Source organism: Saliphagus infecundisoli (assembly GCF_020177375.1).
Classification (GTDB): domain Archaea; phylum Halobacteriota; class Halobacteria; order Halobacteriales; family Natrialbaceae; genus Saliphagus; species Saliphagus infecundisoli.
Genome location: NZ_JAIWHV010000002.1, coordinates 110,596 through 162,040 on the forward strand (window position 1 = coordinate 110,596; position 51,445 = coordinate 162,040).

63 protein-coding genes and 2 tRNA genes (2 of these 65 running past the window's edge) are annotated in these 51,445 nt (G+C 69.0%); 30 read left to right on the top strand and 35 right to left on the bottom strand.

The genetic code is table 11. The features are described from left to right. From LCF40_RS05320 to ahaH, 7 genes are all read right to left on the bottom strand, one after another. Positions 1 to 907, bottom strand: the 5' portion of a protein-coding gene (locus LCF40_RS05320) for an ATP synthase subunit A (RefSeq protein WP_224827664.1). It extends 857 nt beyond the left edge of the window; only the first 907 of its 1,764 coding nucleotides appear in the window; the start codon lies at positions 905 to 907; the stop codon falls past the left edge of the window. Next, a complete protein-coding gene (locus LCF40_RS05325) occupies positions 904 to 1,278 on the bottom strand; it encodes a V-type ATP synthase subunit F (RefSeq protein ID WP_114577984.1) in 375 nt (124 codons plus the stop codon). The genes LCF40_RS05320 and LCF40_RS05325 overlap by 4 nt, the downstream gene beginning before the upstream one ends. Further along, the gene (locus LCF40_RS05330) at positions 1,275 to 2,327 is read right to left on the bottom strand and encodes a V-type ATP synthase subunit C (RefSeq protein ID WP_114577983.1); all 1,053 of its coding nucleotides are present in this window, start codon (positions 2,325 to 2,327) and stop codon (positions 1,275 to 1,277) included. The genes LCF40_RS05325 and LCF40_RS05330 overlap by 4 nt, the downstream gene beginning before the upstream one ends. Next, positions 2,324 to 2,905 carry a V-type ATP synthase subunit E gene (locus LCF40_RS05335; RefSeq protein WP_114577982.1) on the bottom strand — a complete coding sequence of 194 codons (582 nt, stop codon included), beginning with the start codon at positions 2,903 to 2,905 and terminating at the stop codon, positions 2,324 to 2,326. Before LCF40_RS05335 ends, LCF40_RS05330 begins: the two co-directional genes overlap by 4 nt. A gap of 19 nt (positions 2,906 to 2,924) precedes the next feature. Next, the gene (locus LCF40_RS05340) at positions 2,925 to 3,209 is read right to left on the bottom strand and encodes a hypothetical protein (protein WP_114577981.1); all 285 of its coding nucleotides are present in this window, start codon (positions 3,207 to 3,209) and stop codon (positions 2,925 to 2,927) included. Positions 3,210 to 3,454: 245 nt separating this feature from the next. After that, the gene (locus LCF40_RS05345) at positions 3,455 to 5,755 is read right to left on the bottom strand and encodes a V-type ATP synthase subunit I (protein WP_224827666.1); all 2,301 of its coding nucleotides are present in this window, start codon (positions 5,753 to 5,755) and stop codon (positions 3,455 to 3,457) included. Beyond that, on the bottom strand, positions 5,742 to 6,074 hold the full coding sequence (gene ahaH, locus LCF40_RS05350; RefSeq protein WP_114577980.1) for an ATP synthase archaeal subunit H: 333 nt from the start codon (positions 6,072 to 6,074) through the stop codon (positions 5,742 to 5,744). Before ahaH ends, LCF40_RS05345 begins: the two co-directional genes overlap by 14 nt. 126 nt (positions 6,075 to 6,200) lie before the next feature. On the opposite strand from ahaH, the gene LCF40_RS05355 reads away from it, so the two are divergent. Then, the gene (locus LCF40_RS05355; RefSeq protein WP_224827667.1) at positions 6,201 to 6,821 is read left to right on the top strand and encodes a methyltransferase domain-containing protein; all 621 of its coding nucleotides are present in this window, start codon (positions 6,201 to 6,203) and stop codon (positions 6,819 to 6,821) included. A gap of 6 nt (positions 6,822 to 6,827) precedes the next feature. Here LCF40_RS05355 and LCF40_RS05360 read toward each other — a convergent pair whose 3' ends face one another. Beyond that, positions 6,828 to 7,292 (bottom strand): type IV pilin N-terminal domain-containing protein, encoded by a 465-nt coding sequence (locus LCF40_RS05360; RefSeq protein ID WP_224827916.1) that lies wholly within the window; start codon positions 7,290 to 7,292, stop codon positions 6,828 to 6,830. A 162-nt stretch (positions 7,293 to 7,454) separates the two neighbouring features. Continuing rightward, positions 7,455 to 7,799: a DUF7344 domain-containing protein gene (locus tag LCF40_RS05365; RefSeq protein ID WP_224827668.1), complete on the bottom strand. Its 345-nt coding sequence runs from the start codon at positions 7,797 to 7,799 to the stop codon at positions 7,455 to 7,457. Positions 7,800 to 7,974: 175 nt separating this feature from the next. Between LCF40_RS05365 and LCF40_RS05370 the strand changes: the two genes are divergently transcribed. The 3 genes from LCF40_RS05370 (at position 7,975) to LCF40_RS23120 (ending at position 9,312) form a co-directional block, all read left to right on the top strand. Beyond that, positions 7,975 to 8,430, top strand: a complete 456-nt coding sequence (locus LCF40_RS05370) for a DUF5810 domain-containing protein (protein ID WP_224827669.1) — start codon at positions 7,975 to 7,977, stop codon at positions 8,428 to 8,430. 53 nt (positions 8,431 to 8,483) lie between these two features. Beyond that, the gene (locus tag LCF40_RS05375; RefSeq protein WP_114577975.1) at positions 8,484 to 8,900 is read left to right on the top strand and encodes a DUF5809 family protein; all 417 of its coding nucleotides are present in this window, start codon (positions 8,484 to 8,486) and stop codon (positions 8,898 to 8,900) included. Positions 8,901 to 9,177: 277 nt separating this feature from the next. Further along, positions 9,178 to 9,312 carry a DUF7503 family protein gene (locus LCF40_RS23120; protein WP_255565252.1) on the top strand — a complete coding sequence of 45 codons (135 nt, stop codon included), beginning with the start codon at positions 9,178 to 9,180 and terminating at the stop codon, positions 9,310 to 9,312. Here LCF40_RS23120 and LCF40_RS05380 read toward each other — a convergent pair. Both LCF40_RS05380 and LCF40_RS05385 read right to left on the bottom strand, forming a co-directional pair. Then, positions 9,309 to 11,411, bottom strand: a complete 2,103-nt coding sequence (locus LCF40_RS05380) for a hypothetical protein (protein WP_224827670.1) — start codon at positions 11,409 to 11,411, stop codon at positions 9,309 to 9,311. The genes LCF40_RS23120 and LCF40_RS05380 overlap by 4 nt on opposite strands. Then, a complete protein-coding gene (locus LCF40_RS05385) occupies positions 11,408 to 12,619 on the bottom strand; it encodes a DUF7504 family protein (protein ID WP_224827671.1) in 1,212 nt (403 codons plus the stop codon). The genes LCF40_RS05380 and LCF40_RS05385 overlap by 4 nt, the downstream gene beginning before the upstream one ends. A 185-nt stretch (positions 12,620 to 12,804) precedes the next feature. Between LCF40_RS05385 and LCF40_RS05390 the strand changes: the two genes are divergently transcribed. From LCF40_RS05390 to LCF40_RS05405, 4 genes are all read left to right on the top strand, one after another. After that, positions 12,805 to 13,188, top strand: coding sequence for a DUF7344 domain-containing protein (locus tag LCF40_RS05390; protein WP_114577972.1), 384 nt, complete (start codon positions 12,805 to 12,807; stop codon positions 13,186 to 13,188). A 62-nt stretch (positions 13,189 to 13,250) separates the two neighbouring features. Next, positions 13,251 to 13,799, top strand: coding sequence for a PH domain-containing protein (locus LCF40_RS05395; RefSeq protein ID WP_224827672.1), 549 nt, complete (start codon positions 13,251 to 13,253; stop codon positions 13,797 to 13,799). A gap of 155 nt (positions 13,800 to 13,954) precedes the next feature. Further along, a complete protein-coding gene (locus tag LCF40_RS05400; protein ID WP_224827673.1) occupies positions 13,955 to 14,233 on the top strand; it encodes a hypothetical protein in 279 nt (92 codons plus the stop codon). A gap of 6 nt (positions 14,234 to 14,239) precedes the next feature. After that, positions 14,240 to 14,452 carry a hypothetical protein gene (locus LCF40_RS05405; RefSeq protein WP_114577971.1) on the top strand — a complete coding sequence of 71 codons (213 nt, stop codon included), beginning with the start codon at positions 14,240 to 14,242 and terminating at the stop codon, positions 14,450 to 14,452. On the opposite strand, the gene LCF40_RS05410 is transcribed toward LCF40_RS05405, so the two are convergent. Further along, positions 14,449 to 15,387 carry an ROK family protein gene (locus LCF40_RS05410; RefSeq protein WP_224827674.1) on the bottom strand — a complete coding sequence of 313 codons (939 nt, stop codon included), beginning with the start codon at positions 15,385 to 15,387 and terminating at the stop codon, positions 14,449 to 14,451. The genes LCF40_RS05405 and LCF40_RS05410 overlap by 4 nt on opposite strands. A gap of 32 nt (positions 15,388 to 15,419) precedes the next feature. Further along, positions 15,420 to 15,761 (bottom strand): hypothetical protein, encoded by a 342-nt coding sequence (locus tag LCF40_RS05415; protein WP_224827675.1) that lies wholly within the window; start codon positions 15,759 to 15,761, stop codon positions 15,420 to 15,422. 317 nt (positions 15,762 to 16,078) lie between these two features. Between LCF40_RS05415 and LCF40_RS05420 the strand changes: the two genes are divergently transcribed. Then, positions 16,079 to 17,374, top strand: coding sequence for a nucleotide sugar dehydrogenase (locus tag LCF40_RS05420; RefSeq protein WP_114577968.1), 1,296 nt, complete (start codon positions 16,079 to 16,081; stop codon positions 17,372 to 17,374). Between the two features lie 2 nt (positions 17,375 to 17,376). Here LCF40_RS05420 and LCF40_RS05425 read toward each other — a convergent pair whose 3' ends face one another. Further along, complete coding sequence (locus LCF40_RS05425; protein ID WP_114577967.1) at positions 17,377 to 17,586, bottom strand: ribbon-helix-helix domain-containing protein; 210 nt, start codon at positions 17,584 to 17,586, stop codon at positions 17,377 to 17,379. A 128-nt stretch (positions 17,587 to 17,714) separates the two neighbouring features. On the opposite strand from LCF40_RS05425, the gene LCF40_RS05430 reads away from it, so the two are divergent. Further along, positions 17,715 to 18,041: a DUF5789 family protein gene (locus LCF40_RS05430; protein WP_114577966.1), complete on the top strand. Its 327-nt coding sequence runs from the start codon at positions 17,715 to 17,717 to the stop codon at positions 18,039 to 18,041. Here the strand turns inward: LCF40_RS05430 and aglJ are convergent, their stop codons facing one another. Both aglJ and LCF40_RS05440 read right to left on the bottom strand, forming a co-directional pair. Further along, positions 18,042 to 19,097, bottom strand: coding sequence for an S-layer glycoprotein N-glycosyltransferase AglJ (aglJ, locus tag LCF40_RS05435; RefSeq protein ID WP_224827676.1), 1,056 nt, complete (start codon positions 19,095 to 19,097; stop codon positions 18,042 to 18,044). Between the two features lie 53 nt (positions 19,098 to 19,150). Next, positions 19,151 to 19,429, bottom strand: a complete 279-nt coding sequence (locus LCF40_RS05440) for a hypothetical protein (protein ID WP_224827677.1) — start codon at positions 19,427 to 19,429, stop codon at positions 19,151 to 19,153. A gap of 90 nt (positions 19,430 to 19,519) precedes the next feature. Between LCF40_RS05440 and LCF40_RS05445 the strand changes: the two genes are divergently transcribed. Then, complete coding sequence (locus tag LCF40_RS05445) at positions 19,520 to 19,747, top strand: LSM domain-containing protein (RefSeq protein WP_114577963.1); 228 nt, start codon at positions 19,520 to 19,522, stop codon at positions 19,745 to 19,747. Beyond that, positions 19,744 to 19,920, top strand: coding sequence for a 50S ribosomal protein L37e (locus LCF40_RS05450; protein ID WP_114577962.1), 177 nt, complete (start codon positions 19,744 to 19,746; stop codon positions 19,918 to 19,920). Before LCF40_RS05445 ends, LCF40_RS05450 begins: the two co-directional genes overlap by 4 nt. 172 nt (positions 19,921 to 20,092) lie before the next feature. Here the strand turns inward: LCF40_RS05450 and LCF40_RS05455 are convergent, their stop codons facing one another. Further along, positions 20,093 to 20,899 (bottom strand): sulfurtransferase, encoded by an 807-nt coding sequence (locus tag LCF40_RS05455; RefSeq protein WP_224827678.1) that lies wholly within the window; start codon positions 20,897 to 20,899, stop codon positions 20,093 to 20,095. A gap of 282 nt (positions 20,900 to 21,181) precedes the next feature. Here LCF40_RS05455 and LCF40_RS05460 point away from each other — a divergent pair, with 282 nt between their 5' ends. Continuing rightward, a complete protein-coding gene (locus tag LCF40_RS05460; RefSeq protein WP_224827679.1) occupies positions 21,182 to 22,051 on the top strand; it encodes a sulfurtransferase in 870 nt (289 codons plus the stop codon). A gap of 271 nt (positions 22,052 to 22,322) precedes the next feature. Further along, positions 22,323 to 22,955, top strand: coding sequence for a rubrerythrin family protein (locus tag LCF40_RS05465; protein WP_224827680.1), 633 nt, complete (start codon positions 22,323 to 22,325; stop codon positions 22,953 to 22,955). Here LCF40_RS05465 and LCF40_RS05470 read toward each other — a convergent pair whose 3' ends face one another. From LCF40_RS05470 to LCF40_RS05495, 6 genes are all read right to left on the bottom strand, one after another. Further along, complete coding sequence (locus LCF40_RS05470) at positions 22,956 to 23,231, bottom strand: DUF7553 family protein (RefSeq protein WP_224827681.1); 276 nt, start codon at positions 23,229 to 23,231, stop codon at positions 22,956 to 22,958. It lies immediately after the preceding gene. Between the two features lie 44 nt (positions 23,232 to 23,275). After that, on the bottom strand, positions 23,276 to 23,995 hold the full coding sequence (locus LCF40_RS05475) for a profilin-fold protein (RefSeq protein ID WP_224827682.1): 720 nt from the start codon (positions 23,993 to 23,995) through the stop codon (positions 23,276 to 23,278). 379 nt (positions 23,996 to 24,374) lie between these two features. After that, positions 24,375 to 24,572, bottom strand: coding sequence for a hypothetical protein (locus LCF40_RS05480; RefSeq protein WP_114577955.1), 198 nt, complete (start codon positions 24,570 to 24,572; stop codon positions 24,375 to 24,377). Between the two features lie 293 nt (positions 24,573 to 24,865). Then, positions 24,866 to 24,937 (bottom strand) — tRNA-Thr (locus LCF40_RS05485). Positions 24,938 to 24,987: 50 nt separating this feature from the next. Beyond that, positions 24,988 to 25,701, bottom strand: a complete 714-nt coding sequence (locus LCF40_RS05490; RefSeq protein WP_224827683.1) for a DUF7114 family protein — start codon at positions 25,699 to 25,701, stop codon at positions 24,988 to 24,990. Positions 25,702 to 25,803: 102 nt separating this feature from the next. Then, a complete protein-coding gene (locus LCF40_RS05495) occupies positions 25,804 to 26,598 on the bottom strand; it encodes an NAD+ synthase (protein ID WP_224827684.1) in 795 nt (264 codons plus the stop codon). A gap of 151 nt (positions 26,599 to 26,749) precedes the next feature. On the opposite strand from LCF40_RS05495, the gene LCF40_RS05500 reads away from it, so the two are divergent. The 8 genes from LCF40_RS05500 to LCF40_RS05535 all read left to right on the top strand — a co-directional run bounded on the left by LCF40_RS05500 (position 26,750) and on the right by LCF40_RS05535 (position 33,868). Then, positions 26,750 to 26,820, top strand: a tRNA-Gly gene (locus tag LCF40_RS05500). Positions 26,821 to 26,967: 147 nt separating this feature from the next. Then, positions 26,968 to 27,888 carry an ABC transporter ATP-binding protein gene (locus tag LCF40_RS05505; protein ID WP_224827685.1) on the top strand — a complete coding sequence of 307 codons (921 nt, stop codon included), beginning with the start codon at positions 26,968 to 26,970 and terminating at the stop codon, positions 27,886 to 27,888. Further along, entirely contained in the window at positions 27,885 to 28,736 is an 852-nt protein-coding gene (locus tag LCF40_RS05510; RefSeq protein WP_114577951.1) for an ABC transporter permease subunit, read from the top strand. Before LCF40_RS05505 ends, LCF40_RS05510 begins: the two co-directional genes overlap by 4 nt. A gap of 39 nt (positions 28,737 to 28,775) precedes the next feature. Continuing rightward, a complete protein-coding gene (locus LCF40_RS05515) occupies positions 28,776 to 29,552 on the top strand; it encodes an alpha/beta fold hydrolase (protein WP_224827686.1) in 777 nt (258 codons plus the stop codon). Positions 29,553 to 29,595: 43 nt separating this feature from the next. Further along, a complete protein-coding gene (locus LCF40_RS05520; protein ID WP_224827687.1) occupies positions 29,596 to 30,768 on the top strand; it encodes an AMP-binding protein in 1,173 nt (390 codons plus the stop codon). Between the two features lie 39 nt (positions 30,769 to 30,807). After that, positions 30,808 to 31,563: a type 1 glutamine amidotransferase gene (locus tag LCF40_RS05525; RefSeq protein ID WP_224827688.1), complete on the top strand. Its 756-nt coding sequence runs from the start codon at positions 30,808 to 30,810 to the stop codon at positions 31,561 to 31,563. Positions 31,564 to 31,625: 62 nt separating this feature from the next. Continuing rightward, positions 31,626 to 32,786 carry an acyl-CoA dehydrogenase family protein gene (locus tag LCF40_RS05530; protein WP_224827689.1) on the top strand — a complete coding sequence of 387 codons (1,161 nt, stop codon included), beginning with the start codon at positions 31,626 to 31,628 and terminating at the stop codon, positions 32,784 to 32,786. Positions 32,787 to 32,854: 68 nt separating this feature from the next. Further along, on the top strand, positions 32,855 to 33,868 hold the full coding sequence (locus LCF40_RS05535) for a DUF368 domain-containing protein (protein WP_224827690.1): 1,014 nt from the start codon (positions 32,855 to 32,857) through the stop codon (positions 33,866 to 33,868). On the opposite strand, the gene LCF40_RS05540 is transcribed toward LCF40_RS05535, so the two are convergent. Together LCF40_RS05540 and LCF40_RS05545 are read right to left on the bottom strand one after the other, a co-directional pair. Beyond that, on the bottom strand, positions 33,859 to 34,845 hold the full coding sequence (locus LCF40_RS05540; protein ID WP_224827691.1) for an asparaginase: 987 nt from the start codon (positions 34,843 to 34,845) through the stop codon (positions 33,859 to 33,861). The two genes, LCF40_RS05535 and LCF40_RS05540, sit on opposite strands and share 10 nt — an antisense overlap. Before the next feature lie 36 nt (positions 34,846 to 34,881). Then, on the bottom strand, positions 34,882 to 35,268 hold the full coding sequence (locus LCF40_RS05545; RefSeq protein ID WP_114577945.1) for a DCC1-like thiol-disulfide oxidoreductase family protein: 387 nt from the start codon (positions 35,266 to 35,268) through the stop codon (positions 34,882 to 34,884). Positions 35,269 to 35,405: 137 nt separating this feature from the next. Between LCF40_RS05545 and LCF40_RS05550 the strand changes: the two genes are divergently transcribed. Next, positions 35,406 to 35,729: a 4Fe-4S dicluster domain-containing protein gene (locus tag LCF40_RS05550; RefSeq protein WP_114577944.1), complete on the top strand. Its 324-nt coding sequence runs from the start codon at positions 35,406 to 35,408 to the stop codon at positions 35,727 to 35,729. 37 nt (positions 35,730 to 35,766) lie between these two features. Here LCF40_RS05550 and LCF40_RS05555 read toward each other — a convergent pair whose 3' ends face one another. Both LCF40_RS05555 and LCF40_RS05560 read right to left on the bottom strand, forming a co-directional pair. Continuing rightward, entirely contained in the window at positions 35,767 to 35,931 is a 165-nt protein-coding gene (locus tag LCF40_RS05555; protein WP_198667927.1) for a DUF6757 family protein, read from the bottom strand. 58 nt (positions 35,932 to 35,989) lie between these two features. After that, positions 35,990 to 36,763, bottom strand: coding sequence for a PHP domain-containing protein (locus LCF40_RS05560; RefSeq protein ID WP_224827692.1), 774 nt, complete (start codon positions 36,761 to 36,763; stop codon positions 35,990 to 35,992). Positions 36,764 to 36,906: 143 nt separating this feature from the next. Here LCF40_RS05560 and LCF40_RS05565 point away from each other — a divergent pair, with 143 nt between their 5' ends. Continuing rightward, positions 36,907 to 37,194, top strand: a complete 288-nt coding sequence (locus LCF40_RS05565; protein WP_224827693.1) for a DUF2795 domain-containing protein — start codon at positions 36,907 to 36,909, stop codon at positions 37,192 to 37,194. A 50-nt stretch (positions 37,195 to 37,244) separates the two neighbouring features. Here LCF40_RS05565 and LCF40_RS05570 read toward each other — a convergent pair whose 3' ends face one another. Beyond that, complete coding sequence (locus LCF40_RS05570; RefSeq protein ID WP_224827694.1) at positions 37,245 to 38,252, bottom strand: DUF5784 family protein; 1,008 nt, start codon at positions 38,250 to 38,252, stop codon at positions 37,245 to 37,247. A 92-nt stretch (positions 38,253 to 38,344) separates the two neighbouring features. Between LCF40_RS05570 and LCF40_RS05575 the strand changes: the two genes are divergently transcribed. Further along, positions 38,345 to 38,518, top strand: a complete 174-nt coding sequence (locus tag LCF40_RS05575; RefSeq protein ID WP_224827695.1) for a DUF5786 family protein — start codon at positions 38,345 to 38,347, stop codon at positions 38,516 to 38,518. Here LCF40_RS05575 and LCF40_RS05580 read toward each other — a convergent pair. From LCF40_RS05580 to LCF40_RS05590, 3 genes are read right to left on the bottom strand one after another with little or no spacing between them, the layout of a single operon-like run. After that, positions 38,515 to 39,213, bottom strand: coding sequence for a DUF7530 family protein (locus LCF40_RS05580; protein WP_224827696.1), 699 nt, complete (start codon positions 39,211 to 39,213; stop codon positions 38,515 to 38,517). The genes LCF40_RS05575 and LCF40_RS05580 overlap by 4 nt on opposite strands. Next, a complete protein-coding gene (locus tag LCF40_RS05585) occupies positions 39,213 to 40,184 on the bottom strand; it encodes an NAD(P)H-binding protein (protein WP_114577940.1) in 972 nt (323 codons plus the stop codon). Before LCF40_RS05585 ends, LCF40_RS05580 begins: the two co-directional genes overlap by 1 nt. A gap of 51 nt (positions 40,185 to 40,235) precedes the next feature. After that, positions 40,236 to 41,120 (bottom strand): YkgJ family cysteine cluster protein, encoded by an 885-nt coding sequence (locus LCF40_RS05590; protein ID WP_224827697.1) that lies wholly within the window; start codon positions 41,118 to 41,120, stop codon positions 40,236 to 40,238. A 74-nt stretch (positions 41,121 to 41,194) separates the two neighbouring features. Between LCF40_RS05590 and LCF40_RS05595 the strand changes: the two genes are divergently transcribed. Both LCF40_RS05595 and LCF40_RS05600 read left to right on the top strand, forming a co-directional pair. Further along, positions 41,195 to 41,407, top strand: coding sequence for a DUF7561 family protein (locus tag LCF40_RS05595; RefSeq protein ID WP_114577938.1), 213 nt, complete (start codon positions 41,195 to 41,197; stop codon positions 41,405 to 41,407). Between the two features lie 241 nt (positions 41,408 to 41,648). Beyond that, positions 41,649 to 41,915, top strand: a complete 267-nt coding sequence (locus LCF40_RS05600; RefSeq protein WP_114577937.1) for a hypothetical protein — start codon at positions 41,649 to 41,651, stop codon at positions 41,913 to 41,915. Between the two features lie 9 nt (positions 41,916 to 41,924). Here LCF40_RS05600 and LCF40_RS05605 read toward each other — a convergent pair whose 3' ends face one another. Further along, positions 41,925 to 42,953: an RAD55 family ATPase gene (locus LCF40_RS05605; protein ID WP_157972400.1), complete on the bottom strand. Its 1,029-nt coding sequence runs from the start codon at positions 42,951 to 42,953 to the stop codon at positions 41,925 to 41,927. A gap of 98 nt (positions 42,954 to 43,051) precedes the next feature. Here LCF40_RS05605 and LCF40_RS05610 point away from each other — a divergent pair, with 98 nt between their 5' ends. Next, positions 43,052 to 43,504, top strand: a complete 453-nt coding sequence (locus LCF40_RS05610) for a hypothetical protein (RefSeq protein WP_224827698.1) — start codon at positions 43,052 to 43,054, stop codon at positions 43,502 to 43,504. Positions 43,505 to 43,521: 17 nt separating this feature from the next. Here LCF40_RS05610 and LCF40_RS05615 read toward each other — a convergent pair whose 3' ends face one another. Then, positions 43,522 to 45,204: a DNA-directed DNA polymerase II small subunit gene (locus LCF40_RS05615; RefSeq protein ID WP_224827699.1), complete on the bottom strand. Its 1,683-nt coding sequence runs from the start codon at positions 45,202 to 45,204 to the stop codon at positions 43,522 to 43,524. Between the two features lie 89 nt (positions 45,205 to 45,293). On the opposite strand from LCF40_RS05615, the gene LCF40_RS05620 reads away from it, so the two are divergent. Beyond that, positions 45,294 to 46,307, top strand: coding sequence for a S24/S26 family peptidase (locus LCF40_RS05620; RefSeq protein ID WP_224827700.1), 1,014 nt, complete (start codon positions 45,294 to 45,296; stop codon positions 46,305 to 46,307). Positions 46,308 to 46,410: 103 nt separating this feature from the next. On the opposite strand, the gene LCF40_RS05625 is transcribed toward LCF40_RS05620, so the two are convergent. Both LCF40_RS05625 and LCF40_RS05630 read right to left on the bottom strand, forming a co-directional pair. Further along, positions 46,411 to 48,285 carry a cell division control protein Ccd6 gene (locus LCF40_RS05625; protein ID WP_224827701.1) on the bottom strand — a complete coding sequence of 625 codons (1,875 nt, stop codon included), beginning with the start codon at positions 48,283 to 48,285 and terminating at the stop codon, positions 46,411 to 46,413. A 1,043-nt stretch (positions 48,286 to 49,328) separates the two neighbouring features. Then, complete coding sequence (locus LCF40_RS05630; protein ID WP_224827702.1) at positions 49,329 to 50,630, bottom strand: glycosyltransferase family 2 protein; 1,302 nt, start codon at positions 50,628 to 50,630, stop codon at positions 49,329 to 49,331. A gap of 593 nt (positions 50,631 to 51,223) precedes the next feature. Here LCF40_RS05630 and LCF40_RS05635 point away from each other — a divergent pair. Beyond that, a protein-coding gene (locus LCF40_RS05635) for an A24 family peptidase (RefSeq protein WP_224827703.1) crosses the window boundary here: on the top strand, positions 51,224 to 51,445 show its 5' end (the start). Its footprint extends 912 nt past the window's final position; only the first 222 of its 1,134 coding nucleotides appear in the window; its start codon is at positions 51,224 to 51,226; its stop codon lies beyond the right edge, outside the window.

A 51,445-nucleotide genomic window follows, 5' to 3' on the forward strand; every position in this document is an offset into this window, starting at 1 on the left:
AGGTGTTCGCGATGAGGCAGGTCCGGCTCATCAGCGGCTTGCCGGTCTGTGGGTCCTCGAGTTCGGGGAAGTCCTCGATGACCTCCGTCATCTCGTTGCCGCGCTCGCCACAGCCGACGTAGACGACGATGTCCGCGTCCGACCACTTCGCGAGCTGTTGTTGGGTAACCGTCTTCCCGGAGCCGAAGGGGCCGGGAATCGCCGCGGTTCCGCCTTTCGCAAGCGGGAACAGGCCGTCCTGGATCCGCTGGCCGCTGACGAGGGGAACCGTCGGCGTCTCCTTGTCGACCGCGGGGCGGGCCTCGCGGACGGGCCACTCCTGGCGCATCCGGATCTCCTCTCCGGTGTCGAGGGTCGCGACGGTCTCCTCGACGGTGAACTCCCCGGCCTCGATGGAGTCGACCGCACCGCCCTCCGAATCCGGCGGCACCATCACCCGGTGGGTGATGCTCTCGGTCTCGGGAACCTCGCCGATGACGTCGCCGGCCTCGAGTTCGTCGCCCTCCGAGACGGTGGGCGTGAACTCCCAGGTCGCCTCTAAGTCGATCCCCGGGGCGTCGACCCCGCGGTCGAGGAAGGGCGTTCCCATCTTCGACTCGAGGACGTCGAGGGGGCGCTGGACGCCGTCGTAGATGGAGTCGAGCATCCCCGGGCCGAGGTCGACCGTCAGGGGCTCGCCCGTGTTCTCGACGGGCTCTCCGGGTCCGACCCCGGAGGTTTCCTCGTAGACCTGGATCGTGGTCAGGTTGCCTTCGATCTCGATGACCTCGCCCATCAGCCCTTCGTCGCCGACGTAGACGACGTCGTTCATCCGGGCGTCGAGGTCCGTGGCGGTCACAACGGGGCCGCTCACGCTGTCGATGATGCCGTCCTCGCGGACGGTTTCGGTGTCTGTTGCCTGGCTCATGTTTCGGTTGGGTCCGCGTCGGCGTCCTCGTCCATCAGGTCGATCCCGATCGCGCGTTTGATCTGTTCGCGGAGGCCGCCCCCGCCCGCACCGCTCGTGCCGATCGTGATGACAACCGGCTCGACGCTCGTCTCGACCTCCCCTCGGACCGACCGCGAGAGGTGCTCCATGTCGTCGTCGTGCATGACGACGATGCCGACGCCGTCGTCTTCGAGTACGTTCGTGACCGCGCCGTCTAAGTCCTCCGGCTTCTCGTCGTCGGGGACGTTCTCGAAGCGCCTGACGCCCGCAAGCCGGAACCCGGTCGTGAACTCTGGGCTGCCGACGACGGCGATCTCCTGGCTCCGGTTGTCGTTCTGGCGTTGGCTCATAGTATCACGAGCTCCTCTTCGATCTCCTCCTCCGAGAGGCCGACCTCCCGCCCTCGGGCGATCGCGCGGATGTTCTCGACCTCGCGTTCCTTCGCCAAGATGTAGGAAAACACCGCCGACACCGAGACCGGGTAGACGCTCGAGAGCCGATCGGAGTACTCGAGCAGGGCAGCGTCGACCGCGTGTTCGAACGCGATCAGGCTGTCGGCCTCCCGGAGCCGTGCGAGGGCCGCATCGAGGCGGTCGCCGTAGCGCGGGTCGTCGGCGATGTGGTCGACGAGCGCGTCGTAGTCGGAGACCAGCCGGGAGAGTTCGGACCGGTCGAAGAGGACGCCGCCCTCGATGTAGAACTCCGCCGGATCGAGGTCGGCGCCGCTGCGGGCGAGCCGCAGGGCGTTTCGGGCGTTCCGGAAGTCGATCTCGGCCTGGAGGAACTCGACGTACATCGCCTCGGGGCCCTCCGTGGGCCGTCCGAGATCCCCCAACAGGTTCTCGTAGAACGCCCGATCGAGGGCGTTCTCCAGGGGAACGAGCGCGCCGGTCTCCTCGTAGTGTTCGTACGCCGAGTCGAGGGGCTCGTAGAACAGCGTCCCCTCGAGGACCTCGATGACGTCCTCGATCGTCTCGACCTCGAGCAGTCGGTCTACCGTCCGGTCGGGAAGCTCGCCCGCCCGGATGAGGTCGGTGCCGATCTCCTCGCTCGGGGTATCGGTGTAGATCCCCCGGATGATCGTCTTGACGTTCCAGACGTCGAACTTCCGGAGGTAACGGGCGATCTGGTCGTACACCCGGCCGTCGGCCCACTCCAGGAGGTCGTCGAAGTGTTTCGCCAGGTTGCGGTTCAGCGAGTACTCGATCAGGTCGACCCCCGAGAAGCGGGCGCCCAGACGGTTGATCTCCTCTTCGTACTCGTGTTCCTCCATGAACCGGGCGATCTCGCTCGGCCCCATCCGGATCAGCTTGCGGTAGTCCTCGTCGGAGAACAGGGCGTTGCGCCGCGAACGGACCCGGGCGTTGACGTACTCGGGGTTCGACGCGCTCGAACTCATTGGTCGAAGAGCCTGTCGCTTATCTCCCGGAGGTTGTCCTCCCAGACGTCCTCCAGGACCGAGTCGAACGTGTTGTTCACCCGGACGCGGGACGCCTCGCTCTCGACGACGACGCCGCCCAGACAGTCGTACTCGCCGGCATAGGCGTAGCCGGGGTAGTCGGCGAGGATCGAGTCGAGGAGCTCCTCGTCGTCGGCCCGGCCGTAGACCCGGACCGACTCGCTGCCCTCGAACTCGGTGCCCGCGGCGTCGACGAGCTCCCGGGTCAGCGCCTCCCGGGTCTCGCCGTCGAGGGCGACCAGGCGGGACTCGACGTCCTCGCGGACCTGGGCCAGGACGTCCCGGCGGGCCTCGAGACGCTTCTGTTTGGCCTCCAGCTTCGCACTGGAGAGGCGTTGTTCGCGGAGCTGTTCGATCTCCTCGTCGACCTCCGCCTCGGCGGTTTCGACGATTTCGGTCGCGTCGGCTTCGGCCTCGGCCTCGATCTCCTCGGCGCGCTCCTCGCCGTCGGCGCGGATCTCCTCCGCACGCGCGTGGGCCTCGTCTCGAATGTCCTCAACGACCGTATCCAAACTCATTGTGAGAAAGTAGTACGCGCTAGACGAAGAGCGCGACCAGCGCGAAGATCACGAGCGTCTCGGGCAGGACCGTAAGCAGGATCCCGATACCCGCCGAGATCGAGTCCTCGGCGAGCGCGCCGACGACCGCCGCGCCGATCCCTCGCTCGGCGTAGCCCGCGCCGATGGCCGCCAGCCCGATGCCGATGGCCGCCGCCGCGCCCTGCTCGATGGCGGGACCGGAGGCACCGTCCTCGGCCTGAAGTACAACGCTCTCTGCCATGCTGTTCGCCGCGAGTGCAACGTCGGGTAGAGTTTCGATCATGATTACGTGTTCCTCGTGCTTTCGTTACGGACAGTCGGTACTGACGGCACTGTGTTCATAAAGCTTCCCAAACCAACTCGCCGAATCACGGCAGAGAGTAGCTGTAGCGGGGGATCGGTAGGCATTCACACGGGTGGAGAATCGACGAACGGACGCGAATCCCGTCCGGAGTCCACCCCGGAAGAAGCCGTCCGTCGGCGAACTGCGGCGGGCGTCGGCGGCCGACGGCGAGTCCTCGCGAGCCGTCACTCCTCGCCGTCGGCCGAGCCGTGGCCGAACGGCTCGAACTTCCGGCCGCCGCCCTCGTAGAACTTCTCGAAGAACTCGACGTACTCGAGACGGATCCCCTGTAGCCCGGCGCTGGTCACACCGAGCAGGAGGACGACGATGTGGCCGACCACGAGGACGACCACGCCGACGGCTGCCGAGAGGAGGCCACCGTGGAGCAGGCCGCCGAACATGATCTCGGTCACCTCGTAGCCGTGGTAGGCAACCGTCTCGCCGGCCTCGAGCGCCCCGACGGCCTCGGAATCGGGCATGCCGCCGGTCCCGAAGTGCCAGCCGCCGTGGTCGTCGACGTAGACCCCGAAGAAGAGCATGTTGACGACGAACGCCATGCCCGCCTTCGCGAGGATGACCGCCGCGATCCGCAGGTACGAGAGGACGTCCCCGAGCACGCTGAAGCTCTCGAGGAGCCCGATGATGATCCCGAGCCCGCCGTAGTGTTTGACCTCGCCGTAGATCATCGTCACCAGCCCGATCACCGCGACCGGAACGCCGACGTACAGCCCGACGTCGGCGGGCAGTCCCGTGTAACCGAGTTCGTATGCCGCCCCGGAGCCGCTCCCGAGGGCCTCGTAGAGGAAGTCGGGTTTCACGCCGCTCGTGTGGCGGCTGAAGACCCAGGTCCAGAACCCGAGCATGAGCAGCGCCCACGAGCCGTGCTCGAGGTACGACTCGGCGACGCCGTGTTTCATGTCGTTGATGAACCCGAGCACGTAGCCGAGCGTCAGGTGGGCCAATCCGAGCAGCACGCTCACCATCAGCCACGTCTGGCTGTACTCGGCGTACGCGGGCTGGAGCCCCTTGTGCATCGGCGGCGAGCCGCCGAAGAGGACGTCTCCGAGGACGTGCATCCCGAAGACCTCCCCGTAGAGGATCCCGAACAGCATCGTGAAGCCGCCGGCCCACAGCCCGATCGCACCCAGACTGCGGACGACGTCGTCGTCGAACCGACTGTACAACAGGAAGCCGACGGTTCCGTACAGCAGTCCGTAACCGAGGTCGCCAAGCATGAACCCGAAGAACGCCGGGAACGTCAGAAGCAGGAAGAACGTCGGATCCAGCTCGCTGTACTTCGGCCGAGCGATCATCTGCAACAGGAACTCGAAGGGTTTCGCGGCCCTGGTGTTGTCCTGGACGACCGGCGGCTCGTCGTCGATCGTCACGATATCGCCCCCGGCCCGGGCCTGGCCGCCGTCGGTGGCGGCTCTGGCCGGCTCCCGTTCGGAGTCGTCGGCGGCCGGCTCCTCGGAGTCGGGACCCGACCCGCCGTTGCCGTCGCCGTCGTCGTGATCGACCTCCTCGGTGTGGGTCGGGTGGCCGTGGTCGTCGTAGTCGGCCCGCTCTAGCTCCTCGATCTCGACGCTTTCGCCGACCGCGTCGGTGACGGCGGCGACGAGGGTGTCGTACTGCTTCGTCCGGATCCAGCCCTCGGCGACGAACGCCCGATCGGTCGTCGCGAACTGGAGAGGTGCCTCCGCCTGCTGGACCTCCATCGTCAGCCGGCGCTCGAGGCCGACGAGGAAACTCCCTTCCTCGCGGGCGACCTGCTCGAGGCGCGCCTCGACGTCCTCGAGTTCGGCGTCGAGTTCCCGCCGGCGGGCGTCGAGCTCGTCGGCGTAGGCTTCGGGGCTGCGGTCGGTGTCGGGCAGTTCGTGGCGCGTGAGGTCGACGCCGACGAGCGCGTCGTCGATGACGCCGTCGCCCACCGAGTACCCCTCGGCGGGCGCGGCGACGATCGCGACGACGTCGCCGCCGGTGAACGTCTCGTAGGCCCGGATCTCCTCGCTCTCGGCGAGGGCGGCCTCGATCTCGGCTTCGGGACCGGAGACGACGCCGACCTCGACTGACCGATAGCCCGACAGGAGGTCGAGGTCGATCCCGAGATCGGCGAAGGGCTCGATCCGGTCGAGGCGGTCCTCGACCCGCCGGCGCTCGTCGCGGAGCTCGGTTCGTTCGTCGTCGAGCTCGTTGACCCGGCTCCGGACCCGTTCCAAACGTGCCTCCCGGTCCTCGACGCCCGGCTCGGGCTCGACTTCCTCGCGGTCGATATCGAGCGTGCTCTCTAGGGCCCGGACGGTGACGAGCCGTTCGGAGGCCTCGTCGGCCCCCGCGATCGGGTCGCCGTTGTCGAAGGCGGCCCAGGAGCCGTCGTAGTCCGAGAGGTGGACCTCGTTCAGCGCGTAGACCGCCTCGATGACCTCGGGCATGACCCGTTTGGAGCCGGTCACCGAGACCTTGCTCATCCGGTCAGGTCTGAGCATGGACTTCCTCCTCGAAGAGGTCGACGACGTGTTCGGCCACCTCGTCGACCCGTTCTTCCCCGCGGGAGGCGAGGGCCTCCCGCTCGCGGTCGCCCTCCGCGAGGACCTCCTCTACCTCCTGGTCGATCTCGTCGCGGGCCTCCTCGAGCCGACGCTCTTTGAGGTCGGCCGCGCGTTTCTCCGCGTCCGTTCGAATCTCTTCGGCTCGCTCCCGTGCCTCGGCGATTCGTTCGTCGCGGTCGTTCTCTGCCGTTGCGACGATCTCGTCGGCTTCCTCCTCGGCCGACGTAATTCGTTGAAGAACCTCTGGCCTCGGCATAGTCTCAGTGGGCGTGGCTTTGCGAGTGGCCTATTTGGTAGTTGCGAAAGCGCCGCGGTCGAATCCGTCGGCGCGACGCCGGGCGCGAACAGCAGACCTATCTTTCCGGGGTCGAAATCCCCGTCGATGGGTATCCTCGAGAACAAGGCTCGTGCCCGGCTGTTCTACAAGTACCTCTCGCGGGTGTACGACCGGATCAACCCGTTCGTCTGGACCGAGGAGATGCGCGCCGACGCCCTCACTCTCCTCGACTTCTCGGACGATCCGACGGTGCTCGACGTCGGCTGTGGCACCGGCTTCGCCACCGAGGGACTGCTCGAGCACGTCGAGGAGGTGTACGCCATCGACCAGAGCGAACACCAGTTGGAGCAGGCCTACGCGAAGTTCGGCAAGCGGGGACCGGTCCACTTCCACCGCGGCGACGCCGAACGGCTCCCGTTCGCGACGGACGCCTTCGACGTCGTCTGGTCGTCGGGCTCGATCGAGTACTGGCCCGACCCCGTCCGCACCCTCCGGGAGTTCCGCCGCGTCCTGAAGCCGGGCGGGCAGGTCCTCGTCGTCGGCCCGAACACCCCCGACGACCCGATCGCCCGCCGGCTCGCCGACGCGATGATGCTCTTCTACGACGAGTACGAGGCCGACCGGATGTTCAAGACCGCGGGCTTCGAGGAGGTCAGACACGCCTTCATGGGCCCTTCCTACAGCCCCGAGGTCGCGATCACGACCGTCGCGCGGGCACCCGAGTAGAGCAGTTCACGAGGCCGTCGTCTCCTCGCGGGCGATCGTCTCGCCGTCGACCGTGAGAGTGACCGTCACTCGGTCGCCGGCCGTGACTTCGGGGTCGTTGGTCCCGGCGACCTCGAGGCTGACGCTCTCGCCGGCCGACCACTCGGAGGCACTCGACCGGGCGTTGATGGGGCCCGATGGCGGTCCGTCGAACCCCGTGGTTCCGGAGAACGGGATCTCAGGCTGGTGTTCGAGGGCCTCCCCGTCGACGGAGATCGTCATCGAGAGCTCGTCGACGGCGACCGGATCGCCGGCGACGTGGTCGAGTTCGATCTCGCCGTCGGCGCCGACCTCCATCTCGAAGGCCGCGTCCGAACCCGACGAGGCGATCGGCATCGAGCCGAAGGCGACCGCGATGAGTGCGGCGAAACAGACGACGAGCGCGATAAGGAGAAGGGTCCCGACGACCAGGCTGACCCACGGCCGTCGGATGTCGGTGACACGACACTGCCTGAACCCGTCCTAGTACTTGATATTTATAGATGAAAGGAAATGCGCAGCTATACGAACGCGCTCCTCCCCTCCCTACGCTCGCTTCGCTCGCGCTTGAGGAAGGGGACTCCGCGCTACCGTTTAGGCAGATCGGCTCCCGGGCTACTGCCCGTCGGGGGCGACCAGCGAGGCGCCCCGGGCCGTCGAGTCGACGACGTCCTCGGCCTGGTGCCACTTGACCAGGCCCGCGTCCGAAAGCGCCGGCAGGTGGACGTGGCGCACCTCGATCTCGAGTGCCCGGTGGCCCGTCTCTCGCTCGAGTCGGTCTGCGACCCGGCCCGTGAGGTCGCTGACCCCGATCGGCCCCGGGGTTTCCGACAGCGCCGCCATCGCGTGGCGGCGCGCGGGCGCAGAGAGGGTATCGAACAGCGCCGGAGGGACCGACAGCCCGTCGGCACGCTGTGCGTCCAGGTCGACCGTCCCGCCGTCGTCGGATGACACCGTCATACCTAACGATTGTACCCGACCTCCAACGGAGGTGGGCCTGCGAACGCAACCGGCTTTTGAGGTCCGGGGGTCGTCGCCGATTCCGGACGGGTCGTCGGGCCTCACTCGCACGGGTTCGGTCGAGGCGTGGCGCCTGAGCCGGGCGTTTAACTGGACCCGAGCCCTCCCTCCGGCCATGGGATACGCCTGTCCGGTCTGTGACAGCACGCAGGCGGACGCCGAACACCTCGCGAACCACCTCGCGATCACGGCCTCGCTGGGCCGGGAGAACCACCGGGAGTGGCTCGCCGAGTACGCCCCCGACTGGGCCGACTGCGGCCCCGAGGAGCTCGGCGAGGTCGTCGCCGAGTACGCCCTCGAGGTCGAGACCGAGGGCCCGACGGGGGAACACTACCACGCGCCCGCGGGACGGCCGGACGTCGAGGTCGAGACGGCGCTGGCCCGCCAGAGCCGCGGTGCGGGCCGCAGCGGGGGCCGGGAGTCGCTGACCGAGGAGACAGAACGCGCCCTGGCGGAGGCCAGAGAGCTCACCGAACGGCGCCGGGAGGGCGCAAACGAGCGGAGCAAATCGGAAGAGGGCGGGGAAAGCGGCGACGGCAAGGGGACGAAAGGCGCCGAGGGGAACGGATAACGCGGAGCCGGCGGGCCGGTCCGTATAACTTCCCGGAGGCGAAACTCCCTGCCATGCACACGACGGGGACGTTCGCGCCGGAGTCGGTCGAGGCCGCCCGCGAACGCTACGAGTCGGTCGGCCCGGTCGCACAAACGACCGTGCGAGCGGTCGCCCGCGCGATGGGCTTCGAGCGCGAGGAGTACGACGAGCGGGTGACCGGCGAGGTCGTCGAGACGGCTCGAGAGGCGATCTTCGCCTCCTTGCTCGACGTCCGGGTCGGGAGCCGCGAGGAGTTCGAGGAGTGGGCCGGGGAGTACGACGGCGAGGTCTTTCTCTCGGGGAGCGAGCACGTCGACCGCGTCGCCTGGCACGCCGGGCCCGCCGGCGAGGCGGTCGCGGCGACCTTCCAGAACGAGGAGGCGGCGGCCGTCGAGACGCTTCGCCGGCAGGCGTTCGGCCGGCTCTACCGCGAGCTAGTGACCGGCTAACGACCGTTTCGGTGCCGAAACCACTGGTTTTCCCGCCGAATCGGCCGACGAGCGTCGCGAACCGATCCGGTCGAGACGGATTCGCCGGACCCGGTTTCGGGTTCGCTCCGGACTCGGTCCGGGCGTCGCGCCGCGTTCCGGCGGCCGCTGCGAAAGCGGGGATTACCTCCGCCCGGATCGTATTAGATACCGTGTCACTCCCGGTAAGATTCAATTGTCGTCGTCTCGGGAGGCTTGAACTAGGACTAAGTCGCGTCCCTTCCCACGGGAGAACGCGATGTCAGACAGTAACAGCGACTTACTCGAGTACCTCGCGGATCACCCCCGAGCGATCGGCGTCCTGGCGACCGTCTGCCTGTTGCTCTCCCAGGCGGCACCCGTCGCCGCCGGGAACAACGGCACGATCACCTAATCGAGGCGTTCGACGAGCGCCTCGTCGGTAGACCAGTAGAGCTCCCCGTCGTACTCGACGGGGATCCGCTCCAGGCGGAGGAAGCGCCGGAGTTGCCCGGCGCCGACCGAAAACGTCGGCGACGACCCCGAGAGGACGTAGCGATCGACGCCGTCGATGTAGGGGATCGAGACGCCGCCCATCCCGTCGCGGGCGTGGTAGAACGTCACCGTGAGCCGGTAGTTGTCGTCTGCGGGTTCGATCCGACACCGCGTCGGGACGCCCCCACCGGCTTGGGCGGCCGCGGCCCCGCCGTCGCCGACGACGACGTACTGGTTTCCTACCAGCCGGCGCGAGCGGGCGAGGTCGACCGCCGAGCGGAGCGTAAAGCCCGCGTTTAGGAGCCCGGCGAGTAGCCGACCGACGGCGATCGCGTCGGCGTTGCCGACGTCGCTGACGGTGGCGATGGCGCCCGCGGCACCCGCCTCGACCAGCGCCACGCCCGTCCGGTAGGACCGACAGCCGTTGACGATGACGGCCCCGGTGCCGACCGACTCCAGCGAATCTGGATCGAGGACACCGTCCGAACAGACGAAGCCGCCGTCCTCGACGTGGCCGACGTAGTGGAGCACGTCGCCGACGGCCAGCAGCCCCCGGAGGTCGGCAACGGTAGGATTCCGGTGGACGTCCACCGAGAACGGGAGCTCCTCGCGGCCGCCGTAGAGGTCGCCGTCTACCTCCCCGGCCATCCGGTCGTCGGTACAGACGAGCGTGACCTCGATCCCGCCCTCGGCAGGCGAGCCGTCGAGGCCGTGTTCGAACCCCGCATGGAGGAGCTTGTTCGCGTCGGTCGGCACCCCCGATCCGAGCCACCCCTGCTCGAAGGCGTCGGCCGCGGGCGCGGAGACGTACGGCTCCGCGCGATCCCCGGTGCCGGCAGACTGGGCGCCGCGGGCGGGATCGCCAGCCGCCCGCGCGAGCGTCCCAACGTCGGCGCCCGGCGGCGGGTCCCCAACGCTCTCCACGGCCGGCGCCGCCCGGATCTTCGCGAGGTCGTTCGCGAGAAAGGGCAGGGAAGCGATTCCGTCGCGGTCTCCCGTCGTGTGGACCACGAGCCCCCATCGCGGGCCGAGTTCCGCGAGGGCGTCCCCGGGAATCTCGGCGGCGGCCGCGAGCCGGTCCCCGATCGGGGCATCGTACAGGTCCGCGGCGGGGAGATCCATCCGCTCTTCGAGCCGGTGGCGCTCGTCGAGATCGATGGTGTAGAGGCCCTCCGTTCGGACGACGCACTCAAGGAGGAAGATCCGCTCGAGGACGTCCTCGACGGCGCGCTCGAAGGCGGGGGTCGAGGCGGTCGCCGTCGGTCCCAGCCGGCGGGAGAACCCGTCGGTCTCGATCCGGGGGGTCGAGCCCGTCCGGACGGTCGCCCCGAGGTAGGCGGCGAGCGAGGCGGCCGCGTACACCGCCGAGCGGTCGGGCGGGACGACGAGTTCGACCGCGCCGGGCGGCTCCAGGCCGGACGGGATCGAGAGCTCGTCTGCGAACTCGAGCCGCGGCGGGTGGCCCCGCAGCGAGGGGAGCGATCGTTCGGGACCGGTCGTCTTCAGCCCCGAGCCGAACGTCGATATCGCCCGCGCGAGGTCGTCGGGGTCGGCCGTCGTCCGGACGGTCGCCGCGGGCCGGTCGTGCCGGGAACGGGCGCCGATATGGACCTCGCCGGAACCGGTTTCGATCGCCAGCCGGTCGTCGGCCGAGGCGACCGTCAGCGGCCCCTCGACGGCGACGTAGAGCCGGATCGGGGCCATCACCTCGACGACGTAGCGCCCCGCCGGCAGCGCCTCGTAGGCGTAGTGTTCGGTCCGGGCGACGGTCTCGCCCGCGTCGTCCCGGATGCAGGTCGGGACGACGTACGGAAAGACCAGCTCCGGGGCCCGGACGGCGACCGCGGCATCGACCGGGAACCGAAACCCCGTCGACTCCGCCGGCCGCGGCTCCGGGCGGTCGCCGGTCCCGATGGGGTAGCGGGCGTTGCAGACCGGATCGACGACGACGAGGTCGGCCCCGTCGGTCCGGAAACGCGGCCGGGACGCCGGCTCGGTCGGGCCGGCCGGCCCGGTCATCGCTCGAGCCGGGCCCACTCCGTCGTGTGATCGCCGTCCCGGAAGTGCCAGCGCTGTTCGGGGGTCGCCCCCTCGAGACGGAGCTCGAGGGTCGCCTCGAAGGCGGGCTCGATCGCCCGGACGGCCGCCGACTCGCGGTCGATCGGGAGGGTGTAGTGGGCAAGCGCCGAGCGGTCCCGGACCGCCGCACAAAGCGGCACGAGGAACTCCCGGACCGCCGCCGGCTCGCGCGCTTCGACCAGCGGCCGGAGCGAGGCCACACAGAGGCGGACGCCCTCCTCGGCCTCCGCGAGTTCGGCCTCGATCGCCTCGCGGACCGTCTCTAAATCGCCCCCGACGTCGGTCACCGCCGGCCCGGGGACGCTGCGGTCGCCGTCGGGGGCGGTCGGCGTGCTCGCCGCCGAGCGGGCGGCCGTCGCGTGAGCGAGGACGGTCGCCTCGCGTGCCGTCCCGGGCGGGAGCTGTGCGGGGACGATCCCGACCTCGCGGTCGAACAGCGCGAACAGGTGGCCGTCGTCGCCTTCGAGCAGCCGCGAGCCGGCCGAGTCGAGGATCGCGTCGGGAACCGAGCCGACCACGAGGACGTTGCCGCCTGCACGGAGCCGGCGGAGGGTACAGCCGACTGACACCCCATCGGGTTCGACGACGACGTCGTAGCCGAGCGCCGTAAACCGGACCGTCGCCCCCGTTCGGGGGACCCCGTTCGCCCGCGGACGATTGAGTCGGGAGAGCGCCCCGGGATCGACGATCCGGGAGAGCTCGCTCCGGACGCGGGTCGGGTCCTCGCCGGTTCGGTCCGCGAGCTCGAGGACGACGCCGGCGCCGACGTCGTCGGTCCGCGCGTCGATCCGGGAGACGTGGTCCCAGTCGGGCTCGTCGGGCGAGAGGGTCACGCCGTCGGGGTCGACCCGGACCGTCCGCCCGTCGTAGCTCGTCGTGACCGCCGGCCACGCGGTCCGCTCGGGAGTCGTCCCGGCGGCGGACTCCGCCCCCGTATCGGGGGGCGACTCGCCATCGGCGCCAGCCCTCCCGTCGAGGAGGTCGTCCAGGGCGTCGGGATCGACCGTTCCGTTGAGCGCGGGCAGCGAGAGCGCCGACGCGCCCTCGCGGTCGGCGACGCGGCGAACGACGGCGAGGCTGGCCCGGTCGGGCCAGTTCGAGGCCCCGTCCGTCTCTCCGTCCCCCCGCGGCGGATCGTCGTCACGCATACACCCTTCGTACCCCCGCAAGCGACGAAAGCCTCACGTAAACGCTCCCGTCGAACCGTCGTCGGATCAAGACCGACCGTTCACGGAAGTTTTTCACTCCCCCCGGGCAGTCGCTCTTGGTTCCGAACAGCCCGCCCGAACAATTCTCTGACAGGCTTATTGCCGACCCGACGCTCGATACGACCATGGGCGACTATCGCCCCGACGACGGCGACATCCCCGACGGCGACGGCCCGACCGCGGGAGGTCACGTCCCCGCCGGCCGCCGGGATCCCCTGAGCGAACTGCTCTCCGGCCTCTCCCGGCGCCGGCGTCGGGAGGTGCTCTACTACCTCGTCGAGCACGAACTGGCCGACATCGAGTCGATCGCGGGCCGGATCGCCCGCCGGGAGCGGGGAGCCGACCCCGAGGCGGTCAGGATCGATCTCGCCCACAACCACCTCCCGAAGCTGGCCGACCGGGGACTGATCGAGTACGACCCCCGAAGCGGGGCGATCAGGCTGATCGCCCTCGAGGACCGGTTCGTCGCGCTCCTCGATCGCTGCCGGGCTCTGGAGTCCGACCGGTAGCGCGGGCGGATACTATTATTAGCCTGCCGTTCCATGTCACGGGGTATGACGGGTGGAGACCGGTGAGCGTCGGGACGCTGTTGCCCGGGAGCGAGAACGTCGAGGACGCCGACTGGCTCCACCTCACCGAGGGCGAGACCGTCGAGTGGGTCGGCCGGCCCTCGGCGTACACGATCGCGACCTCGATCGTCGTCGGGGTCGTCCTCGCGGCCGTCGGGATCGGGCTCGCGATCTGGCTCTCGACGATGGATCTTCCCCCCTGGGCGGCGGCTCTCCCCCTCGTTCTCGTCGTCGTCGGCATCGGCCGGATCCTGATGGCCTACCTCGACTGGGTCCGGCTGCTGTACGTCATCACCAGCGAGGAGATCTACGTCAAACACGGGCTGGTCTCCCGGGACGTCACCCAGATCCGCCTCGATCGCATCCAGAACACCGCCTACGACCAGAGCGTCGCCGAGCGCTTCCTCTCGTTCGGCGACGTCCGGGTCTACACCGCCGGAACCAGCACCGAGGACGTCACCTTCCGGGACGTGCCCGACCCCCAGCGGGTCAAACGGACGCTGACGAACCTGCTGAGCGAGCAGGGCCGTCGGGAGCCCGGCGAGCTATAGGGCGGACCACTTTCGCCTCCCCGGACTGCCGCCGTCGGAAATCTCCACCGGAAACAGGAGGGTGAGAGCCCCCCTTCCGGCGATTCCGCGCTGGCGATCACTTCCGCACCGGGGCAGAAAAACGGCTTTTGTCGTCCCCCGCGTTCGATCCGTCGATGGCACCCGATCCCCACCTCGAGGCCGACCCCGCCGACCCCGTCACCCCCCGATCCCGGGTCGTCATCGACGCCGACGCCGACCGGTACCGCTACGTCTGCCCGAACGGCCACGCCGACTGGGATCGTACCAACAACCACCTCTGGTGTCGGGGCTGTCGGCGCCAGGCCGACAACGGCGCGGACGTCGATCCCGAACACCACCGCCTCTTCGACAAGAAACGCGAGGAGGTCGTCCCCTGGGAGGTCGTCGAGATCGACGGCCCACAGCGGGCGTGACTCCCGATGTCGATCCCCTCACTCACCCGACCCTCGCTCTCGACCGCCCAGCGCCTCGTCGGGCTGGCCTGTGCGCTCGCCTTTTTCGGGCTCGCCTACCGCTCGCTGGCCCCCGAGTACGCGCTGGGCTGGCCGACCATCGCCGGCGCCGTCGTCGTCATCGCGATCCTGCTGGGAAAGCTCGACCAGCTCGCGGCGGTGGTCGACGCCTGGCGTTAGGGCGTGGCCTCGACCCCGCTCCGCATGGCGTGGGGCGCGAGCGCGCCGTAGAGCCCGATCGCGTCGCCGAGGTCCGTCCGGCGGATCGGCGGCACCTCGGGGAGCGCGTAGTCCGCGAGACGGGGCCGGGCGCGCTCGACGATCTCCTCGAAGTTGGGCTCGCCGACGCCGCCGCCGACGGTGATCAGCCCCGGGTTGTAGGCGTTGACGACGGCACCGATCCCGGCGGCGTTGTAGCGCCCGATCCGGTCTAAGTAGTCGTCGGCGACGCGGTCGCCCGCCGCGGCGGCCTCGAAGACGTCCCGCGAGGTGAGCCCTTCGGGATCGAGGGCCGTCTCCCTGGACTCGTCGGCGAGCAGGTCAGCGACGAAGCCGGCGATCCCCCGGCCAGAGCAGTAGGCCTCCCATGCGCCCGGGACGCCGGAACTCGAGCGCTCTTCGGGACCGATCGGGAGGAGGCCGACCTCGGCGGCGTGGCCCGCGGCGCCTCGGAGGACGTGGCCCCGATCGACGACGCCTGCGCCGATTCCCGTACCCATCGTGAGGTGGACGACGGAGTCGTGGCCCCGACCGCGGCCGTACACCCACTCGGCGAGCGCGCCCGCCGTACAGTCGTTTTCGATCCGGACCGGGAGGGAGGACTCCGCTTCGATCGCCGGTCCGAGCGGGATCTCCCGGACGACCTCGTTGTCGGGGGTGTCGATCTCGCGGATCGTCCCGCCGTCGATCAGGCCCGCACAGGCGATCGAGACCGCGTCGATCGTCCCGGCGCGCTCACGGAGGGTCTCGAGTCGGCCGTGGACCTGCTCGATCAGGTCGTCGATCCGGGTTCGTTCGACGTGGACGTCGCCCCGGAGGCCGGCGCCCGGCGAGCCGAGCGCCGAGCGGAGGTTCGTGCTGCCGATCCCGAACAGGGCGATCGTCTCGTCGGCCATCCTTCGGTACGATCCCCGAGAGCGGTATCAACCTATCGTTCCGCCGGACCGGCGTCCGACGCCTGCCTCGCCGGTGCGTTCGCCGGATTGCCGGCCCCTCTCTCCTCCCGGCGGGAATCGCCGGTGGGGCCTTCGGATCCGTCGCCGACGAGATCCTCGGGACCGTGGTTCTTCGGGTACTCGATCAGGGTCGCCCCCGCCCCCTGCCGTGAGAGATCGAACAGCCGGTCGGCGAACCGGTGCCACTCGGCGAGACACCGCTCGTGGAGCCGGAACCGGTGGTGGGTCGAGAGGTGGGGCGGCGGGCCGACGGCGACGGCCTCGCTCTCGACGCGGCGACCGCACCAGGGACAGGCCGGAGACTGCTCGGGCATGTCCCTCCCGGGGAGGCCGACCGGCTTTGTTACGCGTTCCCAACGGGCGGCGCCCGGACGGTACGGGCCGCGTACGGTCCGTCCGGTCCGGCGACGATGGCGCCCGCCAACCGCGGGACGCGACGACGGCCTGCCGGATCGACAGCTATTTGATTCGTCTGGCGGTAATGTGGCTCCACGTTGATCGTCGCCGTCCCGGCCCGTCCTGGCCGCGTCCGAGCGACTGGAGGTTGATCTATGAAATATTGTTCCCGCCACACACACGGCACCGATCGCACGCTCGCCCCGGCCGAACCGTTCCCCGCGGAGCGAAAGCGATGACCGGCGCCGCGACCACGACCGTCTGCGTCGTCGGCCTCGGCTACGTCGGCCTCCCGCTGGCGGTCGAACTCGACCGCAGCGGCCACGACGTCGTCGGCTTCGACGTCGACCCCGACCGCGTCGAGATCCTCGAGGGAGGCGTCGATCCGACCGGCGACGTCGGCGACGACGCGATCGCGGAGTCGGGAATCGAGTTTACGACCGACGAGTCGACGATCGAGCGCGCCGAGTTCGTGCTCATCGCCGTCCCGACGCCGGTCGACGACCTCAAGAATCCCGACCTCAAGTACGTCGAGGCCGCCGGCGAGACCGTCGGTCGAAACGTCGGTTCGGGAACGACCGTCGTCCTCGAGTCGACGGTCTACCCCGGGGCGACCCGGGAGATCCTCGCGCCCGCCCTGGAGGACGCGTCAGGTCTCACCGTCGGCGAGGACCTCTTCGTCGGCTACTCCCCCGAGCGCATGGTCCCCGGCGACGAGGAACACGGCCTGCGAAACGTCATCAAGATCGTCAGCGGCCAGAACGAGTCGGTCTTAGAGGACGTCGCCGTCCTCTACGAGTCGATCGTCGACGCCGGCGTCCACCGCGCCCCCGAGATCGAGGTCGCGGAGGCCGCCAAATGCATCGAGAACGTCCAGCGGGACGTCAACATCGCGCTGATGAACGAGCTCGCGGTCGCCTGTCACGAACTCGGCCTCGACACCCGATCGGTGCTCGACGCCGCCGGCACGAAGTGGAACTTCCACGACTACCGGCCCGGACTCGTCGGGGGCCACTGCATCCCCGTCGACCCCTTCTTCATGATCTACGAGCTCGAACGCCACGACTTCACCCCCCAGCTCATCGAGAGCGCCCGCGAGGTCAACGACTACGTCCCCGTCCACATCGCCGACCTCGTCCTCCGGGGGTTCAACGAGTGCGGGAAGGTCCCCCAGGAGAGTTCGGTGCTCGTCCTCGGACTCTCCTACAAGCCGGAGGTCGGCGACGTCCGGACCTCCTCGATCAACGGCACGATCGCGAAGCTCGAGGCATTCGGCTGTGACGTCGTCGGCTACGACCCCCACGTCGACCCGGCCGAAGCGCGCGACGAGTTCGGCATCGAGATCGCCGACGAGCTCGAAGTCGATGGGGTCGACGCGATCGTTCTCGCGACCCCCCACCGCGCGCTCCGGGAGGTCGACTACACCACCGCGACGAGCGCGATGGCCGCGAACCCGCTGCTGGTCGACGTCGACGGCGTCCTCGATTCCGACGCGCTCTCGAAGGCGGGGCTCGAGTACTACCGGCTGTAGCGCTACTCGAGGTAGCCCAGTCCACGCAGCTGTTCTGCGATCTCCTCGAACTCGGCTTCCGTGAGCTCTCCCGACTTCTGGTGTTGGATGACGATGCTGCGAAGCAGGAATCGCACGAGGTCGCTCGTGCTCTGGAAGCTGGTGCCCTCGATGGTCTCGTCGACGCGGTCGGCGAGTTCCTTCGGGATCGAGACGGTGGTGTAGTCGGACATGGTCGGTACCATCGCGGGCGGAGGGATAGGACTGTCGGCAGCCGCGAGACCGGAGGCTCGGGACTGGTCCGGGACCGGCTTCGGACGGGTCCGGTGCGGTTTTGACGCGGGGAGGCGTAGGCCGCTCCATGGGCGTTCGGCCACCATCGGGAGGCGACGACGAGCCGGAGAGCATCGAGTTCGGGATCGCCGCCGTCGACGCACGGCTCAGGCGGACGGACCTCCCCTTTCCGGTCACCGAGGGGGAGGTCGCCGCGGCGCTCGGGGACGAGGAGATCGCCTACGACGTCCACGGGAACACGGTCGCCCTCCGGGAGATCCTGGAGGAGGTGGATCGCGAGCGCTTCGAGGACCGCCAGGAGCTGTTGAACGCGCTTCACCCCCCCTTCGAGCGCTACCGGAAGGACCGGAGCGGGAGCGTCGTCCAGCAGGTCCGCTCGTTTCTCCCCTTCTGATCACCGCTCGTCGTCGGCGGAGCGCTCCGGTCGTCCCGGCTCCCGCCGGTCGCCGCCCCGCTCGCCGCTCCCGGAGACCTCCTCCCGCGAGGAGCGCCGGGTGATCCGCTCCAGGCGATGGCGCTGTTCGCGGTGGAGCGCGACGATCATGTCCGAGAGCACGCCGAACATGAGCAGTTGGACGCCCAGCAGGATCCCGCTTGCCGCGACCACCGCCATGATCTCGTGGCCCTCGCTGTAGCGGAGCCACTCCCAGAGGACGTACGTCGCGACGGCCGCCCCGCCGGCGACCGACGCCGCGCCGAGGCTCCCGAAGTAAAAGAGGGGGTTGGTGGTCTTGGCCAGCGAGTACAGCGTGAGCAGGATCGTCCCGCCGTCCCGGATCGGGTGGAGGTTCGTCTCCGAGGCGTCGGGGCGGGCGCTGTAGGAGATGGGGGCGACAGTCGTCTCGACGTCGCGTTTGACACACTCGACCGCGAGTTCGGTCTCGATCGTAAACCCCTCGGCCGACAGCGGCAGCCGACGGATCGCCTCCGTCCGGAACGCCCGGTACCCCGAGAGGATGTCGGCGTACTCGCCGCCGTGGATGAACCGGAAGGCACCGTTGACCAGCCGGTTTCCGACCCCGTTGAGCCGCGCCATCGCGTCGTCGTCCATGTCGGCAAAGCGGTTGCCGATGACGTGGTCGTAGCCCGCCGAAAGCGGCGCGAGCAGCGCCTCGACGTCGGCCGGATCGTAGGTGCCATCGCCGTCGACCAGGACGACGTAGGGAGTCTCGACGACCTCCAGGGCCTCCCGGACGGCCTGGCCCTTGCCCGAGCCCGACTGGGTCATAACGCGCGCGCCGCGCTCGCGGGCGATTTCGCGGGTGTCGTCGTCCGAGTCGCCGTCGACGACGAGGACGTTCGTGTAGCCGCGATCGCGAAAGCCCGAGACGACCGCCCCGATCGTCGGCGCCTCATCCAGGGTGGGGACGAGCACGCAGACCGACTCCGGGGGGACCGGTCGGTCGACGTCCGCGGCGGGGCGATGGCGGGACACGGCCTCGTCGCTCATCGTCTGTGCGTTTCCGGCGTCGGGAAAAAGGCTGCCGGTCGCCTCCGACCGCCTCAATCGACGACGACGTCGGGCTCGTCGGCCGGCTCGAACTCCTCGAACTCCCCGTCGTCGTTGCCGCCCCGGAACTTCCGGACGGCCAGCCCGAGGGCCACCAACACGAGAAGTCCGACGACGACGCCGATCGGCTTCCCGCCGCCGTCCTCGGCCGCGGCGGCCTCCTCCTCGTCCTCCGCTCCGTCGTCCTCGCCGATGGTCGCCTCGCCGATGCGCTTGGGGCCGAACTGCGTGTTTCCGTCCAGGTGCAACTCGATGAACGTGAGCGAGACCATGTCCGAACCGTCGACGACCGCACACTTAGCCGTTGTGCCGGCTGCCCCCCGATCGGTACGATTAAGTGTGCGTCACTTGCGGGTTCTCCCATGAGCGGACGACCGCTGGACGTCCTCGAGGCGTCGCTCGGCGAACGGGTCTCGGTCCGTCTGAAAAGCGGCGACGAGTATGTCGGCGACCTGACGGGATACGACCAGCACATGAACCTCGTCCTAGAGGAGGTCTCGATCCCCGTCGAATCGACGGTCGGGGAGGAGCCACCGACCGAAGACACAACGATTATACGCGGCGATAACGTGGTTTCGATCACTCCATGACCGGCGCAGGAACCCCGAGCCAAGGAAAGAAGAACAAAACGGTCCACGTCAAGTGCCGGCGCTGTGGCGAGAAGTCCTACCACACGACCAAAAAGCAGTGTGCCTCGTGTGGCTTCGGCAAGTCCGAGAAACAGCGGAGCTACGCCTGGCAGGGCAAGACCGGCGACAACTGACTTCCTCCGGCCAGTCTCTTTCGTTCGTCGGCTCTTCTCTCGTCATCCGATTCCGAGAGCGTCGCCGTCATAACCGTTTCGCGGCTCGCCTACCGGCTCACCGCTTCGCTTCGAGGCCTCGCCCGTTTCGCGGGTCGCTGTCGCTCCCCGCTCCACCTCGAGGCTTCCTTCCTCACTTCGTTCGGTCGTCAGCCTCGCCGGTCTCCACTCGCCCGTCGGCCGCGAGCCACTCCGTGAGACTCCCCTCGTAGAAGGCGACGTCCTCGTAGCCGAGGTGAGAGAGGACGACGTAGGTGTGGCTGATCCGGCGGGCAGTGTTACAGTAGAGGACGATCTCCCGGTCGGGCGTGATCCCCCGCTCCGCCAAGAGCGCCTCGAGCTCCTCCCGGGGCTTCAGCCCGCGGCTCTCGTCGTCGACGACGGTCCGCCAGTCGAGGCGGACCGCGCCGGGGAGTCGGGCCTCCTCGAACTCGAACTCCTCTCGCGTGTCGACGAGGAGGGCCCCCCGGTCGAGGGCCGCCTCGACTCCCGCCCGGTCGATCAGCGGGCTCTCCTCGGACGGGAGGGGTGTCGGCTCGTACTCCGTCGCTTCGGGCTCGACGGCACCGGACTCGGTCGGGTGCTCGCGACTCCAGGCGCTGTAGTCGCCGGAGAGCAGGCGGACGTCCTCGTGGCCGTAGACGAGCGCGGTGACCAGAAACCGGGCAGCGAACACGCCGTGGGTGTCGTCGTAGGCGACGATCGTATCGTCCGCCTCGATCCCCGCTTCCGACAGCAACTCCCCGAACGCCTCGCTCCCGGGGAGCATCCCCGGCGCGTCGTCGCCCTCGTCGCGGAACCGATCGAAGGGGACGTTGACCGCGCCGGGCAGGTGGCCGATCCCCTCGTACTCCCAGGACTCCCTGACGTCGACTATCCGCGGGGGGTCGTCGGTCTCGAGCCGTGTCGCGAGCCAGTCTCGGGAGACGATGGGGTCCATGACCGCCCGCTACGGACTCCACGTACAGAACACCTCGGTTCCGACACGATCAGCTGCGGTTCCAGGGTCCGGGCAAAAGTCTCCGGTACTCGCCCCGGCGACGACGGACCGACCCTCCCGCGAACCTCCGTTTCCGGCCCACGACGGCCTCGGCGACGGCTCGCCGGGCCGATCGGCACCCGAGCCGGGCCACCTTCCGGCAACAATATCCGGGACGATCGAGCGACGACCGTATTGACCGGATCGGAAGTACCTATGGGGCAGGGGCGTCTATCGCCGGGCATGGCAGAGACCGAATATGCCAACGACGTGCTCGTATCGGCCGACTGGGTCGAGGACCATCTCGAGGAGTTCCAGGACGACGACTCCGATCTCCGGCTGGTGGAGGTCGACGTCGACACCGAGGCCTACGAGGAGGCCCACGCACCCGGCGCCATCGGCTTCAACTGGGAGACCGAACTCCAGGACCAGACGACTCGGGACGTCCTCTCGAAGGAGGACTTCGAGGACCTCCTCGGGAGTCACGGCATCAGCGAGGACGACACCGTCGTCCTCTACGGCGACAACTCCAACTGGTTCGCGGCCTACACCTACTGGCAGTTCAAGTACTACGGCCACGACGACGTGAAACTCCTCGACGGCGGCCGCGAGTACTGGCTCGAGAACGAGTATCCGACGACCGACGAGGAGCCCGAGTTCTCGGCGACCGAGTACGACGCCTCCGGCCCCCGCGAGAGCATCCGAGCCTACCGCGACGACGTCGAGAACGCGATCGACCGCGGCCTACCCCTGGTCGACGTCCGAAGCCCCGAGGAGTTCTCCGGCGAGGTGCTGGCTCCGCCGGGACTCGACGAGACCGCCCAGCGCGGCGGCCACGTCCCCGGCGCCCAGAACATCTCCTGGGCGGCGGTCACCAACGACGACGGCACCTTCAAGAGCCGCGAGGAACTCGAGGAGCTCTACGCCGACCACGGCATCGGCGGCGAGGAGACCACCGTCGCCTACTGCCGGATCGGCGAGCGTTCCTCGGTCGCCTGGTTCGCGCTCCACGAACTGCTCGGCTACGACGACGCCATCAACTACGACGGTTCCTGGACCGAGTGGGGGAACCTCGTCGGCGCGCCCGTAGAGACCGGCGAGGCCGACGACTGAACGAAGTGAAAGCGGAGGCCTCGAGGTGGAGCGGCGACGGACGGAGCCGCGAAACGGGCGAGGCCGAGTAAGCGGCTCGATTTCTTTACTGCACGAACCGCGTGGCGAACGGTACTTAACCGGTGAGCGGCTCGAAGGGGTCGCCGACCGCTCGAGCCGTCTCGGTTCCGCGGGTCGGCTTCGCCTCCGCTCCACCACGAGACCTCGTTCGCATCGCTCACTCGGCCTCGCTGACGACAGACATAACTCGGGACCGATCGTATCGGCGGGTATGACCGATGGCGAGGACTTCGTCGAGCGAATAGAATCCGAGAACCAGACCGAACTCTCGCGGCTTGGTTCCTCGAAGTCGCTGTACGCCGCGACCGAGGGCGAGATCGACGTCGACCCGGTGCTCCGTGCGACCGCCGATGCCGAGTACGCCGCCTGGCAAACGTTCGAGTCGTGGGCCGAAAGCGAGGGCGACGACCGCGCCCGCGAGGTCTTCGAGGCGGCTGCCGACGAGGAGGAAGGCCACTACGAGACCGTCGTGGACGAACTCGGCGACCACGATCCCGAGGAGGGAGAGACGCCGGCACTCCACGACTACCTTCGCGGGCTCGAGGACACCCCCGAACGGCTCGGCGGGCTCGTCGGACGCACCCTCGCCAGCGAGCGCTCGAAGAGCCAGGTCGTCGGCTTCTTCGTCGGCGATGCCGACCCCCAGACCGCCGCGCTGTTCAGGGAGTTCGGCGACGATTTAGACGACCAACTCGATCGCGCGCTCGACGCTCTCGAGGCGGCCTGTACCGACGAGGAGATCGAGCGCGCCGAGGAGGCCGCGACCGGTGCGATCGGAGCCGCCTACGAGGAGTACGTCGAAGTGTTGGAGGGGATGGGCGCGAACCCGAAGCCCGTCTGTTGATCAGACGCCCTCTAAGGTCTCTCGATAGCTGGTGATCGCCGCGAGGGCCTCGCCGACGTGGTCGGCGACCGAAGTGTCGCCCTGGTCGTCCGAGATCTCCGAGAGGGCGTGTTCGTGGCGCGCGAGCCGGCCGTGGTCGACGCCGCTGTCGTCCTCGGCCATCCGCTCGAACTGTTCGGCCTGCCGGTCGAGCCGGTCGGCCACCGACTCGTCGTCGGCGGCCTCTTCGGCTTCCCGGAGCGATCGTGCCGCGGTTCCGAGTGGTTCGTTCGTCATCAGGGGACCGTTCGCCCGAACGGGTCAAAACCGTTGTGCTGTGCTCACAGCGAGACCGTATCGAGGTCGGCTTCGAGGTCCGCGACGTGGCCGTTGAACGCCTCGACGAACGCGCCGACGTCGTCGGCGTACCGCCGAAGGTCCTCCGGCGTCGCGGGACCATACTGCGAGAGGAGATAGACCCCGCCCTCGCCGCCGATCCGGAGATAGCTCGTCCGCCCCTCCTCCCACTTCAGTTCCCAGCGGGTCCCCGAGACGGTCGTCGTGTAGGAGCCATAGGAATCGCCGTAGCGGTGGAGTTCGTCCGCCATCGCGTCGGCTACCTCCCGGATGCGGGCGACGATCCGGTCGCGTTCGGCGACGGCCTCCGCGGTCGAGGCGACCTCGGGGAACTCCGTCGGGACGTCCGCCAGGACGTCGTCGTAGGAGGCGACGAACGCGTTGAACGCCACGACGAAGGCGTCGTAGTCGGCCAGCGCCGTCGCGAGCGCCTCCGGTTCGGGAGGCTCTCTCGTCGAGACGACGTACGTCTCCCCGCCCGTACGGGGCTCGTATCGGAGGTACTGGACGTCGCCGCCCTCGTACTTCAGCGTCCAGCTTCCGCCGTCGGTGTCGAACGTCTCCCGTCCGTAGTCCCCGCCCTCCAGGAGCGCCAGCTCGCGAGCGGCCCGCCCCGCATGCGAGCGAACGTCCTCGAGGACCTCGTCTCTGGCAGCGGCCGCGTCGTCGGCCGACTCGATCTCCCGCTCGAGTCCGTCGGTCATACCGTCGGGAGGCGCCGAGCGGGGTTAGGTGGCCCGCTTTAGAGCACCGGCTCCTCCGCGAACGCCGCAGGTGTGACTGTCTCGCGATCTCCGCCCGCCCCCCACTGCTGCTTCGAAGTGGAAAGTGAAGGGAGCCATCCAAGCAGTAGCGCTAAACGAGTTCGTGACGAGTGTCCTCTCGACCGTGAGTCAGAACGAGTACGAGCAACGGACGTTTTTCTCATGCGAGATCTGCAATATCGTGTACGCAGGGTTCGAGAAGCCGCCCATCTGTCACAACTGCGGGAACGATACGTTCATCAAGGTCGTTCCGACCGGTGATGCTGCTGATCGGTAGGGCCACCGCTCGACGACGGTCGTCGATCCCGAACCAGGAGCATCAGCGAAATCGGCGGTACGCCCGGAGAAGAAGGGAAGCAGCCGTACCAGCCCCGGGAACGCGGGAGGACAGGGCCGCAGCACCGAGGAGAAATAGCCCGCCGAGACGGCGCCCCTTTAGGATCTCCATCGCCGCATCGATGACCGTCGTTACTGTACTCGCGTTCTTGAGCAGACCAGCTCGATCACTTGTTGGCATCGGTATGAGAAGGACAACGCCTCCAGGCACTAAACCGCGCCGGGTTGCGTGTATCATGAGAGACGATGAGTTCCGTCCTGGTTTCGACTGTAGACAGGCCCCCGGACCGCTCCCGAAAGGACCCTGATCGGCCCTGCTGCTTCGGATTCCCAGGTAGGGTCCCGATCTCTGAGGGGACCGAAACTATCGGAGCACGCCAGAAGGTGACCGGTCGGCATCGAACCGGACGTATCGCGCGTCGTACGAATCCGAGCCAACCACGCTCATACCCGTGGCTCAGAGGATCATGTACAAGCCTAGGCCGGGATTTGAACCCGGGCTCTCGTCCTTACCAAGGACGCGCTTTACCGCTAAGCTACCCAGGCGCGCATCCGTTCGTTGCCGTGAGTCGTCTTTATGGGTTTCGGTTCCCCGGTCAGGGGTCGGTCGCCGACGTCGCCCGGTCGGCCCGGCCGCCATCGCCGGGACCCGCCTCGGAGTCGGCGGCGTCCGCGGGCTCTCGGTCGTCCTCCCGGCGGTCGGCCCCCGGGCTCGCGCCGGCACCACCCTCGGGAACGCCCGTACAGCGATCCGGCGGGGGGAACTCGGTGCCGCGGGCGACGTCGCCGGCGTCGGCGAGGATCGCCCGGGTCGGCGTCGCGCCGACCGCGGCGGCGCCGGCGAGGACCGCGAGTTCGGCGACGTCGCGCTCGAGGCCCGCGTCCAGGGCGTCGGCGTCGGCCCCGGGCTCCTCCCGGCGGCTCTGGTCGCGGCCGAACGCCTGGACGGTCCGGACGGCCTTGCCGGCGGCGTCGGTCCGGGCGAGGACGTAGAACCCGCGGGCGACGAGGATGTCGGCGGCGAGGATCTCGAGGTCGCTTCGCTCCCGGTGGTCGTCCCAGGGCTCCTCGTGGGCCAGCCGGCGGGTGAGCGCGAGCCCCTCGTAGATGAGCTGGACGCCGGCGGCCCGGCGGGCGACCGCGTCGCGGTCTGCGTCGGGATCGGCGGCGACGGCGCTCTCGACGGTGAGGACGGCGGGGGTCATCGACGCGTCGTCGATCGTCTCGGCGATGACCGCCTGCAGTTGGGAGGGCTCGACGTCCGCGACGGCGTCGCGAGCGGCCCGTCGACAGCGTGCGACCCGGTCCATCAGCGGGAGGTAACGGCGGGGGAGCCAAAGGCCTTTGGAACGGGCGGTCGGCGCCGTGCCTCGGGGAGAGAACGCCGTCGACGCCCTCAAGGAGCCGGGCGATCAGGGAAGCGGATCGGGCGCCGGCGGCGCGGCCCGTTTGTGGGCGCTTCGCTCGTATAGCCCGCGGACGGTATCGATCGCCTCGCGGTCGACGCCGAGCTCCCGGCGGGTCGCCGCGGCCGACAGCGGGCCGTCGATGTGGAGCGCGAGGATCGAATCCAGGGTGTCGTAGTCGAGGCCGAGTTCGGCCTCGTCGGTCTGTCCCTCCCAGAGCCCGGCGGTGGGGGTCTTTTCGGCGAGGTCGTCGGGAACGCCGACGTGGCGGGCGAGCTGGCGGACCTGCCGTTTGTAGAGGTTGCCGATCGGGTGGCAGTCGACGGCGCCGTCGCCGTACTTCGTGAAGTAGCCGACGGCGGCCTCGCTCCGGTTGCCGGTGCCCAGCACGAGCCGGTCGTCGTGGTTCGCGACGAGGTAGTTCAGCACGGCCCGGACGCGCGCCCGGGCGTTGCCGACCGCCACCTGATCGCCCTCGGCCTCGGGGTAGGCCGAAAGCAGCGAGCCGACGATCGGCTCGATTTCGATGACGTCGTAGGAGAGTTCCAGGTCCATCGCGACCCGTTCGGCGTCGCTCATGTTGTCGTCGTCGCTGACGGTGCCGGGCATCACGAGCCCGTGGAGGGCGTCGGCGCCCAGCGCCTCGGCGGCGAGGTAGGCGGTCAGCGTCGAGTCGATCCCCCCCGAGAGCCCGAGGACGGCGCCGTCGGCGCCCGCGGCGTCGGCCGTCTCGCGGATGAATCCCGTAACGTGTTCGCGGCGGGTCTCGAGTTCGGCCTCCGAGAAGCGAAGGTCCAGCATCGGGCGGCCGTAGGTGACCGGCGGCCAAATAGCCTCTCCCTCGGGAGAAAAAATGGACGTCCGTCCGCTTCGCCGGCGACCGCCGGCCCCACGGACTCCCGGTGTGAGGAAGCGCTACGTTCAAGTGTCACGGCCCGGAAGTCGGGAACGCGCACCGGTGGTCTAGTGGTAGGACATGAGCTTCCCAAGCTCATAGCCCGGGTTCAACTCCCGGCCGGTGCATCCGAGACGTCTTCTGTGGGCGAGTCGACCGACGGCCGACCCGGCCGAACCAGAGGCCGGCGGCGGACGACGATGATCGAACGCGCCGGCGTCGGAACCCCTTAACGAAAAGGTACTTATCCTCCAGTTACGTTTCCCCCGACAAGAATGGTTGCAATAGAAACAGATTCGCTCGAGCGGCGGTTCGGGAGCGTCCGGGCCGTCGAGGAGTTGGACCTCGAGGTCGACGAGGGGGAGGTGTTCGGCTTCCTGGGACCCAACGGCGCCGGCAAGTCGACGACGATCAACATGTTGCTGGGGTTCGTCCCGCCGACCGCGGGGTCGGCGACGGTGCTGGGTCACGACGCGGCCACCGAATCGCTCGCGGTCCGCCAGCGGACGGGGGTGCTCCCGGAGGACTTCGGCGTCTACGAGCGGCTCACCGCGCGCAAGCACGTCCGCTTTGCGATCGACTGCAAGGGAGCCGGCGACGACCCCGACGCCCTCCTCTCTCGCGTCGGGCTGGCGGACGCGGCCGACCGCAAAGCGGGGGGGTTCTCGACGGGGATGCGCCAGCGCCTCGCCTTCGCGATGGCGCTTGCCGGCGAACCCGAGCTCCTGATCCTCGACGAGCCCTCGTCGGGACTCGACCCCAACGGCGCCCGCGAGATGCGCGAGATCGTCCGCGAGGAGGTCGACCGGGGTGCGACCGTCTTCTTCTCGAGTCACATCATGGAACAGGTCGAGGCGATCTGTGACCGCGTCGGCGTGATGCGCGAGGGTCGGCTCGTCGCGTGTGACTCGATCGCGAGTTTGAAACGCGACCTCGACGTCGATTCGCGACTGGTCGTCGAGGTCGACCGGGTTCCCGAGGGCATCCGCGAGGAGCTTCTGGCGCTCGAAGGCGTCTCGGCGGTCCGGATCGACGACGGCGAGATCGAGGTCGCGCTCTCGCGGGCGGGCCGCAAGACTGCGGCCCTCGACGCCGTCGAGCGCTCGGGCGCGGCCGTCGAGGACGTCAGTACCGAGGAGCCATCGCTTGAGGACCTCTTCGAGGCGCTGACGACCGAATCCGAGGTGGCCCCATGAGCTGGGCCCACATCGCGCGCAAGGACTTCGCCGACGCCGGCCGGTCGCTGACGCTGTGGGTCGTGACGGGCCTGTTGATCCTGCTCGTCGCGGGGATGACCGCGATCCCCTCCCTGCTCGAGACCGAGGAGCCGTTCGGGCAGGCGCTGTATTTCCTGTTTTCGGCGGTCGCGCTGGTGATCCCGATCGTCGGCCTCCTGTTGGGGTACAACGCCGTCGTCGGCGAACGCGAGTCCGGGAGCATCCGCTTCCTGCTCGGACTTCCCAACACCCGCCGGGACGTCGTTTGGGGGAAGCTCCTGGGCCGGACGGCGGTCGTCGTCGTCGCATCGGTCGTCGCCTTCGCGGTCGGCGCCGGCGTCATCGCCTGGCTCTACGACGGGTTCGTCGTGAGCGACTACCTCGCACTCCTCGCCTTTACCGTGGTGATGGGCCTCGTCTACCTCTCGATCGCGATCGGGGTCTCGGCTAGCGTCTCCTCTCGGGGGAAGGCGATCGCGGGCGTCCTCGGCCTCTTCGTCCTCTTCGACGTCGTCTGGCAGTCGGTGCCGATGGGTATCTACTACCTCCTCGAGGGAAGCTGGCCGACCCTCTACGGCGAGGGGTCGCTGCCGGCGTGGTTCGTCCTCGTCGAACGGCTCTCCCCGGGGCAGGCGCTGTCGGCCGTCGCCATCGAGATCGTCGACGTCATCGACGTCGCCGAGATCGACCTCACGGCAGCGGGACGGGTCGCCGGCGAGGTGCCTTTCTACCTCGAGACCTGGTTCGCGGGCGTCATCGTCATCGCCTGGATCGCCGTTCCGATCGCGATCGGCTACGCGCGGTTCTCGCGGGCGGTGCTGAACTGAGACCGCAAGATCCTCCCGCTCTCGCGGCGAAGCCGACCCATGCCGACGGCGAAAAACGGCGACGTGGCCATCCACTACGAGCGCGAGGGCAGCGGCGAGTCGGTCGTCTTCGTCCCCGAAGCCGGACTCGGGGGGTGGCTCTGGGGGTGGCAACACGCCGCGCTTTCGGGTCCCTACGGGACCGTCGTCTGGGATCTCAGGGGGACCGGACGCTCGGACGCCCCCCCGGGACCGTACTCGCTTTCGACGCTCGTCGGCGACCTGCTGGCGGTCCTCGAGGAGTGTGAGATCCGAAAAGCCCACCTCGTCGGCTGTGGCCTCGGGGGCGCGGTCGCCCTCGAGACGGCCCGCCGCTCGACGCGCGCCGAGACCCTGACGCTGTTCGGGACCGCCCCCGCCGGCGAGGGGTTCGCCCTCGACCCCCTCTTCGCCCCGCCCGGCGACCGAGAAGCGATCCGGGACTCGCTCGAGGTCGCCCTCTCCGCGGAGTTCCGCCGCGACCAGCCCGACGCGATCGAGGGGATCGCCGACTGGCGGGCGGAGGGCGACGCCGATCGCCAGGGCTGGGCGGCCCAGATCGCCGCCCTCTCCGGGTTCGATGCCACCGACCGGCTCGTCGAAATCACTCAGCCGGCGCTCGTGGGAGCGGGGACCGCGGATCGGCTCGTTTCCCCCGAGGGGAGCCGCGATCTCGCCGACGGCCTCCCGCGCGGGGAGTACGTCGCCTGGGAGGGCGCGGGCCACTTCCCCTTCGTCGAGCGCTCCCGGGAGGTCAACGACCGCCTCGCGGGTTTTCTCGCCGAGCACGGCACGTAATCGCAACCCCTCCCTCTACGTCGCTGGCCCCCGTGGCTCGCCCATGACGCTCTCGCTTTCCGCCCGCGCGGACCACTGGGGCGACCGAACCGCCGTCGTCGACGTCTCGGCGGCCCGCCGGAGCTCCCCGGAGCGGTACTCCTACGCCGACCTCGCCTCCCTCGCCACGGGGTTCGAAACGACTCTCGCCGACCGCGGGGTCGGTCCCGGCGACGTGATGGCCGTCCTGAGCCGGAACCGCGTCCGGACGCTCGCTCTCCTCTTTGCCTGCCGGCGGCTGGGGGCGACGGTCGCACCGGTCTCTCACCGCCACACCCCCGCAACCGTGACGGGCCCGATCGATCGACTGGAGCCGACGCTCGTCGTCGCCGAGGAGGCACAGGGCGACCTCCTCGCGGCGCTCGAGGGGGAGTCCACCGCGACGTTCGACGACCTCGCCGACGACGCGGATGCCGATGGGTCCGGTCGCTCGCCCTCCGACGGTCGCCCGGAGCGGGGCGAGACGCCCCTCCTCGCGCTGCCCGTCGTCTCCGAGCCGAGCGAGGGGAGCGGGCTCGAGGCGGTCGTAAACTTCCCGGCCGACGCGGTCGAGGCGACCTGCCGCTCGGTGGCGACCACGTGGGGGATCGGCCGGGCCGACCGGCTCGCCCTGACGCTCCCGCTGTCGGCGCCCGACGGGCTCCTCCGGGTCGCACTGCCCACGCTCTACTCCGGCGGAACCCTGTTGCTCGATCGGGCGTTCGATCCCGCTGACCTCGTTGCGGTCGGAGGGGACGAGCCCGTCACCGTCCTCGCCGGCCGGACGGCCGGGCTTCGCGGCCTCCTCGACGAGGGGTTCCCGGACGCGGCGCCCGGTTGTGAGATCATCGCCGACGCGGGGGTTCCCGCGGCCCTGCGAGCGGAGTACCGCGAGCACGGACTCGCCGTCCGCCGGGCGTACGGAACTCCGGTCTGTCCCACGATCCTCTCGGGACCGGCGCCGGACCGCGGCGATGGCGACGACGAGGGCCTCCGCCCGCCGTTCGACTGCCGGGTTCGCCTCGTCGCGGAGGGAGGAGTCGTCGAGGGCGCTGGGGAGGGCACTCTCGAGCTCGCGGGGCCGATGGTCGGCGAGCGACGGGAGGCGGCCGACGCTGGCCGGACGGACGGTGAGGGGTGGCATCCGACGGGCGATCGGTTCCGGCGGGACGCCGGCGGTCGCTACCACCCCTGCTAGGCCGCAAGGCCTATTCGGTCGGAGTCGCTTTCCCCGTCCATGGACCCGCTTCGCATCGCCGTGCTCGACGCCTCACACGGGGACGCGAACACCCCGCGGAACTTCCGGCGGGAGTTAGAGGCCGACCTCGATCGGTTCGACGTCACCGCCGGCGAACTCCCCCCCGACTTCGCCTACGACGGCTTCCTCGTCACCGGCTCGCGGTCGTCGGTCTACTGGGACGAGGACTGGATCGCGGGCGTCGAGGAGTGGGCCGGCGAGGCGATCGAGCGGGGGCTGCCCGCGCTGGGCGTCTGCTGGGGCCACCAGCTACTGGCCTCGGTCCTCGGGGGCACCGTCGAGGACATGGGCGTCTACGAGGTCGGCTACAGCGAGATCGAGCAGACCGGCGACTCCCCGCTCTTTTCGGGGATCGGCGAGCACTTTACCGCCTTCACCTCCCACTCGGACGCGGTGACCGAACTCCCGCCGGGTGCCCGTCCGCTGGCCGCAAACGAGTACTCGAACCACGGCTTTTCCTGCGGGGACGTCTTCGGGATCCAGTTCCATCCCGAGTACGACCAAGAGACGGCCCGCCATCTCATACGCGAGAAGGAGCTGACCGACGACCGCCGGCGGTCGTTGCTCGCCTCCGTCACCGACGAGAACCACGCGGCGACCCGCGAGGCCAAACGGGTGTTCGAGAACTTCCTCGCGTACGTCCGGGACGTTCGAACCGACGACACCCGCGACGCCTGCGACCCCCGCGACGACGAGGCCGCGTCCGCGGCCGACTCGACGCCGACCGCGGAGTAACCCGACCACGACCGGCTCCCGACCACGCGAGCGTTTTTCACCGCCGGCCGCGATGATCGATCATGCTCGACTATCTCGACCTCGAGGCGGATCTGGACGAGAAGGAACGGCTGATCCGCGAGACCGCCCGGGAGTTCGTCGACGACCGGGTTCGTCCGGAGATCGGCGAGCGCTTCGAGGACGGGAGCTTCCCCACCGATCTGATCGGCGAAATGGGCGAGTTGGGATTCTACGCGCCCAATCTGGAGGGGTACGACTCGCCGAACGTCTCCGAGACGGCGTACGGGCTCCTGATGCAGGAGTTGGAGGCCGGCGATTCGGGGATCCGCTCGATGGCCTCCGTCCAGGGCGCGCTCGTGATGTACCCGATCCACGCCTACGGGAGCGACGAGCAAAGAGAAAACTGGCTCCCGAAACTGGGCGAGGGCGAGGCCGTCGGCTGTTTCGGGCTCACCGAACCCGAACACGGGTCGAACCCGTCGGCGATGGAAACGAGCGCCGACCGCGAGGGGGAGCGATACGTCCTCAACGGTACCAAGACCTGGATCACCAACGCGCCGATCGCCGACGTCGCCGTGGTCTGGGCCCGGGACCGTTCCGAAGGCGGTGACGTTCGGGGCTTTCTGGTCGAGACCGACCGCGAGGGCGTCTCGACCCCGAAGATAGAGGACAAGCTCTCGATGCGGGCCTCGAGCACGGGCTCGCTCGAGCTTCGGGACGTCGAGATCCCAGCGGAGAACCGCCTCCCCGACGTCTCGGGGATGAAGGGGCCCCTCTCCTGTCTAACCCAGGCCCGCTACGGCATAGCGTGGGGCGCCGTCGGCGCCGCACGGGACTGCTTCGAGGTCGCCAGGGAGTACGCCAGCGACCGCGAGCAGTTCGGCGGCCCGATCGCGCGGTTCCAGCTTCAACAACGGAAGATCGCGGAGATGGCGACTCAGATCAGTCTGGGGCAGCTACTGGCCTACCGGCTCGCCGACCTCAAGGAGCGGGGCGACCTCCGGCCGGAGCAGGTCTCGATGGCCAAACGCAACAACGTCCGGATGGCCCGCGAGACGGCCCGCACCGCCCGCGAGATGCTCGGGGGCAACGGGATCACGACCGACTACTCGCCGATGCGCCACATGGCGAACATGGAGACGGTCTACACCTACGAGGGGACCCACGACATCCACACGCTGATCGTCGGCGAGGAGCTGACGGGAATCGCTGCCTTCGAGTAGCGGCGGGTGCCACGTGGAGGCATGAGTAGCGCAGCGCCGGCGGCCGACCGACGGACGACGGGGACATCGTGAGCCGCGAACCCAACGGCGGCGAGGCCCCGACCGCCCCCGAGAGCGCGCGCCAGGGCGCGCCGTCGGCCACCGCCGACTCGTTCCGTGGGTGGCTCGGGATCTACCTCACCGGCCTCTGTATGGGCGCGGCAGACATGGTCCCCGGCGTCTCCGGCGGGACAATCGCGCTCGTCACGGGGATCTACGAGCGCCTGGTGACGGCCATCGCGGCTCTCGATCCGCGCGTGATCGCCGAATTCCCCGCAGCCCGGACAGCTGCCGGCCGTCGCCGACTCCGGGAGACGTTCGTCGGGATGGACGTCCCCTTCCTGCTCGTGCTCGGCGCCGGCATCGGGACCGCCGTGCTGGTTCTCTCGCGGCTGCTCGAGGCCGCCTTCGAGGAGTACCTCGTCCTCCTGAGCGCCTTCTTCTTCGCGCTCATGGCCGCCTCGGCCGCCATCATCTACCGGGACGTCACCCTCGAGACGCCCGCCCAGTACGCGGCGGGCGCGGTCGGGATCGTCATCGCGTTCGCCCTCAGCGGCGCGGCCGAAAGCAGCGGCGGCGGGAGCCTCCCGTTCGTCGCCCTCTCGGGTATGATCGCGATCTCGGCGATGGTGCTGCCGGGGATTTCGGGTGCCGCCTTTCTCTACGTTCTCGGCCAGTACGAGTACCTCGTCGGCTCGCTGAACGACTTCGTCGACGCCCTTGCCGGCCTCCTCGTCGGCGGCGACGTCGCGGCCGCGGTCGGCCCCGGAACCGTCGTCGTGGCGTTCATGGTGGGTGCGGTCGTCGGCCTCCTGACGATGGCTCGCGTGGTGAAGTGGGCGCTCTCGCGCTACCGGATCGCCACCCTCGCCTTTCTCGTCGGACTGATGGTCGGCGCGCTCCGACTCCCCGTCGAGGAGGCCGCCGCCGAGACCACGCGGGTGACTCCCGGCCTCGTCGCCGCGATCGTCGCCGCCGGGGCGATCGGCGCCGGTGCCATCGTCGCCCTCGATCGGTACACCGGCTCGCTCGACTACGCCTGACCGTCCGACTCGAGTCCTCCGAAACACTCCGCGACGTCCGCATCCGAGGAGAGCGCAATCGCCAGCCGCAGCCGGGCCTTCCAGGGCGGGAGGTCGCCCGCACCGACGGCGCCCGCCTCCCGAAGGGTGGCGCCGCCGCCGGGCCCGCCGTACAGCCCCGCCGTGGTTCCGTCGGGACAGCGAGAGGTGACGACGACGGGAATCCCGTCCGCCATCGCCCGTTCGAGGGCGGCTCCGAGGTCGGCGGTCGCGTTCCCCAGGCCCGTCCCCGCGAGGACGATGCCGTCGACGCCGGCCTCGCGGGCCCGATCGACCGCTCCGCCGTCGGCGCCGAGGGCGTTCGTGACGATCTCGACGCGAATCTCGGGGTCGAGTTCGGCGTCGGGGATCGGCGCGGATTCGGGTCCAGGGTCGCGGAGCAGGCGCAGACCGTCGGGCGTGAACTCCCCGACTGGACCCGTACTGGGGGATTCGAACGTTCCCAGTGCCGTGGTGTGGCCCTTCCGGACCCGGCGGGCGGCGTGGACCTCGTCGTCGAACGCGAGGTACGTCCCGCCGGCCGCACGGAATCGCGGGTCGGCAGCGGTACGGATCGCGTCTCGAAGGTTCGTCGGGCCGTCGGTTCCCGGCTCGTCGGCCGGGCGCTGGGCACCCGTGAAGACGACCGGTCGGTCGGGATCGGCGAGCAGTTTGATCGCGTAGGCGGACTCGGCCATCGTGTCGGTGCCGTGGGTGACGACGATGCCCTCTACCCCGTCGGCGAGCGCCCCGACGACCGTCTCCCGGAGGGCCTCTAGCCGGTCGAAATCCATCTGGAACCCCGAGGCCTGGGCGACCTCGGCGACCTCGAGGTCGACCTCCTCGACTCCCGGAACGGCGCCGAGGAGCGTCGGCGCCGACTCGGTCGGCGTCTTCGCGTCGGCGCCGGTGCTCGCGATCGTTCCGCCGGTGCTCGCGACCAGCACGCGTGGCTGCATACCCCTCCCTCGTCGCGGCGAGTGAAGTGTCTCCCGCTACTCCCTTCCCCGTGCCGGCGGCGTACAGCTCACGACCCGGCCGAACAGGCCACGGCGGTCCGCGACCGCCCGGTAGCCCTGCTCGCGGACGCGCTCTCGGCTCCCCGCCGGAAGGTGTTTGAACGCGAGCGCGAGGTATCGTGCGGGGGTGTCGAAGCGGGCGATCGCTTCCTCCAACCCCTCTCCACAGGAGTAGACGGCGTCGTCGGTCAGTAGGTGCGAGCAGTCCTCGTACTCGTCGGGGAGCCGGGCGCGCTGGTCGGGGGTGAGTTCGGAGAAGCCGACGACCTCGAACTCCCCGCGCTTCGCGGCCTGTCGGACACACCACGTACAGAACCCACAGTCGTCGTCGTACACCAGCCGCGGCGGGTGTTCGGCGTCCATACGACCCGTAGGGGTCGAGAGCCCAAAAGCCCGTCAGATCGCGCCACGGCCGGGAGCCGCCGCCGAAGGTCTTCGCCGATTTCGACGGCCGCAGGCGCATACTTTTAAGTGCGCGCCGACCGTTCGATCTGGTAGCAATGGCCATAGATCCGCAGTTCCACGAGAACCGAGAGCAGGTCGACGAACACGAGGGTCACGCCGTCTGGGGCCCCGTCGACGAACCCGAGGAACTCGGCATCCACGGCACCCACGTCGCAGTCGACTTCGACATCTGCCTCGCCGACGGCGCCTGCCTCGAGGACTGTCCCGTCGACGTCTTCGACTGGATCGACAGCCCGGGCCATCCCGAAAGCGAGGAGAAGGCCGATCCCGCCCGCGAGGCCCAGTGTATCGACTGTATGCTCTGTGTCGACGTCTGCCCGGTCGACGCCATCGACGTCGACGCGGGCCGAACGGCCTGAGACGGATCGCTGTATCGACCGAGAGGAGTCCGTCCGGCTACTCGGCGCGGTCGACATCGACCCGTTCTTTCAGCGCCTCCAAGCCCTCGTCATCGGCGAGTTCCTGCAACCGTTCCCGGAAATGAGTTTCGCAGAGACCGACGTTGACGCCGCCGGATTCGGCGGCGAAAGCGGCGTCGCGATCGCAGTAGTGACACTGCATACCAACGGGTTGGGACGGAGTGCATTGAACCCTCCGTTCCCGTCCGGGATCGCCGCGATCACGCGAGCCCGAGCGCCCGGAACTCGTCCTCGTCGAGCCCCGCCCGCCCGAGGCGGTCGTCGTGGGCGTCGCTGCCGCCCGTGACGAGCAGGTCGTGGCGCTCGATCGCCCGCTCGACGGGCGCGGGATCGATCTCGCGGCCGTAGGGGTACTCGTACTCGACGGCGTCGAGATCGGCGGTCAGCTCGAGGGCGGCCTCGGGATCGCCGTACCGAAGCGGGTGGGCAAGCGAGACGATCTCGCAGGCCGCCGCGAGCAGTCTCCGGCCCGTCTCGAACGAGGGGACCGACCGGCCGACGAAACAGGGGCCGTCGTCGCCGATGAGATCGTCGAACGCCCCTTCGTAGTCGTAGCCCGACTCGGGATGGTCGTCGATCGCGCGGGCGACGTGGGGGCGGCCGATCCCCTCCTCGATCCCGATATCGAGGTCGATCCCCAGCCGATCCTCGACCCGTTCGACGATCCGCCGGCCCCGTTCGCGCCGATCCCGCTGGATCCGTTCGCACTCGGCCTCGAGATCCGGGGTCGGTTCGACGCCGTAGCCGAGCAGGTCCACTCGCTCGCCCGCGGCGGGTTCGACGCGGAGTTCGATCCCGTGGACGATCGGGAGCCCGTCGCGTTCGACGATCGGGCGGGAGAACGGCTGGAGGCGGTCGTGGTCGGTGACGGCGACGACGCTCACGCTGGCGGCACGGGCGGCCTCCGGGACGTCGCCGAGTTCGAGGCTGCCGTCGGATCGGGTGGTATGGACGTGGAGGTCGGCGTAGGGCACACCTCGTAGCTCGGGCCGGGGGGTTCTAAAACCGCTCTCCTTCGGAACCTCTTATCGTCCTTAATCAGGACAAGGTTTGGGGTGAGCCTAGAGAACATACATGGACAATAGTTATATTACTCCCCGGGCCAGGGACGGGTGCAATGTTACACGAACGCATCGGCGAACTCGTCGCGGACCAGGAGTACCCCGCGACCACCGGGGACCTCATCGACGCCCACGGCGACCGCTCACTCGAGCTCCAGAACGGCTCGGAGACGGTCGGCGAGGCGCTCGCACACCTCCCCGAGGAACGGTTCGACTCGCCCGAGGAGGCCCGCGACACGCTCTACGCGGCTGTCAGCGGGAAGGCGATCGGACGTCCGGGCTACAGCGACCGCGACCCGACGCCGCCCGGGAGTCGCGAAGGGCCTGAGCCGGTCTCGTTCTGACCGGCGGCTCCGGCCCGACCGAGTTGTCGGCCTCGTCGTTTCCGGCCGTATCAGCCGTCGAGATCGATCGCGTCATCCAGATCGAGGGGGACCGACCCCTTGGTGTAGCCCTCGGCGCTCCCGTCGGGGCGAACCCGGTAGACGACGGCGGGGCGGTGGCGGACGTCGGGTCGTTCGCCGTAGACGGGCGCCCACTGGTCGTCGCGGAACGACGAACAGTCCATGAAGAGGACGGCGCCGCCGCCGTGGGACTCGAGCTGGCCGCTGGTCTTGGTTTCGGCGGTGTCCCTGACCGCGGCGATCGGGCCCGACGCCGCGCGGGTGTTCGGCGGCTGGGGCCTGGTTACTTCGACCAAGACGTTCGTCTCCCCGTTCGTCGCTCGATAGTCGAGCGAGTGGCCGGTCGTGACCTCGATCTCGGGGACGACGTCGTAGCCCGCGTCGGTCAGGAGTTTCGCGGCGACGAACTCGCCGATGGCGGCGCTCATCCGGACGCGGTCGACGTGGTCGCTCGTGCCCAGTTTGCCGGACATCACCCCACGGTACTCGTCCAGCGGGGCGGTTTTCAGGACCGACTCGACGTACCGGGTCGCCTCGCGGCGGCCGGCGTCGGGAAAGCCGGCGGCGTGGGAGCGAAAGAACTCCCGGGTGGACTCCCGGCCGTCCTTGGACATGAACACGGGAAGAAAGTACCAGGAGAGGTAGGGGTAGTCGGCGAGCCAGGGATCGTCCTCGTAAAGGGCGGCGAGCAGTTCGCGCTGGGCCCACCGCGAGACCTGGTGGGGCACCTCCTGCCAGCCGAACTTGTCGGTCTTCCAGAGCGCCTGGGGGGTCTCGGTGTTGCCCATCCAGTAGGCTTCGGCGTCCCGGCGGGCGAACAGCGCGACGTCGTCGTTCGACATCTCGAAGCGGTGGGTCTCCCAGCCGCCGGTCACCCCGTACTCGGGGGAGACGGCGCGGGCGCCGATGTTGGATCGAAGGGGGCCGAGAAGCTGGGAGCGAACCCGCTGTTCGCTCCAGGACTCGGGCGAGTATCGGAATCGAAGCGGCCGTGCCACGGCCGTCGGTAGGGGACCGGCGGCCATACCTCTTGCCCTCGCCGGCCGGTACATTGATAAGCGCGAGCGACCAAGATACGTTCATACGTACCATGTCAATGGGTGCCTATGACGAAGACGAACACGAGCGTCGCGAGAAGCAGGCCGCTGCCGTCGATACCGACTTCGACGACGAACGAACGATCTACCACGGCTCGGTCGAATACGATTCCGGCGAATCGACGGAGGCGCTTCTGGACCAGTTCGAGGAGATGAAATCCGGCTAACCGGCGACGGCCCGCTGGCGAACGATCGCCAGCCCGCTCACGCAGGCGACCGCGAGCACGTGACCACACAGCGCCCAGAGTAACAGCGGCCGATCCGCGACGAACGGAACGAACAAGAGCTGGACCGCAGCGAAGCCGACGTTTCGGGCGTCGAGGGCGACAAGCCGCCGGGTTTCGTCGGCGTCGAACGCGTACCGGTAAGCTCGCCAGAGCGAGGCGACGCTCGCCCACCAGCAGGTGCCGATCCGGTAGACGACGTCCCAGAGCACGAGCAAGGCGAGGCCCACCGCGAGCGGCGGCGGCTTGGGACCGAACAGTTCGGTCACCAGCGACTCGCCGGTCGTCGCAGGGTCGTAGACGAAGAGGTAGGTGATCAGCGCGACGAACGCGACGACCCCCAGGACGACCTCAATGCTCGAACCGAACAGCACCTGCCTGTAAGCCGGCGGAGTCTTCAGCGTCCGCGTCTCGCGGCTGTACCGGAGCATAAACCAGCTCCCGGCGGCGGCGACGGCGACCGCGGCCGTCCCCGCAGGAACGGCGGTCCACAGCCCGTAGACCGCGGCGACGACGAGGATCGCGGCCTCGAAGGCGGCGAGCTGGATCGCGACCGCGACCCGGTCGGGGAGGTCGACGCCGGGGAGCGCGCCGACGATGCTCTCGTAGACCCAGGTCTCGCCGTACTCGACTTCCATCAGGCCCCGCCGCTCCCCTCGTCGTCGATCGGGACCGCCCCCCGGTCGCTCGAGCCGGCCGCGTGATTCGGCCGCGTTCCATCCTCTCGCTCCTCGTCGATGGCCCGCCGGACGGCGTCCTCGAAGGTCGTCAGCTCGACGGGGACCAGCTCCTCGATCGAGTCGTCGGTGACGACGACCCGGTTGCCCAGCCCGTCGATCAACGGGTGGGCGACGTCGGCGGGGACGTCGGTCACCAGATCGACCCAGTACGCCGACAGCGTGGGCGTCAACACCGGCACCGGGACGATCAGCGGTGTCCGCCCGTGGAGGACCCGGGCCGTCTCCTCTAACATCTCCCGGTAGGTCAGCACCTCCGGGCCACCGACCTGGTACGTTCCGCCCGCGGTTTCGGGGGCGTCGAGGACGCCGACCAGATAGGAGACGACGTCGCGGACCGCGATCGGCTGGCACTCGGTGCGGACCCACTCGGGGGTCACCATCAGCGGGAGCCGGTCGGCGAGCTGGCGGATCATCCGGAAGCTCGCGCTCTCGGCGCCGATGACGACCGCCGCCCGCAGCGCCGTCAGGTCGAACTCCCCTTCCCCCAGGACGTACTCGACCTCCCGGCGCGACCGGAGGTGCTCGGAGAGCTCGCCGTCGCCGCCGAGCCCGCTCAGGTAGATCACGCGGTCGACGCCGGCGGCGCTCGCCGCCCGGGAGACGTTGCGGGCCGCCCGGCGGTCCCGCTCGGCGAAGTCCCCGCCGCCGCCCATCGAGTGGATCAGGTAGTAAACCGCCTCGCAGTTCTCGAGGGCGGTCTCGAAACTTCCGGGCTCGAGGACGTCGCCCTCGAACACCCGGACGCCGCTCGGGGGATCGTAGTCGGCGGCGTCTCTGACGAGGACGCTCACGTCGTGACCGGCGTCGATGAGCTCGGGGACGAGCCGGCTTCCGACGAAGCCGGTCGCACCCGTCACGAGCACGCGCATGGGTCGTCTATCGGCGCCCGCGGTTTAACGGGTCGGATCGCGGCGACCGTATCAGTCCCAGCCCGGCGTGTCCGGCGCGCCCCGCTCCTCTTCGACGGCCCGGCCCGCGTCCGCGGGATCGGTGGCTGCCGGCTCCCCGCGGCCGCCGGCTCGCTCCTCCCAGTCGTCTATCGCGCGTCCGGCCCAGGAGTCGGCCGCGAGAACCTGCTCTCTGGCGTCCTCGTAGTGGGGGTCGGAGAGCGCCAGGGTACCCGGACTCGACGCCGCGGCGACCGCGACGAACTCCGCGCGGTCCTCGCGGGTCAGGGTCCCCTCGGCGGCCCGCTCGACGATCCCCTCGAGGTCGTCGGGATCGGGATGGGCGAACAGCTTCTGGCCGACCGCCTGAGGGCCAAAGAGCGGGCCGGTGTCCGCCGCGTCGCCGGGGTCGTCCTCGAGCAGGCGGTCGCCGCCGCCGGCCGCCTCGACGCGCTCGCACTCGGTCTCGACGCCGAGTTCGAGGTTGTGGGCCGGGTAGGCCCCACACTCGGCGGGGTAGAGCGCGTCGCCGTGGATCCGACACTGGAGGGTGTCGGGATCGAGGAAGACACAGCTCGGGAGCCAGGTCGGCTCCTCGCGGCCGACTGGAGCGACCGGTTTCGGAGGTTTCCGCAGGCCGACGAAGAAGGCGGGCCGGCCGGCGACCGCCGCCAGCCGGTGGCCGTCTATCTCGACCGCGCCCTCGTCGTCGTCTGCCTCCCAGAGCCGGACGGTCAGCGCGTCGCCCATGCCGTCGGCGAGGAAGCCGCGGATCTCCTCGCGTTCGAGGGCGACCAGGTTGTAAGCCGCGTCGAGGGGACTGTAGGGCCCGCGCCGTTCGTGGTCGGAGCCGCCCTCGGGAGCCAGCGGGCGCCAGTCCACACAACAGCCCGCACAGCCGGCGCAGTTCAGCTCCATGGGCCGACCACGCCCGCGAGCACCATAATCCGCTCGGGGGGAACGGTTTTGGCCCCCAGGGGACAAGCCCGCCCATGGCGACCGAGTCCTGTGACGGCTGTGGGAGACGGCTCCGGGTCGCCGGCGGCATCGCCGACATCTGGTCCGGCGGAGACGGGGCGACCGGGCTCACCCTCGACCTCGAGGACGGCTCGACGCACCTGCTCTGTTATCCCTGCATCGAGGCGCTCCCCGACCACCCCACGCGCGAAGACGTCGCCGCCCTCGAGGCGGTCCAAGAGGAGTGACGCGGACGAGAGGGGGAGCCGACAACGAGGACCGGCGATAGAAACCGTGGTGCCATCTCCCCGTTCCTCGAGAACCTCGATCGTGAAACGCTTCACGGACCGTGAGGCGAACCCGCTTGCAGATCGGGCCCTGCGGGAAACGGCGGGGATCTCACCCGGAGAGTTACGGGACGCCGTCCCCGGCAGGTGCCACGCGAGCCCCTTTGCAGGTCCCCCCCTACCAACCGAACGAGCACACCGCATGGTCAGCGTATCCTTCGTCGACAGCCGCGGGGTCCGTGGCGTGATCCACAACGACCTCACGATCGAGGCCGACGGGCCGGTCGACGAGGAGCTCCGCGTGTTCGTCCGGAGCGCGAGCACCAACTACCGCCAGGACTCCCCGACGCTCGAGGCGCTCACCCCCGAGTTCCTGATCGACCTCTACGTCCACACCGCAGTCAGAAAGGTCGAGCCGATCCCGGACGACGGAGCCGACGGGAACTGCCGGCTCGGCGGCGAGGAGTGAGCTGTTGGGCTATTCTCGCCCGTTCTCGGCGTCCGGCTCCGCGTCGGGGTCGTCGTCGCCCGCGTCCTCTCCGTTTCCGGCCGACTCCTCGCCCTCGACCTCCTCTCGGGGATCGAACGTGACCAGCCCGAGCCCGCTGGTGTACTCGTAGGTGTGCCACTCCGGGATCGTCAACACGCCACGCATCTTCCGGACCCGCAGCCGACGGAAGAGGGTGTCCTCGACGATGCCGCCGTCGAGGCGGAGGTCGATCACCCCGTCGGCGACGTACTCCAGGTCCCGCGGGAACGCCTCCTCGTCGCCGCCGGTCGCCCCGCCGATCACGGGGACGAACCGCCCCTTGCAGACCTCCGCCCGGACGTCCTTCAGGAAGCCGTAGGCCTGGCCCGGCTGGACCAGCGAGGCGAACTCGACCAGCGAGTCGATCGCGACGAGTCCCGACTCGACCATCCCCAAGTCCTCCAGAGCGTTGTCGAGTTTGTTCCGGAGCTCGTGGCCGTCGCCGGGGTCCCGGACGACCGCCGTCGCCGGCTCAACCAGGCCGTCGAGATGGCGGTTCCACGGGGTGAGCCGGTCGTAGAGCCGTTCGCGGTCGTCGACGCGGGGAGTGAAGCAGTCGACGATCCGGACCCGGCCGTCCTCGATCGCTGGCAGGACGTTCCAGTCCATCGCGAGGTAGCTCTCGACCAGCGAGATCGGCGGCTCGGTAAAGGCCACGAGAATCACGGGCTCGCCCCGCTCCAGGGTTCGCCAGGCGAGTTCCGCCCGCAACGCCCCCTCGCGGGTGCCCGTGTTCCCCGCGAGCAACACGAACGAGTTCCGCGAGAGCCCCTGTGGGAGGGCGTCGTCGATCCCCGCGACCCCCGCCCGCATCCGGCGGTGGCCGTCGTACTCCGTGAACACCCGGTCGCTTCCCGCCAAGGCCTCCCGACACTGCTCCGTACAACACCGGTACCGGTTCCCCTCCTGTTCGAGGACGTGGTCCTCACCCACGAGCGGCTGACGACAGAAGTCACAGCGGCGGTCGGTCCCTGCCATGACACCACGTAGAGAGGGGGCCATCAAAAAGGGACGCGTCGGACGCGGTCGGCGGGGCGTGCCGGGAGTTATGTGGACGGACGCGGTACCACGAGTCGATGCACGTACGCGAGGCAGTCGAGGCCGACGCCCCCGCGCTCGCGGCGGTCGCGGGGAGTCCGGCCGACGTCATGCGAAATCTCGTCCACGACCGGACGGTCCGGGTCGCAGAGCCCGACGACCCCGACCGCGGATCCGACCCCTCGGGGGATGCCGACGACGACCGGGAGCTCCTCGGGTTCGTCAGCTTCGACGCCGACGCGGGGACCGTCCACGTCACCGGGATCGACGGCACCGAGGCGGCCTGCGAGCGACTCCTCGCCGAACCGATCGAGTTCGCCGCCGGCGAGTCGATGGCCGTCGAGACGTTGCTCCCGCCCGACTCCCCCGCGATCGGTGCGGTCGACCGCCTGGGCTTCGAGGAAGCGGGCGCCGGCCCGCGGTTCGACGGCGACCCCACGATTCGGTACCGTCTCGAGAGCGCGGCCGACGCTCGGGATCCCGAGACGTAGCGCCGGAACCCCCGCACTTAGCTGAACTTCTGGACCGTCACGTCGAGGGTATCGAGGTCGACGATCGGCGCGAAGCCGGCGTCGGGCTGGATGTTGTTTCGCTTCTGGAAGTCCGTCTGTGACTGCCAGCACCCGGAGTTGATCGCGAGCACGCCGTGGTACTTCCCGAAGCCGAGCTTGTGGACGTGGCCCGTATGGAAGACGTCGGGGACCTCCTCCATCAGCAGATGGTCTTTCTCCTCGGGCGCCAGACGGGTGTGGCCCCCGAACTGGGGGGCGACGTGGCGCTTTTTGAGAAGCTGGTACATCGCCTTGTGGGGCTCGTCGTAGCTCGCCTTCTCGGCGGGGAGTTCGGCGATCACCTCGTCGAGGGAGCGGCCGTGGTACATCAGGACGGAGACGCCCTCGACGGTCACCGTCGCGGGGTTGCTGACGATCCGGGGATCGTGGGCCGACATGATCCCGCGAAGCTCCTCGTCGAACCCCGGCTGGGGTTCCGCGAGCCGAACGGCGTCGTGGTTGCCCGGGATCATCACGATCTCGAGATCCCCGGGGACGCCCTTCAGGCGCTCGTTGAACGCCTCGTACTGGTCGTAGATGTCCACGATGTCGAGTTCCTCGTCCTGGCCGGGGTAGACGCCGACGCCCTCGACCATGTCGCCGGCGATCAGGAGGTACTCGACCCGCTTGGCCGCGTCGGTGTGGAGCCAGTCGGCGAAGGCGTCCCAGGCCTCGCCCATGAACTCCCGGCTCCCGACGTGGACGTCGCTCACCAGCGCCGCCTGGACCGGCCGGTCGGCCGTCGAGGGCTCGTGGGTCCGGGGGACGTCGGGGAAGTACATCGAGTCGACGAAGGCGATCCCCGCATCGTCCGCGAGGGTGCCCTCCATCGCGAGCACCTCGTCGAAGAGCAGTTCGTCGACGAGCCCGGCGTACTCCCGATCCTTCATCACGAGCCACGGGAACGTGCCGGTGGCGTCCTCGAGTTCGATCAGCCAGTGGCCGCTGGCCGTCGAGCGAACGTCGTTAACGAGGCCGACCATTCCGGCCTCGCTGCCGCCGGGCATCGACCCGATTGCGCTCGCGGGCCGGTGGTTGACCCGCCCCTTCAGCTTCGAGCCGAGCCGGTCGAGGCGGTCACGAAACACCGCCACGAAGTCCCGGTACTCCCCGGTCCCCGTGCTTGCGCCGGTCATGTCGCCGGCGATCTCGACCTCCCGATCGCCGCGTTCGACGGTTTCGCGCTCGACGGTCTCGCGGTCGGCCACCCGGCTCTCGGATTCGGTTTCGCGGCGATCTTCCCCGTCGACGTCCGGCGGCTCCGACCCCTTCGTTTCGACTGGAGACCCCCCACCCCCGTCGCTGGGACGTTCGGGATCGGTTCCAGTTGAAACGGAGGGGTCTTCGGGGGCGGAGCCCGAGTCGGGCATCGGGCCGAGTCGCCGCTCGGACCCGTCCGAGCTTCGGTCCGATCGGCCGTCCCCACCCGTCCCGTCTCCCGCCCGATCGACCGCCGCGCGGGCCGACCGGACCAACTCCGGCCGGATCACCAGCGCGTCCTCGGGCGTCTCCCGAAGCACGCGCTCGAGGACGGCCGCCGGCCGTTCGCTGTCGGCGATCATCGCCACCGTCTCTCGGTCGGCGTTGTAGCCGCGGCTCGTCAGTTCGCGGACGATCCGGGCGGCCCCCTCTACGGACACAGCCCCTCATTGACGAGCGCCGAGAAAAACATGGCGAACGGGGAGAGCGAACAGAAGGTTGATTGTCGACCCCGTCGAAACGGGGGCCAATGAACGGCCCCGGCTCCGACGACCCTCCGGAGGAGACGCCCGACGACCGGTCGTCGGCGTCGAACTCGGAGCCGACGGCCGAGTCCGGAGACGGGAAGGGTGCCGACCGCTCGCGGCCGGAGGAGGCGACCGCGAACGGAACCGGCGCGCCAGTCGCCGGGGATCGATCGGCCGACGGGGAGCCCGACGCTCCCGAACGGGAATCGACGGGGAGAGAACGGGATCTCGAGCCGACGGAGGCCCCGATCCGGTGGTTCCTCCGGACCGACAACGGGACGGTCGTCGCGATCCGGGACGTGGCCAGCAGCGTCGCGATCGTCGCCCTGATCGGGCTCGTCCTCTTCGGCGTCAGCGGGATCTGGCCGCCGATGGTCGCCGTCGAGAGCGGGAGCATGGAGCCGAACATGCAGAAAGGCGACCTGGTCTTCATCGCCGAGGAGGGGCGGTTCGTTGGCGACGGCCCGATCGGCGATACGGGCGTCGTCAGCGCCGAAAGCGGCACCGAGAGCGGCCACGAGAAGTTCGGCCAGGCCGGCGACGTCATCGTCTTCCGGCCCGACGGAAGCGAGTTCCGGACGCCGGTGATCCACCGGGCACACTTCTGGGTCGAACCCGGCGAGAACTGGGTCGCAGAGCAGGCGAATCCCGACTACCTGAACGGTGCGACGACCTGCGAGGAGGTGGTGACCTGCCCGGCGGGCCACGCCGGCTTCGTCACGAAAGGCGACGCCAACGACGGCTACGACCAGGTAATGGGTACCGGCGCATCGACCGACGTCGTCAGACCCGCCTGGATACAGGGGAAGGCGATGTTCCGGGTCCCGTGGCTCGGCCACGTCCGCCTCGCCTTCGACGACCTCCTCGCGACGGGGCCGACCGCGATAGAGCCCGTGGCCGCAGCGGAGGCGTCGCCGGCCGGATCGACGCCCGCGTCGGTCGGCACCGCTGGCCTCGTGGCCGGCACGGTGGCGATCGGAACCGTGACGGTCGCCCGGCGGCGACTGCGGAACTGAGGTCAGTCACTACGCGTGAGGAGGTGAGAGCGGCAGTGATCTGCGCGGACGGGACCGGGATCGACGGCTGTGGGAGAGGCGAGAAAGGATCCGCCCGGACCGATCAGTTGTCGAACCGGGCCTGGACGAACGGCTGGACGTCGTCGATGTCCGAGAGCCGCGAGTCCGAGAGGAGCACGACCTCGGTCTCCTCGATGGGCACCGAGAGGCTGATCTCCTTGGTCCGGCCGTACCGGCCCTTCGAGACGACGACCGCGTTGACGATCCCCAGCATGTCGAGTTCGCTGATGAGGTCCGTGACCCGGCGCTGTGTGAGGACGTCGGCGTCGATCTCCTCACAGAGACGCTTGTAGATGTTGTACACCTCGCCGGTGTTGATCGAGTGGACGCCGTTCTTCTCCAAGAGGATCGTCGCGAACAGGACGAGTTTCGACTGGGTCGGGAGCGTGCGGACGACCTCGACGACGCGGTCGAGTTCGATCTTGTCCTGGGCCTGTCGGACGTGGTCCTCGTCGATCCGCTCTGCCTGCCCGCGTTCGGCGAGTTCCCCCGCCGTCCGGAGGAGATCGAGCGCGCGCCGGGCGTCGCCGTGTTCCTGGGCCGCGAAGGCCGCACACAGCGGGATGACGTCGGCCGAGAGCACGCTCTCCTTGAACGCGACCTCCGAGCGGTGCTGGAGGATGTCCCGGAGCTGGTTGGCATCGTAGGGCGGAAAGACGATCTCCTCCTCGCCCAGACTCGACTTGACACGGGGGTCGAGGAAGTCGGTGAACTTCAGGTCGTTGCTGATCCCGATGATCGACACCCGGGAGTTGTCGAGTTCGGAGTTCATCCGCGAGAGGTTGTAGAGGGTGTCGTCGCCCGACTTCTCGACGAGTTTGTCGATCTCGTCCAGCATGATGACGACCACCCGCTCGGAGTAATCGACCGCCTCGAAAAAGACGCTGTACACCCGGTCGGTCGGCCACCCCGTCATCGGTACCTCCTCGAACCCCTCCAGGTCGGCCTCTAACTCCTCGATCCGGTCGCGAACCTCGTCGACGGAGGCGAAGCCGGTTCCGACGAGTGGGTGACCCGACTCCGCTCTCGCCTGCTCCTCGGCGTCCGGGATCTCGACCCGCTCTCCTTCGGATTCGTCCCCCTCGTTGACGAACCCGCCCTCGGGATCCGCCTCGGGATCGACGATCGGGTCCGGCTCGACGGCCGAGGCGAGATCGGTCCCGGACTCCGAATCGGACCCCCCCGTTTCGACTGGAGGATCTTCGGATTCGGCGTCGCTTTCGGCTGTTTCCGGTCGTTCGAGGGTATCGGGATCGTCCGGGCTCCCCGCCGCGAAACCGTCCTCGCCGGGGGCCGACTCCGACTCGCCCGTCGCGGGTTCGGAACCGTCTCCGGTCGGGCCGGCCGATCCGCCGGCGGAGTCGGCACCCTCCCGACGTCCCCCGTCGATCCGTCCGTCGTACTCCTCGGCCGCGGAGAGGAGGGAGTCGAGCGTATCGAGTCGTTCCTCGATGATCCGCTCGTTCTCCTCGATGAACTTGTTCGCGAGCTGGGCGAGCACCCGGTACTGGGTGTCCGTGACCTCGCAGTTGATGTACTCGACCTCGCAGGGGACGCTGTACTTCGAGGAGGTGGTCTCTAGCTCCTTGCTCACGAACTTCGCGCTCGCGGTCTTTCCCGTCCCCGTCTTCCCGTAGATGAGGATGTTCGAGGGGGTCTCTCCGCGGAGCGCGGCGACGAGGATCGTCGCCATTTTGTTGATCTGGTCGCTCCGGTGGGGGAGCTCGTGGGGCGTGTACGACGGACGGAGCACCTCCTTGTTGTCGAAGATCGGCTCGCCCGAGAGGAGGTCGTCGAACAGGCCCTGGCCGGGGTCGTCGCTCCCCGACTCGGCCTCCCCGCTCGACCCGAAACCGCGCGTGGAGGCGAGGTCGATCTCTCGACTCGAACCCGTCGTCTGTGAATCGTCGTCAGACATCCGTCGTATGCGTTACCCCTTTGTTTCGTGTGGAACGCGGACCGGAAACGAGCGATACTCGCCCATATGTGGCCGAAATCGGCCGGGAAACCGTCTCCCATCCCTCGCCCGAGTCCAGTTGATGCAGACGAACCAGAGGAATAGCTAGCTAATAAGTCCTTCCCTTCAACGGCAACGACACTCGGATTGCGGGACTACTTCGACGGAATATACGTCTCGACGAGTCGGCGTTCGACGAGGTCGATCCGTCCTCGAGGGGAAAGTCGGGTCGCAACCGCCTCGGCTCGAGTGGAACGAGGGGTGTCCTCGTCGGGTCGATCGATACAACGGGGACCGAGCCCTCGAGAGGAGAACCGAGCTCACGACGGGTCGGATCGCGAACCCCGAGCTCGGAAGAGCGACGGAAAGCGAGAACAGGTGTGGATCGGAGCGTCCGGAGAGGGTGAAGCGACGGGTTCGGATGGAGACCCGCAACGGACGTGACGGATTAGGGAGGGATGAAGAGCGAACCCCCCACCCCTTCGTTTCGAGTGGAGAGCGATCCGGATGGGTGGGGGAGGGGGGTTCTCTAGAACAGGTGGTTTTATTTGGGTGGGAGGGAAACAGTATCCGCAACACTAGCAAACCGAGCGATTTACTAGATTTGTGGTAGTCGTTACTAGTCCTTCCGATCTCCCCCGTGGCTTGCTGGTCCCGTTCGGTTGATTTCTCCGCTTTGCTCCCGAGTGGCTTCTCTCGCCTTTCTCTCGCCGGTTTCGTCTCTCGATCGATCCCCTCGTCGCTGCCTTCGTGCCGACTGTTCCGAACCGCCCCTCGTTCGGTTCCACTCGAAACGAAGGGGTGGGGGTAGGTCGCGGGGTCGGTCCGTGGTACCTTTACTGGCTTCGGCGTCGCTCGCGGCGGCTCCCTCCCCGTTGTATTACCTTCCTTCTTCGTGAGGCCGACGGGTTCGATGGACTCGTCGAAAGGGACTCACCGGGGAGCTCCCACCGACATGGTCGACTGCTGGAGAGAGTTCTTCCTCTCGACGACGGCCCTCCGAACTACTCCGATCGAAGCTCCGCGAGCATCGTCGACATTCGGTTCAGGATCAGGCCACAGAAGACCCCGAGGACGCCGACGATCGTCAGGAACAGGGCGACGAGCGTCCGGCCGGGCGCGATCGCACCCTGGGCGTTGTACGTCGCGGCGACGTCGACGCCGAGGGCGAGTCCGGCGAGGGTCAAGACGAGTCCGGGAACGCCGAAGAAAAGCAGCGGATGGCGGTCCCGGATGAGTTGCACGAGATAGGTCGCGACCCCGAGCCCGTGGCGGATGGGGTTGTACGTCTGGCCGTCGATCCCCTCGTAGCGGACGTCGATGGGAACCTCCTCGATCCGCATGTCGGCGTCCATCGCGGTCCCGATGAGTTCGCTCTCGACGCCCATCCCGTCGGTCCGGATCGAGAGGGTGTCGACGGCCTTCGGCGAGAACGCTCGGAACCCGCTCTGGGTGTCCGAGAGGTGCGTTCCACTGGAACCGAAGGTGAGGACGTCGAGGAACTGCTGGCCGAACCGGCGGTAGAACGGGGTCTCGCCGCCGCTTCCCTCGAGATACCGACTGCCGACGACGAGATCGGCCTCGCCCTCCTCGATCGGTTCGGTCACCTTCGGGATGTCGTGGGGGACGTGTTGGCCGTCGCCGTCAAGGACGATGACGGAGTCGGCGTCGGCGGCCCGCGCGTACTCGAAGAACGTGTATAGCGCGCTTCCTTTCCCCTTGTTCTCCGCGTGTTCGATGACCGTCGCGTCGGTGTTCCTGGCAATCGCTGCCGTGTTGTCGGCGCTGCCGTCGTCGACGACGACGACCTCGTCGGCGTACTCCTGGGCGGCGATGATCGTGCTGCCGATGCCGACGGACTCGTTGTAGGCGGGGATACCGACCAGCCGGCCGGTCTCCCCTCGAATCGGCGCGGAGATCGCGTACTCCGGGGCGGAGTGAACCGCCTCGTGACAGCTATCGAGGTCGATCTCGTCGCCGGCTTCACAGAGGGCGATCCCGCCCGCCCCCGCGGTCCGGGCGGCCTCGACGAGGCGTTCGCGGGCGTCGTCGACGCTCCCGCAGTCGGCGGGTTCGACGATCGTGGCGTCGGTCTGGTCTATGGCCGCCTCGGTGTCCGCGGAGATCCCCCAGGGGACGATGAAGACGGCGAACCCGTCGCGGATCGACTGGAGGACGGTCCTGTGAAGGTTGTTCTCGCCGTCCTCGGTCGCGAGAACCCCGATGGCGACCGGCTCGGAGCGAACCCGCTCGTGATCGTCCTCGGCGAACTCCGCCCGGTTCGTGTTCGTGAACGATTCAGACATGATGTGGGAAACGACCCACAGCCGTCTCCGGTCGTTCCGACGGCTGCAGTTCGGTTGATCGTATGAACCAGTGAGGACCGAGCATAAAAACCTTCATGCCTGAATACGACTTATCAGAAATAAATTCAGCGCGCGCCGAGCGAAGGGATCGTCCGACGCCGCCGGTCGATGATCGGACGGGCGACCACCTCCCGTGGCTCCGTTCCGACCGCCGACCGTTCGATGTCGGGGTCCCCGTGGGACGCCCGAGTTCGACCGCTTTCATCACACGAGCGTTCGAGACCACGGTATAAGAGAATTTAGGTTCTACGTACGCTACCGGTAGCCGATACGACCGGTCGTATCGATCGGGCTACTTCGGATATATCGCCCCGTACGGTCCGAATACGCGGGATATTCGGATCGACGAATATAGTTCTCTGGCGACAAGACTGGCGTGGGTTCCCAACCGGACGACCGAAACGATCTCCACGATCGCCGCCGGGTCGATCGACCGTTACCTGCGTATTAACGGTCGTCAATCGCTTCTTACCGACGTATCGCTGCTTGCCGGCTTTTCGGACCGACCGCACCCGGCACGAGCGGTGATCGGGATGCCCCGCAAGGCCCGGAGCAGGACGATCGAACTGACCCGAGGGAAACGGACGACTGGACGGAAACGAAACGATAACACCGCCGCCTCGAGAGGAGTCGGCCGTGAGAGCCCACTCTCGCGGTCGGGCGTGATCGGGACGACGACTCCCGATCTCCTGCGACTCGTCGCCGTCCCACTCCTCGCCTGGGCGGCCGTCCGCGACGTCCGGAGCCGACGGGTT

Excerpts from the sequence above, each read along its gene's own strand:
- LCF40_RS05365 (WP_224827668.1), bottom strand. The coding sequence starts at position 7,799 with ATGACGGTGTCATCCGACGACGGCGGGACGGTCGACCTGGACGCACAG.
- LCF40_RS05425 (WP_114577967.1), bottom strand. The coding sequence starts at position 17,586 with ATGTCCGACTACACCACCGTCTCGATCCCGAAGGAACTCGCCGACCGC.
- LCF40_RS05530 (WP_224827689.1), top strand. The coding sequence starts at position 31,626 with ATGCTCGACTATCTCGACCTCGAGGCGGATCTGGACGAGAAGGAACGG.
- LCF40_RS05515 (WP_224827686.1), top strand. The coding sequence starts at position 28,776 with ATGCCGACGGCGAAAAACGGCGACGTGGCCATCCACTACGAGCGCGAG.
- LCF40_RS05575 (WP_224827695.1), top strand. The coding sequence starts at position 38,345 with ATGTCAATGGGTGCCTATGACGAAGACGAACACGAGCGTCGCGAGAAG.
- LCF40_RS05495 (WP_224827684.1), bottom strand. The coding sequence starts at position 26,598 with ATGCTGGACCTTCGCTTCTCGGAGGCCGAACTCGAGACCCGCCGCGAA.
- LCF40_RS05385 (WP_224827671.1), bottom strand. The coding sequence starts at position 12,619 with ATGCGTGACGACGATCCGCCGCGGGGGGACGGAGAGACGGACGGGGCC.
- LCF40_RS05585 (WP_114577940.1), bottom strand. The coding sequence starts at position 40,184 with ATGCGCGTGCTCGTGACGGGTGCGACCGGCTTCGTCGGAAGCCGGCTC.
- LCF40_RS05550 (WP_114577944.1), top strand. The coding sequence starts at position 35,406 with ATGGCCATAGATCCGCAGTTCCACGAGAACCGAGAGCAGGTCGACGAA.
- LCF40_RS05335 (WP_114577982.1), bottom strand. The coding sequence starts at position 2,905 with ATGAGTTTGGATACGGTCGTTGAGGACATTCGAGACGAGGCCCACGCG.
- LCF40_RS05325 (WP_114577984.1), bottom strand. The coding sequence starts at position 1,278 with ATGAGCCAACGCCAGAACGACAACCGGAGCCAGGAGATCGCCGTCGTC.
- LCF40_RS05430 (WP_114577966.1), top strand. The coding sequence starts at position 17,715 with ATGGGCGTTCGGCCACCATCGGGAGGCGACGACGAGCCGGAGAGCATC.
- LCF40_RS05330 (WP_114577983.1), bottom strand. The coding sequence starts at position 2,327 with ATGAGTTCGAGCGCGTCGAACCCCGAGTACGTCAACGCCCGGGTCCGT.
- LCF40_RS05625 (WP_224827701.1), bottom strand. The coding sequence starts at position 48,285 with ATGTCTGACGACGATTCACAGACGACGGGTTCGAGTCGAGAGATCGAC.
- LCF40_RS05510 (WP_114577951.1), top strand. The coding sequence starts at position 27,885 with ATGAGCTGGGCCCACATCGCGCGCAAGGACTTCGCCGACGCCGGCCGG.
- LCF40_RS05375 (WP_114577975.1), top strand. The coding sequence starts at position 8,484 with ATGCACACGACGGGGACGTTCGCGCCGGAGTCGGTCGAGGCCGCCCGC.
- LCF40_RS05470 (WP_224827681.1), bottom strand. The coding sequence starts at position 23,231 with ATGACGAACGAACCACTCGGAACCGCGGCACGATCGCTCCGGGAAGCC.
- LCF40_RS05540 (WP_224827691.1), bottom strand. The coding sequence starts at position 34,845 with ATGCAGCCACGCGTGCTGGTCGCGAGCACCGGCGGAACGATCGCGAGC.
- LCF40_RS05400 (WP_224827673.1), top strand. The coding sequence starts at position 13,955 with ATGGCACCCGATCCCCACCTCGAGGCCGACCCCGCCGACCCCGTCACC.
- LCF40_RS05355 (WP_224827667.1), top strand. The coding sequence starts at position 6,201 with ATGGGTATCCTCGAGAACAAGGCTCGTGCCCGGCTGTTCTACAAGTAC.
- LCF40_RS05345 (WP_224827666.1), bottom strand. The coding sequence starts at position 5,755 with ATGCTCAGACCTGACCGGATGAGCAAGGTCTCGGTGACCGGCTCCAAA.
- LCF40_RS05370 (WP_224827669.1), top strand. The coding sequence starts at position 7,975 with ATGGGATACGCCTGTCCGGTCTGTGACAGCACGCAGGCGGACGCCGAA.
- aglJ (WP_224827676.1), bottom strand. The coding sequence starts at position 19,097 with ATGAGCGACGAGGCCGTGTCCCGCCATCGCCCCGCCGCGGACGTCGAC.
- LCF40_RS05590 (WP_224827697.1), bottom strand. The coding sequence starts at position 41,120 with ATGGAGCTGAACTGCGCCGGCTGTGCGGGCTGTTGTGTGGACTGGCGC.
- LCF40_RS05610 (WP_224827698.1), top strand. The coding sequence starts at position 43,052 with ATGCACGTACGCGAGGCAGTCGAGGCCGACGCCCCCGCGCTCGCGGCG.
- LCF40_RS05380 (WP_224827670.1), bottom strand. The coding sequence starts at position 11,411 with ATGACCGGGCCGGCCGGCCCGACCGAGCCGGCGTCCCGGCCGCGTTTC.
- LCF40_RS05465 (WP_224827680.1), top strand. The coding sequence starts at position 22,323 with ATGACCGATGGCGAGGACTTCGTCGAGCGAATAGAATCCGAGAACCAG.
- LCF40_RS05475 (WP_224827682.1), bottom strand. The coding sequence starts at position 23,995 with ATGACCGACGGACTCGAGCGGGAGATCGAGTCGGCCGACGACGCGGCC.
- LCF40_RS05490 (WP_224827683.1), bottom strand. The coding sequence starts at position 25,701 with ATGGACCGGGTCGCACGCTGTCGACGGGCCGCTCGCGACGCCGTCGCG.
- LCF40_RS05420 (WP_114577968.1), top strand. The coding sequence starts at position 16,079 with ATGACCGGCGCCGCGACCACGACCGTCTGCGTCGTCGGCCTCGGCTAC.
- LCF40_RS05545 (WP_114577945.1), bottom strand. The coding sequence starts at position 35,268 with ATGGACGCCGAACACCCGCCGCGGCTGGTGTACGACGACGACTGTGGG.
- LCF40_RS05580 (WP_224827696.1), bottom strand. The coding sequence starts at position 39,213 with ATGGAAGTCGAGTACGGCGAGACCTGGGTCTACGAGAGCATCGTCGGC.
- LCF40_RS05630 (WP_224827702.1), bottom strand. The coding sequence starts at position 50,630 with ATGTCTGAATCGTTCACGAACACGAACCGGGCGGAGTTCGCCGAGGAC.
- LCF40_RS05605 (WP_157972400.1), bottom strand. The coding sequence starts at position 42,953 with ATGGCAGGGACCGACCGCCGCTGTGACTTCTGTCGTCAGCCGCTCGTG.
- LCF40_RS05460 (WP_224827679.1), top strand. The coding sequence starts at position 21,182 with ATGGCAGAGACCGAATATGCCAACGACGTGCTCGTATCGGCCGACTGG.
- LCF40_RS05445 (WP_114577963.1), top strand. The coding sequence starts at position 19,520 with ATGAGCGGACGACCGCTGGACGTCCTCGAGGCGTCGCTCGGCGAACGG.
- LCF40_RS05390 (WP_114577972.1), top strand. The coding sequence starts at position 12,805 with ATGGGCGACTATCGCCCCGACGACGGCGACATCCCCGACGGCGACGGC.
- LCF40_RS05415 (WP_224827675.1), bottom strand. The coding sequence starts at position 15,761 with ATGCCCGAGCAGTCTCCGGCCTGTCCCTGGTGCGGTCGCCGCGTCGAG.
- LCF40_RS05450 (WP_114577962.1), top strand. The coding sequence starts at position 19,744 with ATGACCGGCGCAGGAACCCCGAGCCAAGGAAAGAAGAACAAAACGGTC.
- LCF40_RS05440 (WP_224827677.1), bottom strand. The coding sequence starts at position 19,429 with ATGGTCTCGCTCACGTTCATCGAGTTGCACCTGGACGGAAACACGCAG.
- LCF40_RS05520 (WP_224827687.1), top strand. The coding sequence starts at position 29,596 with ATGACGCTCTCGCTTTCCGCCCGCGCGGACCACTGGGGCGACCGAACC.
- LCF40_RS05595 (WP_114577938.1), top strand. The coding sequence starts at position 41,195 with ATGGCGACCGAGTCCTGTGACGGCTGTGGGAGACGGCTCCGGGTCGCC.
- LCF40_RS05340 (WP_114577981.1), bottom strand. The coding sequence starts at position 3,209 with ATGATCGAAACTCTACCCGACGTTGCACTCGCGGCGAACAGCATGGCA.
- LCF40_RS05480 (WP_114577955.1), bottom strand. The coding sequence starts at position 24,572 with ATGCCAACAAGTGATCGAGCTGGTCTGCTCAAGAACGCGAGTACAGTA.
- LCF40_RS05505 (WP_224827685.1), top strand. The coding sequence starts at position 26,968 with ATGGTTGCAATAGAAACAGATTCGCTCGAGCGGCGGTTCGGGAGCGTC.
- LCF40_RS05555 (WP_198667927.1), bottom strand. The coding sequence starts at position 35,931 with ATGCAGTGTCACTACTGCGATCGCGACGCCGCTTTCGCCGCCGAATCC.
- LCF40_RS05620 (WP_224827700.1), top strand. The coding sequence starts at position 45,294 with ATGAACGGCCCCGGCTCCGACGACCCTCCGGAGGAGACGCCCGACGAC.
- LCF40_RS05455 (WP_224827678.1), bottom strand. The coding sequence starts at position 20,899 with ATGGACCCCATCGTCTCCCGAGACTGGCTCGCGACACGGCTCGAGACC.
- LCF40_RS23120 (WP_255565252.1), top strand. The coding sequence starts at position 9,178 with ATGTCAGACAGTAACAGCGACTTACTCGAGTACCTCGCGGATCACCCC.
- LCF40_RS05410 (WP_224827674.1), bottom strand. The coding sequence starts at position 15,387 with ATGGCCGACGAGACGATCGCCCTGTTCGGGATCGGCAGCACGAACCTC.
- ahaH (WP_114577980.1), bottom strand. The coding sequence starts at position 6,074 with ATGCCGAGGCCAGAGGTTCTTCAACGAATTACGTCGGCCGAGGAGGAA.
- LCF40_RS05525 (WP_224827688.1), top strand. The coding sequence starts at position 30,808 with ATGGACCCGCTTCGCATCGCCGTGCTCGACGCCTCACACGGGGACGCG.
- LCF40_RS05565 (WP_224827693.1), top strand. The coding sequence starts at position 36,907 with ATGTTACACGAACGCATCGGCGAACTCGTCGCGGACCAGGAGTACCCC.
- LCF40_RS05600 (WP_114577937.1), top strand. The coding sequence starts at position 41,649 with ATGGTCAGCGTATCCTTCGTCGACAGCCGCGGGGTCCGTGGCGTGATC.
- LCF40_RS05405 (WP_114577971.1), top strand. The coding sequence starts at position 14,240 with ATGTCGATCCCCTCACTCACCCGACCCTCGCTCTCGACCGCCCAGCGC.